The following is a 56551-nucleotide window of genomic DNA, read 5'->3' as shown; positions in this document are numbered from 1 at the left end:
CTTTCTTGGCGGCCGAACGGATGCCGTTCAGATTGGCGGTAATCACGCGAAACATACGCTTCCTCTTTTTTTGAGTTCGTTTTATTCGACCTTCACGCCCTTGAGCGATTCCTTCGCGGGCGGAAATTCGAGCTTCATGTCCTGCATCGTGCGCAACAGCAGCTCGGCGACCATCACGTTCCGATGCGTCTTCGAATTGCCCGGAATGATGTACCACGGCGCATATTCGGTGGACGTCGCGCCGAGCGTATCCGCATACGCCGCCTGATAGTCGTCCCACTCCTTGCGCGCGTCGAGATCGGAGACGTCGAACTTCCAATGCTTGGTCGGATCGTCGATGCGCGCCTGCAGGCGCTCGCGCTGCTCGTCCTTCGAGATATGCAGGAAGCATTTGACGATGGTCGTGCCGCTATCCGCGAGCAGCGACTCGAAGTCGCGAATATGGCGATAACGCCGCTCGCATTCGTCGGCATCGATCTGCTTCAGCACGCGCGGCACGAGCACGTCTTCGTAGTGGCTGCGATTGAAGATCGCGAACTCGCCGGCCTGCGGCGCCTGCGCATGCACGCGCCACAGGAAATCGTGCGCGGCCTCGCGCTCCGACGGCGCGCGAAACGGCACGATGCGCAAGCCGAGCGGATCGACATCGTGGAATACCGCGCGCACGGTGCCGTCCTTGCCGCTCGTGTCCATGCCTTGCAGCACCAGCAGCACGCGGCGGCGGCGCTGCGCGTGAAGCTTCTCCTGAAGGTCGTCGAGTTGCACGCCGATCGCCGTGAGGCGTTCGCGATCTTCATCTTTCGAGCCGCTCGAAAACGGCTTCGCGGCGGGATCGATCGCGCTCAGGTCGAACGGCTTCAGCTTCTTGCCGCCGTCGAAGAATGGCACGCGAAAGTCGTCGAGTCCGGGTTTCTTTGCCATGTCTCTTTGTTCTTGGGTTCGCCAATGAAAAACGGGCTGCTGCCAGGCTCAACCGGCAGCAGCCCATTCATCCCGCGTCGGGACAAGCTATCAGGATAACTTTTTCTTCAGCAACTCGTTCACCTGCTGCGGATTCGCCTTGCCCTTGGTCGCCTTCATCGCCTGGCCGATCAGCGCGTTGAACGCCTTCTCCTTGCCCGCGCGGAATTCGTCGACCGATTTCTGGTTCGCCGCGAGCACTTCGTCGATGATCGCTTCGAGCGCGCCGGTGTCGGAAATCTGCTTCAGGCCCTTCGCGTCGATGATGCGGTCCGCCGCAGCATCGTCCGTCGCCTTCTCGTCCCAGATCGTCTGGAAGATGTCCTTCGCGATCTTGTTGGAGATGGTGCCGTCGGCGATGCGTTGCAGGATCAGCGCGAGCTGTGCGCTCGAAACCGGCGATTCGCCGATGTCGAGCGATTCGCGGTTCAGTTGCGCGGAGACGTCGCCCATCATCCAGTTCGCGGCGATCTTCGCTTGCGCGGCGCCCGCTTTCTGCACGAGCGCCTCGAAATACGACGCCATCGCCTTCGATGACGTCAGCACGCCCGCGTCATACGGCGTGAGGCCGTAGGTATCGACGAAACGCTTCTGCATGTCCGCCGGAAGCTCGGGCATTTCGCCCTTCACGCGCTCGACCCACGACGACTCGATCACGAGCGGCATCAGGTCCGGGTCCGGGAAATAGCGGTAATCGTGCGCGTCTTCCTTGCTGCGCATCGAACGCGTTTCGCGCTTGTCCGGATCGTAAAGGCGCGTTTCCTGAACCACCGTGCCGCCATCTTCGATCAGCTCGATCTGACGACGCACTTCGTACTGAATCGCTTCTTCGAGAAAACGGAACGAGTTCAGGTTCTTGATCTCGGCGCGCGTGCCGAATTCCTTCTGGCCGACCGGACGCACCGACACGTTCGCGTCGCAACGGAACGAACCTTCCTGCATGTTGCCGTCACAAATGCCGAGCCACACGACGAGGCCATGCAACGCCTTCGCATACGCGACCGCTTCCGCCGCGCTGCGCATTTCCGGCTCCGTGACGATCTCGAGCAGCGGCGTGCCCGCGCGATTCAGGTCGATGCCCGTCATGCCCGCGAAGTCTTCGTGCAGCGACTTGCCCGCGTCCTCTTCGAGGTGAGCGCGCGTCAGGTTGACGGTCTTCGAATACGCTTCCTTGCCCGTCTTTTCATTGGCCGGAACCTGGATCGTGATCTGACCGCCCTGCACGACCGGAATCTCGTACTGGCTGATCTGATAGCCCTTCGGAAGATCCGGATAGAAGTAGTTCTTGCGCGCGAAGATGCTGCGCGGTGCGATGTGCGCGCCGATCGACAGCCCGAAGCGGATCGCCCGCTCGACAGCGCCGCGGTTCATCACGGGCAGCACGCCGGGCAACGCGAGATCGACGGGACTCGCCTGCGAGTTCGGGCTCGCGCCGAACTGAGTCGGCGCGCCCGAAAAAATCTTGGAGACGGTGGAAAGCTGCGCGTGCGTTTCCAGACCGATGACGACTTCCCACTGCATGTTCACACTCCCGATGCCGATGGTGCCTTGCGGTGCCAGTCGGTCGCGCGCTGGAACGCGTCGGCGACCTGGAGCATCCGGGCTTCGTTGAAATAGTTGCCGACGATCTGCAGGCCGACCGGACGACTCGCGTTCGCGCCCGCGCCGAAGCCGCACGGCACGCTCATGCCGGGCAGGCCAGCGAGACTCACGGACAGCGTGTAGATATCGGCGAGATACATCTGCACGGGATCGTCGGTCTTCTCGCCGAGATTCCACGCGACGGACGGCGCGACCGGCCCCATGATGACGTCGCAGTGCGTGAACGCTTCCTGGAAGTCCCGCGCGATGATGCGGCGGATCTTCTGCGCCTGCAGGTAGTACGCGTCGTAATAGCCGTGCGACAGCACATACGTGCCGACGAGAATCCGGCGCTTCACTTCCGGCCCGAAGCCTTCCGCGCGCGACTTCTTGTACATGTCGAGCAGATCGCGGTACTCGGCCGCGCGATGCCCGTAGCGCACGCCATCGAAGCGCGACAGGTTCGACGATGCCTCCGCCGGCGCGATGATGTAGTACACGGGAATCGACAACTCGGTCTGCGGCAGCGACACCTCGACGAGCGTCGCGCCGAGCGCTTCGTATTGCTTCAACGCCGCGTCGATGGACGCGCGCACGTCGTCGGCGAGACCGGCGCCGAAGTACTCCTTCGGCATGCCGATGCGCAGGCCCGCGAGCGGCTTGCTGGCATCGCTGCCGTTCCATGTCTTGCCGAGATAGCGCGTGTAGTCTTCGTTCTCGCGTTGCAGGCTGGTCGAGTCGCGCTCGTCGAAGCCGCCCATCGCGTTGAGCAGCAGCGCGCAGTCGTGCGCGGTCTGCGCCATCGGGCCGCCCTGATCCAGCGACGATGCGAACGCGATCATTCCGTAACGCGAAACGCGGCCGTAAGTCGGCTTGATGCCCGTGATGCCGGTGAACGACGCGGGCTGACGGATCGAGCCGCCGGTATCGGTGCCGGTCGCGGCGGGCGCGAGACGCGCGGCCACGGCGGCGGCCGAGCCGCCCGACGAGCCGCCCGGCACCGCCTTGAGATCCCACGGATTCTTCACCGCGCCGAAGTACGAATTCTCGTTGGACGAGCCCATCGCGAACTCGTCCATGTTGGTCTTGCCGAGGCACACCATGCCGGCGTGCTTCAGACGATCGACGACGGTCGCATCGAACGGGCTCGCGTAGTTTTCGAGCATGTGCGAGCCGGCCGTCGACGCCCAGCCGCGCGTGACGAACACGTCCTTGTGCGCGATCGGCAAGCCCGTGAGCGCACCGGCATTGCCCTGCGCGATAAGCGCGTCGGCGGCTTTCGCCTGTTCGAGCGTGAGCTCGGAATCGATGCCGATGAACGCGTTCAACGCCTTCGCGGCCTCGATGCGTTGCAGATACGACTGCGCCAGTTCGACCGCGGAGACTTCCTTCGAGTCGAGCGCCGCGCGCAGTTCGGTCAAGCTCTTTTGATGCATTGCAGTTCCCTGATGAGCGCGGGCATTCGATCCGCGCGCAATGTCACTTGATGGGCGCGTGAAGCGCCTTATTCGATCACTTTCGGCACGAGATACAGCCCGTCCTGCACGGCAGGCGCGGAACGCTGGAACTCTTCGCGCTCGACACGCTCTGAGACAGCGTCGTCACGCAGACGCAACGCGACTTCCTCGATCTGCTCGATCGGATGCGCGAGCGGTTCGATGCCGGTCGTATCGACGGCCTGCATCTGCTCGACGAGACCGAAAAAGTCGTTGAGACGCGCGAGCGTGGGTTCGGCTTCGTGGTCGGGCAATTCGAGCCGCGCGAGGTGCGCGATGCGTTTTACGTCGGTCAGGGTCAAAGACATGGAATCACCGGAGAAAGCGTGGACAGCCTCAATCTCGAAAACCTTCGCTGTGACAGCCAGTTACGATCTTGAAAGGAGCCCTCGGAAGCAGGTCTGGCGATGGCATAAAGTGCCATCCTTTTCCTATAGATACCCCCAAATTATAAGGTATCATTACACGTTCGACTCACCTCTGGATCGGCTTGTCAGCGGCTTTCTCCCTGAATCATTGAATTGTGAGAAACCTTTGCGTGCGGCGTTCCATTCTGCGGTAGATTTCTTCCCGGATTTGCACTTCGCGGCGAGCGTTCGCCGCCCCGGCAAACCGTTATTTTTTCCGCTGCCGTCCCCGGCGCTCCTCGCGACGAACGGCCACCCAGCGAGACAGGATTTTTGAATGTTCGGTTTTTTGCGCAGCTATTTCTCCAACGACCTGGCGATTGACCTCGGCACCGCCAACACGCTGATCTACATGCGCGGCAAGGGCATCGTCCTCGACGAGCCTTCGGTCGTTTCCATTCGCCAGGAAGGCGGCCCCAACGGCAAGAAGACGATTCAGGCGGTAGGCAAGGAAGCCAAGCAGATGCTCGGTAAAGTGCCGGGCAACATCGAGGCTATCCGCCCGATGAAGGACGGCGTGATCGCCGACTTCACCGTCACCGAGCAGATGATCAAGCAGTTCATCAAGACCGCTCACGAATCCCGCATGTTTTCGCCGTCGCCGCGCATCATCATTTGCGTGCCGTGCGGCTCCACGCAGGTCGAGCGTCGCGCGATCAAGGAAGCGGCACACGGCGCGGGCGCGTCGCAGGTCTATCTGATCGAAGAACCGATGGCCGCTGCAATCGGCGCGGGCCTGCCCGTCTCGGAAGCCACCGGCTCGATGGTCGTCGACATCGGCGGCGGCACGACCGAAGTCGGCGTCATCTCGCTCGGCGGCATCGTGTACAAGGGCTCGGTGCGAGTCGGCGGCGACAAGTTCGACGAGGCCATCGTCAACTATATCCGCCGCAACTACGGCATGCTGATCGGCGAGCAAACCGCCGAAGCCATCAAGAAGGAAATCGGTTCGGCATTCCCCGGCTCCGAAGTGAAGGAAATGGAAGTCAAGGGCCGCAACCTGTCCGAAGGCATTCCGCGCAGCTTCACCATTTCGAGCAACGAAATTCTCGAAGCGCTGACGGACCCGCTGAACCAGATCGTGTCGTCGGTGAAGATCGCGCTGGAACAGACGCCGCCGGAACTCGGCGCGGACATCGCCGAGCGCGGCATGATGCTGACGGGCGGCGGCGCGCTCCTGCGCGACCTCGACCGCCTGCTCGCGGAAGAAACCGGCCTTCCGGTGCTCGTCGCCGAAGATCCGCTGACCTGCGTGGTGCGTGGTTCGGGCATGGCGCTCGAACGCATGGACAAGCTCGGCAGCATCTTCTCGTACGAGTGATCTCCCTGCTGAAGGCTTTCGCTCTCCGTCCCCTGAGCGGAATGGTCTTCGACGCGACAACCAAACACGCCCGCGTAACGCGGCGGGCGCACGGCCCGGCATCTGTCCGGGCCGTTGTCGAAACAGCGTAGGGCAGGTTCGCCACCGGCGAGAAAACCTGCAGCATCGATCCATCCGTTCACGCCCTCGGCGCCGACCATGGAATACAGTCCGCCGCCCCTTTTCAAGCAAGGCCCCTCCGCGCTCGCGCGCCTGATCTTCTTCGTGGTGCTCGCCATCGCGCTGCTCATTTCAGATGCCCGCTACAGCACGCTGGAAATCGTTCGCGGGATGCTCGGCGCGGGGCTTTACCCGTTGCAGCGCGCCGCGCTGGTGCCGCGCGACATCTTCATGGGCGCGGCCGATCTCGCCGTGACGAGCGCGACCTTGCGCAGCCAGAACGCGAAACTGGCCGACAAAAATCTGGAACTGTCCGTGAAAGCCGGCGATGCAGCGCAACTCGCTACCGAGAACGCGCATTTGCGCGCGCTGCTCAATCTGCAATCGCGCGCCACCACCGAAGAAACGCCCGCCGAAATCCAGTACGACACGCGCGATCCGTTCACGCAGAAAGTCGTGATCGGCAAAGGCTCGCAGCAGAATATCCAGGATGGCGCGCCGGTCGTCACGGAAGACGGCGTGATCGGCCAGGTCACGCGCGTATTTCCGCTGCAATCGGAGGTCACGCTTCTTACCGACAAGGATCAGGCCGTGCCGGTGCAAATCGCGCGCACCGGATTGCGCAGCGTGATCTACGGGACGCCGAAGGGCGACACGCTCGATCTTCGCTTCGTGCCGATCAGCGCCGACGTGCAAGCCGGCGACGAACTCGTCACGAGCGGCCTCGACGGCATCTATCCGCCGGGACTGCGGGTCGCGAAGGTGCTGCGTGTCGACAAGCAGGCGGACACGGCGTTCGCGCGCGTCGTCTGCGTGCCGATCGCGGCGGTGCGCGGCGCGCGTCAGTTGCTCGTGCTGCATTACAACGTCAACGTGCCGCCGAATCCGATCGAAGTCGAAGCGGCCGCGGCTGCCAAGGAAGCGAAGGAAAACAAGGGCAAGAAGAAGGCCGCGCCGAAGGCGGCGGCAGCGGCGGGCGCAAGCGGCGCATCGGCGCCTGCGGGCGCGTCCGCACCGACGCCCGGCTCCGCGCCCGCGGCGACCGCCCCGGCGAAGCCCGCCGAGGCTCCGCCAGCGAAGGCCGCGGCGCCCAAGGCGGCATCGGGCGCGGCGGCGAAGCCGTCGAAGAAGGCGCATGCGCCGAAACCCGCATCCTCGGGAGCCGCGCGATGAACCGCCCGCAATACATCCTTCAGCCGGTCAATCCGTACTTCATCACGTTCAGTCTGGCTGCCGCGTTCCTGCTGAACCTGATGCCGTGGGGACGGCTCATCGGCGTGCCGGATTTCGTCGCGCTCGTCCTGCTCTTCTGGAACGTGCATCAACCGCGCAAGGTCGGCATGGGCATCGCGTTCATGCTCGGCATTCTGATGGATGTGCACAACGCGAATCTGCTCGGCGAGCACGCGCTGGCTTACACGCTTCTTTCGTACGGCGCGATCACCATTCACCGTCGCGTGTTGTGGATGACGTTGCCCGTGCAGATGTTCGTCGTCGCGCCGCTCCTCGTGGGCGCGCATCTCGTGCCTTTCATCATCCGCCTGATGACGGGCGCGGCGTTCCCCGGCTGGAGTTATCTGATCAACGGATTCGTCGAGGCGCTGCTCTGGCCGATCGCGAGCTTCCTTCTGCTGATGCCGCAGCGCCGCGCCGCCGACCCGGACGACACGCGTCCGATCTGAGCCTTGCCGCGCGACGCCGCATGACCGGATAAACCGTCTCGCGCGAACTACACTTGAATCGCGAGCAAACCGCGAAAGTTGCATGACCGAAATAAAGAACACCGAGCAACAGTTGTCGAAGTTCCGCCTGCGCGTCGCGGCGGCGGGACTGTTCGTGTTCGTCTGCTTCGGGCTGATCGGACTGCGCTTTCTCTATCTTCAGGTCTGGCATTTCAGCAAATACTCTTTGCAGGCAAACGAGAACCGCATTTCCGTTGCGCCGATCGTGCCGAACCGCGGCATCATCACCGACCGCAACGGCGTCGTGCTGGCGAAGAACTACTCCGCGTACACGCTGGAAATCACGCGCTCGAAGATCAACGGCACGCTCGACGAGACGATCGACGAGCTCTCGCAAGTCATTCCGATCGACGCGCGCGACCGTCGCCGTTTCAAGAAGCTGCTCGAAGACTCGAAGAATTTCGAAAGCCTGCCGATCCGCACGCGTCTCACCGACGAGGAAGTCGCGAAGTTCACCGCGCAGCGCTTCCGTTTTCCGGGCGTCGAAGTGCGCGCGCGCCTGTTTCGCCAATATCCGCTCGGCACGACTGCCGCGCACGTGATCGGCTATATCGGACGCATTTCGCAGCGCGATCAGGAACGCATCGACGACGCAAGCGACGCCAACGACGAAAGCTCGGATCACTACGATCCGCGCCTCGACGCCAACAACTACAAGGGCACGGATTACGTCGGCAAGATCGGTGTCGAGCAGAGCTACGAGACCGAGCTGCACGGCCTGACCGGTTTCGAGGAAGTGGAAGTCACCGCGGGCGGCCGCCCGGTGCGCACGATGTCGCGCACGCAGGCGACGCCGGGCAACAACCTGCAATTGTCGCTGGATATCGGCTTGCAGCAGGTCGCCGAGCAGGCGTTCGCGGGCAAGCGCGGCGCGCTCGTCGCGATCGAGCCTTCCACCGGCGACGTGCTCGCGTTCGTGTCCGCGCCGAGCTTCGATCCGAATTCGTTCGTCGACGGCATCGATCAGCAAACCTGGGACGCGCTCAACAATTCGCCGGATCACCCGCTACTGAATCGTCCGCTGCACGGCACATATCCGCCGGGTTCGACCTACAAGCCATTCATGGCGCTCGCCGCGCTGACGCTGCACAAGCGGACGCCGGGTTGGGGCTTCCAGGATCCGGGTTACTTCACGTTCGGCGGCCACACGTTCCGCAACGACGTGCGCTCGGGTCAGGGCTGGGTGGACATGAACCGCGCGATCGTCGTTTCGAACGACACGTACTTTTACATGCTCGCACGCGATCTCGGCGTGAACGCGATGGCCGGTTTCATGAAGCCGTGGGGCTTCGGGCAGATCACCGGCATCGATATCGCGGGCGAGGCGCGCGGCATCCTTCCGTCGACGGAATGGAAGCGCAAGGCGTACCGCAAACCCGAGCAGCAGCGTTGGTACGAAGGCGAAACGATCAGTCTGGGCATCGGTCAGGGCTACAACTCGTTCACAATCCTGCAACTCGCGCATGCCACCGCGACGCTCGCGAACAACGGCGTCGTGATGAAGCCGCACCTCGTGCGCGACATCGAAAATCCGATTTCGAAGGCGACGCGCCCGGTCGTGCGCGATCCGAGCGACAAGATCGCCGTGCAGCAGAAGGATGTGGATTTCATCAAGCGCGCGATGGAAGGCGTCGTCACCAACGGTACGGCGGCGAAGGTGTTCGCGGGCGCGCCGTATCTGGCGGCAGGCAAGACCGGTACCGCGCAGGTCTATTCGCTGCAAGGCGCGAACTACAAGGGGCACGCGCTCGCGGAGCATCTGCGCGACCACGCGCTGTTCATCGCGTTCGCGCCGGCTGAGCAGCCGAAGATCGCGCTTGCGCTGATCGTCGAGAACGGCGGCTGGGGCGCCGAATCCGCAGGGCCGATCGCGCGCAAGGTGCTCGATTATTATCTGGTCGACCGTCTGAAGCCGGGCGCGGAAGCGGCAGCCGTCGCCGCGGCGGCCTCGGCGACGACCGATACCGGCCTGCCGACGATCGGAGGCACGCAACCACCCGCCGCCATCGCGTTGCCTGCGTCCGTTGCGAATTCGTCGCCGGCATTTTCGCCTCAGGCTGCGTCGAATCCCGAGGTCGCGAAGGCGGCTTCTGCACCGGCGCTTCCCGCTTCCGCCCCGAAAACCTCGAAGCCGCGCGCTGCGTCGTCGGCGCCCGCAGCGCCCGCGGCGGCGCTGCCCGCGTCCACGCCCGGCCGCACGCCCACGCCGAAAAAGCGCCCGACCGAGCCGACGCCCTCGATGGTGCGCGGCAATGAAAACGACGGCGTGCGCGTTCTCGCGCCGTCCGGCGGCATCGACGAGTAAAGGAAACCGCCATGCAACTGCACATGCAATTCGACAAGCGCGAGCTGCTGGACCGCGCAAAGCGCATGTTCGCGGGCTTCGACAAGCCGCTTGCGCTCATCGTGTTCCTGCTGCTCGGCGTCGGGATCGTGACGCTGTACAGCGCCAGTCTCGATATGCCGGGGCGCGTCGAAGACCAGCTGCGCAACATCATGCTGACCTTCGGCCTGATGTGGGTACTCGCCAACATCCCGCCGCAGATGCTGATGCGCTTCGCCGTGCCGCTCTATACGGTCGGCGTCGCGTTGCTGATCGCGGTCGCCGCGTTCGGGTTGACGCGCAAGGGCGCGAAACGCTGGCTCAACGTCGGCGTCGTGATCCAGCCATCCGAGATCATGAAGATCGCGATGCCGCTGATGCTCGCGTGGTACTACCAGAAGCGTGAAAGCAATATCCGCTGGTGGGATTACATCGTCGGCTTTGTGATTTTGCTGCTGCCCGTGGGTCTGATCGCGAAGCAGCCGGATCTGGGCACAGCGGTACTCGTGTTCGCGGCGGGCATGTTCGTCATCTATTTCGCCGGATTGAGTTTCAAGCTGATCCTACCGGTGCTGATTGCCGCGGTCATCGCGGTGGCGAGCATCGCGGTCTTCCAGGACAAGATCTGTCAGCCGGATGTCGTCTGGCCGATGATGCACGACTATCAAAAGCACCGCATTTGCACGCTGCTCGACCCGACGTCCGATCCGCTCGGCAAAGGCTTCCACACGATTCAGGCGGTGATCGCGATCGGCTCGGGCGGCACGTTCGGCAAAGGCTGGTTGCAGGGCACGCAGGCGCACCTCGAATTCATCCCCGAAAAGCACACCGACTTCATCTTCGCCGTTTTCTCCGAGGAGTTCGGGCTCGCGGGCGGGCTCGTGCTGCTCTTCCTCTACATGGCACTCATCGCGCGCGGGCTGTTCATCGCGGCGAACGGCGCGACCTTCTTCGGGCGATTATTGGCCGGTTCGCTCACCCTCGCGTTCTTCACGTACGCGTTCGTCAATATCGGGATGGTGAGCGGCATTCTGCCCGTGGTCGGCGTGCCGCTTCCGTTCATGAGTTACGGCGGGACCGCGTTGACGACGCTCGGCGTCGCGGTCGGGCTGATCATGAGCGTCGCTCGTCAGAAACGGCTGATGCAGAGTTAGCGTTTCGCCGTCCTTCTTTCAAACGCAAAAGCCGCGGCTCCCCCGCGGCTTTTTGCTTTTTTGGAGCCTGCCTTCACTGCGGCTTCTGCTGCTCCAGTTCCGCGCTCAACTGCAGATACTTCAGCTTGGCGGCCGGATCGCCCTGCGCCGCCGCAGCAGCGTAATAGGCACGCGCGACATTCAAGTTCCGCTCGACGCCATCGCCGCCCCGCTCATAGAACGAACCCGCGACATATTGCGCGGTCATGTCGCCGCCTTGCGCCGCTTTCTTGTACCAGGTGAACGCCTGCGTGTTATCGCGCGTGGTGCCGCGTCCATCGAGAAACTGATTGGCGAGCGCGAGTTCGGCCTGCACGTGCCCCTGATTCGCCGCGCGCAGGAACCAGCGATGCGCTTCCGCCGGATCTTTCTCGACGAACTGTCCATCGTCGTACATCTTGCCGTAGACGTATTGCGCGTGGGTCATGTTCGCGTCGGCGGCGCGACGCAACCATTTCTTGCCTTCCGGCACGTCAGCCGCGCCACCCTCGCCGTTGAGCAGCATCATCGCGTAATTGAACTGGGCGAGGCGGCTGCCCTTCTGCGCCGCGCGCCGGAACTCCGAGCGCGCCGCGACGAGGTTGCCGGCGTTGTAATCGGCCACGGCGTTTTGCGTGGTGATATCCGTCGGCTTGGGCGCGTCGTCGGCGTGGGCGGCGCCGATCGATATCGACAGGCTCACCGCGGCGAAAGCCGACGCGATGGCGATTTTCATGATCTCGCCTCCTGCAACGCCTGACGCGTCGCCTTCAACAGCCACATCACATCCGCGCCGATCGCGACGAGCTTGATGCCCGCCTGCGCGTATTGCTTCGCGCTGGCCGCATCGAGCGCGAAGATGCCGCTCGCGATGCCCGCTCGGTTTGCAGCATCGACAATTTTCGTGATCGCCGCCTGCACGTCCGGATGCTTGCCGTCGCCGAGATGACCGAGGCTCGCCGCCAGATCCGCTGGACCGATGAACAGGCAATCGACGCCCGGCGTCGCGGCGATTTCGTCGACGGCTTCGAGCGCCGCCACCGATTCGATCTGCACGATCGTCGCGATCTGCGCATTCGCGCTCGCCATGTAATCGCGGCGCATGCCGTATGCCGCCGCGCGCACCGCACCCGCGACGCCGCGCAAGCCTTGCAGCGCCGATTCCGTCGGATACTGCGTGAGCCGCACGATGCGCGCCGCCTCTTCGGCCGATTGCACGTTCGGGAACATCAGCGTGCGCGCGCCCGCGTCGAGTGCGCGTTTGACTAGCCAGCCTTCGTTGGCCGGCACGCGCACGATCGGCTCGCTCGGCAGATGCGCGGCGGCGATCGCGCGCAGTTGAGCGACGACGTCCGCGCTATCGTTCGGCGAGTGCTCCATGTCGATGCAAAGCCAGTCGAAGCCCGCATGTGCGAGCGCTTCGGCGGCATCGGCGCTGCCGAGCGACAGCCACAGTCCGAACAACGTGCCCGGTTCGGAAAAGCGCTGCTTCAGGGGATTGGTGAACGTGCTCATCGCGCGGCTCCTTCAGCAGTTTGAAGGATGACCGCGCGCGGTCGCGCAAATGAAAACGACAGAAGAAGTGACGGCATGCGTGCGCTCCGTGTCTCGTCGCCTCGGGTGGCGGGCGACTCATCGGACGATCATACCGTGACGAACGCGCGCGCGCCGGACGTGCTCAGGGCCGCCCGCGCGCGAAAAATCAGCCGCGCTCGACGTCGGCCCAGCAGTTCGGCGTTTCGAAGAGACGCACGCGCTTCAGCTTGAGATTGACACCGTAATGGGCGTCGTAGACGTCGGCGAGAATGTTGAAGGCAACCGCCGCCAGGTTCTCCACGGTCGGAATGCGATCCAGTACGACAGTCTTGTGATCCGGCAGCGTCTGCAGGAATTCGCGCACTTTGACATCGCCTTCATAAACGATGAACGCGTGATCCCACTTGTTGACGAGATGTTCCATTGCCAGGGCTTTCACGTCGGCGAAGTCCATCACCATGCCGCGGTCGGGCGCGCCTTCCACGTCGACGAGATCGCCTTGCAGCGTGATTTCGAGCACGTAGCGATGCCCGTGCAAATTGCGGCACTGGCTGCGGTGATCGGGAATGCGGTGGCCCGCATCGAATTCGAGTTTTCGGGTAATCGTCTGCACGTCGGCTGACCGTCTTATCAGGGGATGTTCAAATATTTGTGCGTCTGCATCGACAGGCGCCACTTCGGATGGCGCTTGCACCAGTCGATCGCCAGCTTCGTGTTGATGTCGCGCGACGGGCCGTCCATCGGCTGCACGAGAAAGTACTCGAAGTCGAGCTTCTCGTAGTCCGCCAGACGCTGGTTGTCCTGCGGCACGACGACCTTCAATTCGTTGCCCTTTGTGACGACGAGCGGCGCATCGGCTTTCGGGCTCACGCAAATCCAGTCGATGCTCTCGAGCACGGGCAGCGAGCCGTTCGTTTCGATCGCCATTTCGAAGCCGGCTTCATGCAGCGCGTCGACGAAAGGCTGATCGATCTGCAGCATCGGCTCGCCGCCCGTGCACACCACGAATCTGTGCGCCGCACCTTCCGGCCACAGCGATGCAATCTTCGCGACGAGTTCCGCCGGCGTCCGGTACTTGCCGCCGTTCTCGCCGTCCGTGCCGACGAAATCGGTGTCGCAAAACTGGCACACCGCGTCCGCGCGATCTTCCTCGCGCCCCGACCACAGATTGCAGCCCGCAAAGCGGCAGAACACGGCCGGGCGCCCGGCATTGGCACCCTCGCCCTGCAACGTGTAGAAGATTTCCTTTACCGCGTACGTCATGACTGCCCTGTGAATCTCGTAAAACCCGTCGTAAAAATCAAACCGGCGCGATGGTGACCTGTTCGCCCGCACGATACGCCTCGTAACCGCGCTTGCGCAGCTTGCACGCCGGGCACTGACCGCAACCGAAGCCCCAGTCGTGCAGTTCGGCGCGCTCGCCGACATAACACGTGTGCGTTTCGACGCGGATCAACTCGACGAGCGATTCGCCGCCGAGCGTTTCCGCGAGCCGCCAGGTGTCGGCCTTGTCGAGCCACATCAGCGGCGTTTCCAGCGCATAGCGCGTTTCCATGCCGAGATTGAGCGCGACTTGCAGCGCCTTCATCGTGTCGTCGCGGCAATCCGGATAGCCGGAAAAGTCCGTCTCGCACATGCCACCGACGATCACCTTCAACCCGCGCCGATACGCCACCGCCGCGGCAATCGTCACGAACAGCAGATTGCGGCCCGGCACGAACGTGTTGGGCAAGCCGCTCGCGTTCGCCTGAATCTCGATCTCGCGCGTCATCGCGGTATCGCTGATCGCGCCGAGCACGGACAAATCGATCATGTGATCTTCGCCCAGGCGCTCGGTCCACTGCGGAAACTCGCGCGCGATCGCAGCGCGAAAGCCGTCGCGGCATTCGAGTTCCACGCGATGGCGCTGTCCATAGTCGAAGCCGAGCGTCTCTACCGTCTTGTAGCGTTCGAGCGCCCAGGCGAGGCAAGTGGCCGAGTCCTGGCCGCCGGAGAACAGCACGAGCGCGCTGTCTTTAGCGTCTATCCGAGTCACCGTGAAAACTCCGTACTCCGTGAATGAATTGGCGTCGCACGCCGCACAGGCAGTCGGAACGACCGGACTTCACCTTGCGCGGCGCGGGCGCGACGCCCGCGAGTCCAGTATAGGCCGGCGACCTTCGCCTGGATGCGCACGCCCTTTATGCCGCCGATAGCGGAATTCGAGACGGATGATCGGGCGCCGGTGAAGGTTCCGGCGCGTCGCACGAGCGATTCGGAGCGTCGAAAAGAAAAGGACTTGCGGGCCCGAGGACGAGGCAAGTCCTTAATTCGGCGGGAATTTTAGCACGGAGCACGGTTGTTCGCCGAGCTCGGCGTGCGTGGCTTCGACGGACGGTTTTTGTTTGGCGGCGAGATCGGCACTATTTGCCGCCACCAAGCCAGTTGAGCCGGCAAATTATGGAAATCCGCTTAACCCGGTCGGCGTCCGGTCGTTATACAGACAAATGACTGCCTGAACAAAAACACGACCAGCAATTCCTTCCGGCTCTACAGCTAACTCCATGTGATGGCGCGATCGTTCGATCGGATCGTGCAGGAGCTATTCGTTCGCATAACGAACGGATTCTTTGATTTCCAAACCCTTCCGCGGGAGACGCGGACCCGCAGGTCTGTTTCCGATCCGCTCTTTTCCAACGGCGCTCCGGGAACTGCACCAATTTCGCCGATGCATAACTCTCTATTTAGTACTACACACAATGAAAAATTACATTCAGACCAACTTTCGGGCCAACCGCATCTTCGGCGCTCTTTCCGTACCTCGAGCGAAGCTGATCGCCGTCGCGGTCACGACCAGCTTGCTGCTCGGCGCATGCGGGGGCGGTAGCAACGAAGCCTTCGACACGGCCTCCACCGCAGCCGCTGCCGTGGCGAATCGCAACGCGAACGTCGTCGTGAAGAACGCGACGGCCGGCGGCAGCATCTTCTACGGCGCGAACGGCCACAACAACGAGGGCGGCGCCTACGACATCTCCAGTCCGGCGCTACAACTCTCGCAGTTGCAGGATCTCGGCGTGAAGCTTTATCGGAACGAGGTGTACAGCCAGGGGACCGCAAACAAACTCGCGGGCATTGCGAAGACGATGGCCGCAGGCGGCGTCACCGTATATCCGGTGATGCTGATGAGCCTCGCCTTCAACAGCGAAACCGACGCCTACAACGCGGGCTATCAGCTCGGCGTCTGGACGGCGACCGCGTACCAATACCCGTACTACGAAGTGACGAACGAACTCGACGCCAACGCGCTCACCGGCAATGTCGACGGCGTCTATCCGCAGCAATTCGACAACGCCAAATTCCAGATCGCGCGCGGCGTGATTCGCGGGATGATCGCCGGCGTGAAGTCGGTCGATCCGAACGGCAAGATCATCATGGGCGGTGGCACGTGGCTGCACTACGGTCTCGATCAGATGCTCGCCAACGGCACGCAACCCGACGGCACGACGGGTCATCCGGTCGTGAGCTGGGACATCACCGCGTGGCATTGGTACTCGGACATGGGCGACATCACGAACGCGTGCGGCGGCACGGGTTGCCACGACGTGCTCGCGACGTTGCAGCAGATGGGCAAGCCGATCTGGATCAACGAGTTCGGCGTGCGTCCGTGGCTTGGCAGCGATCAGCAGATCGCGGCTTACCTCGTCGGCAACAAGATGATGGCGGAGTTCGTCGCGGTGGCGTCGAAGTACAACATCCAGGCAATTCAGACGTACGAGCTGTATGACGATCCCGCAGGCGGCGAAGGCGCGTACGGTCTCCTGAAGAACGACGGCAAGACGCAGAAGGCGGCCTACACCGCGTTCAAGAATTTCGTCGCCGCGAATCCGAAGTGAGGATCGGATAGCTGAAAAAAAACGGGCAGTCCGCTCAAGCGAACATGCCCGTTTTTCGCAAGTAGAAAATGAAAAAGCCCGAGAGCGATGACACTCTCGGGCTTTTTGCATTCTGGTGGCCTGGGGCGGAATCGAACCACCGACACGCGGATTTTCAATCCGCTGCTCTACCAACTGAGCTACCGGGCCAACGAAGAGGTGAAACTATAGCAGACTCATTTGCGCCCCTCAAGCCCCTCCGTGCATTTTTCTAAAAATGTCCGGGGGCCGCGCTTAAACCTCGTTCTTGTTCTTTCCGAGATCGACGCCCAGTTGCTTCAGCTTGCGATAAAGATGCGTGCGCTCGAGCCCCGTCTTCTCGGCGACGCGCGTCATGCTGCCGTTCTCGCGTGCGAGGTGATACTCGAAGTAAGCGCGCTCGAACGCATCGCGCGCATCGCGCAACGGGATATCGAACGAGATGGATGCCGTCTGCCCCGCCTGACCCTGCGACGCGCCGCCTGCCGCCGCGTCGCCCGATGCGTTCAGCGACGATGCCGTCGGCAGCGCGGCCGCCACCGGCACGCCCGATGCCATCGCGCTCGCAGGAGGCTTCGCTATCGTCGACACGGGTGCCGCTGCGGAGCCATGCGCGAGTCCCTGCTCGACAGCCTTCAGGAGCTTCTGTAGCGCGATCGGCTTTTCGAGGAAGTTGAGCGCGCCGATCTTCGTCGCCTCGACGGCCGTGTCGATGGTCGCGTGCCCTGACATCATGATCACCGGCATCGTCAGCTTGCCCTGCGCGGCCCACTCCTTGAGCAGAGTCACGCCGTCGGTATCGGGCATCCAGATGTCGAGCAAAACGAGATCGGGTGTCTGCTGCAGGCGGTAATCGCGCGCGTGCTGCGCGTTCTCCGCTACTTCAACAACATGGCCTTCGTCGCTTAGGATCTCGGAGAGCAGTTCCCGGATCCCCATTTCATCGTCTACCACCAGGATGGTTGCCATTTACGCTGCCCTTGTCTGCACTGTTGCTTTTGTCGTTCCCTGATTCGCCGCCGAACCGGCACCCGGACGTGTTGCGCCGGGCGCCGCGGTATCGTCCGCGAGTTGTAGAAACAGAATCGATATCTGCGCGCCCTCGATCACATCCGCGGTCTTCGAGCGGTTGCGTATGTCGATGCGCGCGCCGTGCTCGTCGACGATCTTCTTCACGGTTGCAAGTCCCAGGCCCGTGCCCTTTGCCTTAGTCGTCACGTAAGGCTCGAAAGCACGCGAAAGGATACGCGCCGGAAAGCCGGAGCCGTTATCCGAGACCGTAAGGCGAACCGCGACACGCGCATGCCCCGAAGCATCGGGCTCGCCATATTCTACTGTCCTCGTTTCGAGCAGCACGCGCGGCTCCGCGACGTCCGCCACCGCATCCTGCGCGTTCTGCAGCAGGTTGTGGATCACCTGGCGGATCTGCGTTGCGTCGCCCCGAATCACGGGCAGCTTCGCGAGGTCCACCTTGATCGGCGTCTTGCCATCTTCGATGCCGTAGAGCGTCAGCACTTCCGCGACGAGATCGTTCAGTTGCAGATTGCCGAGCACCGCGGGCGGCGTGCGCGCGTATTCGCGGAAGTCGTCGACCATCTGCTTCATCGCCTGCACCTGATTGACGATGGTCGTCGACGCCCGCTTGAGCACGTCCGCATCGGACGGCGCGAGTTTGTCCGCGAGTTTCATCTGCAAGCGTTCGGCGGAAAGCTGGATCGGCGTGAGCGGATTCTTGATCTCATGTGCGAGACGGCGCGCGACCTCGCCCCACGCGACCGAACGCTGCGCCGAGATCACGTCGGAGATGTCGTCGAACACGACGACGTAGCCGGTGGTTTCGGCATCGTCGCTATCGCTTTCGGTCACGCTCAGCAACTGCGTGCCGCGCACGAGAAGCGTCAGCGGATCGTTCTCGCCGGGCACCGTCACCGCGACCTGCTGCTGCCAATGACCGCGATCGCCGATCGGATGGCCGCTGCCGACTTCGGCCGCATCGCGCTCCGCGAAAGCCTTCTTCACCATCGTGCCGAGTTCGGCGAGGACGCCGATCTGATCGAGCGGCTGATTGAGCAGCGCGCCGAACGGCTGGCGGAAGATGCGCTCGGCGCCGCGATTCGCGGTGGTCAGGCGGAACTGCCGGTCGAACACGAACACGCCCGCCGTCAGATTCGCGAGGATGCTTTCGAGATACGCCTTCGAATGCTCCAGAGCGACGCGGTTGTTTTCGACCGCCGCGCGCGCCTCGGAAAGCTGGCGCGTCATCGCGTTGAAGGACTGCGTAAGGAATCCCAGTTCGTCGCGCGAGTTGATCTCTCGTTTGGGCGTGTAATCGCCTTCGGCCACTTCCTTCGTACCTTGCGCGAGCAGAAACAGCGGCCGCGCGAGCTGATTGCCGAGCGCGAGCGCGAGCATCATCGCGATGAAGGTCGCGAGAAAGAGCGCGAGCGTCAGCGTGCCGATATACATCTTGCGCAAGCCCGTGCGCCCGAGCCGCTTTTCCTGATACTCGCGATACGCGCGCTGCACGGCGTCGGCATTGCGCGCGAGCTCCTGACTCACGGGTTGCTCGATCTGCAGGAAGCGATCGACATGCTGGAATTCGGTTGTAGTAGTCGGATCGGGGATCTTCGTGACCACGCGCAGACGCAGCGCGCCCTTCGGTCCATTCGATTTCGGATCGCCGTCGATCTCGCCCTCGATCGCGCCATACGGATGATCCTGCGCCTCCCTGAGCATCGTGCCGGTCGGCTCGTTGGCGGGCAGCAGCGCGTAGTAGTTGCCCGAGGCCTGCGCGACAGTGCGAAGCCCCGGCACTCTCAGCGAGCTGTTGTTCGATGCGAGATCCTCGCGGTTGTACTGATCGCGCGGCCGCTCGAACACGACCGCGTCCTGCACGCCGTATTGATCGCGCAGGCGCAGGAGCGACAGCGTGAGACTCGACGGATCCGCGCTTGCGAGCTGATCGCTCATCTGCCGGCCGCGGTTCTTGAAATCGGCGAGCGATGATTCGAGCATGCCGCGGCCGAGCGTCAGGCCCGACGAGAGCGCTGTCTCGACGTTCACGTCGAACCACGATTCGATGCTCCGCGACACGAACTGATACGAGACCACATAGATGATCGCGCCCGGCACGACACCGACGAGCGCGAAAATGAAGGCGAGCTTCGCGAGCAATCGCGTGCCGAAACGCCCCTGCCTCACCCGCGACACGATGATGATGAACAGGCTGATGACGATCAGCATGAACACGACCGCCACCGCGACGTTCGCCGCGTAGAGCCAGCCGTAGTAGCGGTCGAAGAATTCGGTGTTCGCACTGGCGAGCGCGAGCATCACGAGCAGCAGAACTGCCGTGAGCGCCACCGTGGAGACCAGCAAACGGACGACGAAACTCTTGATGTCCGTGCGGCCGCGTCGAAATCTATTTCGCACGTTCTGCCGCCGTAAAAGTAAAACGCTTCCAGTCCGAGGAAAGGTTCCAGTCGCGGTTATTCACCGCGTCGATCTGGAACGGCTTGGGCATGAGCGCGATGTCGAGCTGCATGCGCACCGATGCGGTATAGGTTTCGCCGCCATGCACCTGATTCCGGTCGATGACGTGCCACGAAGTCACGTGCTTGATGACCGCGAGTGCCTCATTGAGCGAGGCGAAACGCAACTGCAGGCCGCCCGTCGATACACGATACTCGTTCGTCAGCGGCTGATACGAAAGCCGGATGCTCTGCGACACATTGACCGGCTCTTCGTCGAACCAGTACCAGCGCGGCCTCGACAGATTGAAATCGATCGTGAAATAGAGCGGCACGCTGCGGTTCACGGCATCTTCGAGGCTGTTGTTCAGGTCGAAGTCGAAATGCGCGTCGAGACTCCAGCCGGCGTTGTCCGCTTGCAGCGACGCGCGCTGCACGGCGATCGTCTCGGCAAACGCGGGGTCGGCTGCGGCGAAAGCCAGCCAGAGCGTCAGCGCAGTCCAGATGACGGCCGCGAGCCGAAGCGGAAAAAAGCGTTTGATCGTCACCGTTTCTGAAAGCGCGCGTAGAAGAATCCGTCGTGGTCCGCGAAGGTCTCCGCGTCCCGATCCGGGTTCGCGAGATTTGTACCGTCCGGTGAGCCTTGCACCGCGCCCGCGCTTGCGCGCGCCGCTGTCGGTAACAATTGCCCCGGCGCGTCCAATCGTACCGCATCTTCATGCGCGGTTCCAAACCAGCGGGCCTGTTCTTCGCCTTCCTCGGGAAAGATGGAGCATGTCACGTACAGCAGCTCGCCGCCCTTCGCGACGAGCGGCCACAGCGCGCTCACGATGCGCCGCTGCTCGGCGACGAGCGCATCGATGTCCGATGGGCGCCGCAGCCAGCGGATATCCGGATGACGGCGCACGATGCCCGACGCCGAGCACGGCACGTCGGCGAGAACGCGATCGAACGGCGCGCCGTCGAACCATTGCGCGGGATCGCCCGCGTCGCCCACTTCGATTTGCGCCTCGAGCTTCAGGCGCTTCAGATTCTGTCCGATGCGGCCCGAGCGCTCCGCGTCGCTTTCGAGCGCGATCAGATCGACGGTCGCGAGTTCGAGAATATGCCCCGTCTTGCCGCCCGGCGCGGCGCACGCGTCGAGCACGCGCATGCCGTCTTTCAGGCCGAGCAGTTGCGCCGCGCGTTGCGCGCCCGCGTCCTGCACAGAGACGACGCCTTCGTCAAAGCCCGGAATGCGATCGACGGGCATCGGCGTTTTCAGGCGCACTGCGTGAAGGCCCGCGGCTTCGGCCTCGACATGCGCGTTTTTGAGGCGCGCGAGATATTGATCGACGGTGGCGTGACGTGCATTCACCCGCAACGTGAGCGGCCCGTGCTCGTTGCCCGCTTCGAGAATGCGCTCCCACGCATCGGGCTGTCCGCGCTTCACGGCGTCGATCCACCATTGCGGATAATTCCATCGCGCGACGGGGTCCTTGCGCGCCTCATCGATGAGCGTTTCGCGCTCGCGCAGGAAATTGCGCAGCACCGCGTTGACCAGACCCTTCGCGAACGCGAATTCGCGCCGCGCCGCGATCACGCTCACCGCCTGATCGACGACGGTGAAAGGCGCGTAGGCCGCGTGCGCTTCGTCGTCGGTCAGCAGCGTGAACGCGCAGACGAGCACGTTCGCGACATGCGGCGGCGGCGCCTTCTTCACGAGCTTGCGCAGGAGCGCGTCGGCGAGCGCGAGACGGCGCATCGCGCGATACGCGATGTCCTGCACCGCGCCACGCGCCTCCGCGTGCTTCGCCGACGCGATGACTGTCTGCAACGCGGCCGGCAGCGCCGAACCCGCGCGCACCGCGCCCACGGCCTGCGCCGCGCAATCGAGCGCGAACGCGAGCGAATCGGGCGCGAGATGGATGGCGCTCAGGCGGGAATGCGCGGCGGCGGGCCGCCGGGAAGGCTTGTCGGTCATGGAGAAACGAGAACGGTCGAGCGGCAAGTGGATGGCTTGCGTGAACGAGGATTGTAACTTGCGGGGATCGCGCGCCCCGACGGGCGGCCGACGACAAGCAAAAAGGCCGTTCCGGCGCAACCGGAACGGCCTTCGTTACGAGTCGATTGTCTTAGAAGCGATCTTAGAAGCGGCCCGTGCGCGCCATTTCCATCAGACGCGCGACACGCTCTTCCGTCGCCGGGTGCGTCGAGAACAGATTCGCGATGCCGCCGCCCGAGAGCGGATTCATGATCATCATCTGCGCGGTCGCCGGATGCGCTTCTGCTGTCGGGAACGGCACGCCGGTGGCGTAAGCGTGAATCTTCTCCAGCGCCCTCGCGAGCGCTTGCGGGTCGCCTGAAATCTCCGCGCCGCCGCGGTCGGCTTCGAACTCGCGCGCACGCGAAATCGCCATCTGGATCAGCGCGCCGGCGATCGGCGCGAGAATCGCCACCAGAATGCTCGCGATCGGATTCGACGGACGGCCTTCGTCGTCGCGCCCGCCGAAGAACATCGCGAAGTTGGCGAGCGCGGAGATCGCGCCGGCCATCGTCGCGGAGATCGTCGAGATCAGGATGTCGCGATGCTTCACGTGCGCCAGTTCGTGCGCCATCACGCCGCGCATTTCGCGCTCGGACAGCACGCGCAGGATGCCCGTGGTCGCCGCGACCGCCGCGTGCTCGGGGTTGCGGCCCGTGGCGAACGCGTTCGGCGCGTCTTCGTTGATCAGATAGACGCGCGGCATCGGCAATTGAGCGCGCGTGGCCAGCTCGCGCACCATGCGATAGAACTGCGGCGCGGTGGTCTCGTCGACTTCCTGCGCGTTGTACATGCGCAGGACCATCTTGTCCGAGAACCAGTACGAAAAGAAATTCATGCCGAGCGCGATGATCAGCGCGAGCATCATGCCCTTCGATCCGCCAATTACACCGCCGATCACGACAAAGAGGGCCGTGATCGCAGCCATCAGCATCGCGGTTTTGACCCAGTTGAACATTTCCGGAGCTCCTCTCCCTAATACGCTGCGCTAAGTGCGCGGTTGCCCGGCCGACATGACCGGAGCCACGATTGTAAGCAAAATGTTAGATAGGGGTGTCCATCAATAATTCAATCCGCGTTTGCGCGATTTATCGATGCGAAGTCGCGAGCTTGATGCCCAGGCCGACAAACGCGCCGCCGACGCCGCGATCCAGCCACTTTTTCACGCCGGATTTGCCGGCGAAGCGCTCCGTGACACTACCCGCGATCCAGGCGACAAAGCTGTTCCAGACCGTGCTCATCGCGATGAATACGATGCCGAGCGTGAGGAAAGCGAGCGTTTTGTGCTGACTGTCCGCGGCGACGAATTGCGGAAAAAACGATACGAAGAACAGCACGACCTTCGGATTCAGCACATTCGTGACGAAACCCTGCGCGAAGAGCTGAAGCAGCGATTTCGGCGCGGCTTTTTCGTTTGTCTGCGCTTCGGAGGCGGCGTCGGCCTGGTCATGCTTCGTGAAAATCAGGCGCACGCCGAGATAGATCAGATAAATCGCGCCGGCAACCTTGATGACGGTGAACGCGGTCGCCGATGCGGCGAGGATCGCCGTCAGACCGAACGCGCACGCGAGCGTATGGATGATGCAGCCAGCCGAAATGCCGAGCGCCGACACGATGCCCGCGCCGCGCCCCTGAGCGACACTGCGTCCGACGATGTACGCAGTGTCGGGGCCGGGCGTGACGTTGAGAAGAAATACGGCGACGAGGAAGAAGGCAAAACCGGTGATGCCGAGCATCGAAAACTCCAGACGGGCGAATGCGTGTTGACAGCTGTTTATTTTAGCGCCGCGCCCGTTTCGCAGTCTCTTATTGGAGCGCGAAACGCTGGCCTTTCGCGAGCGACGCGCCCGCCAGGAATTCGCGCACCGGCAGGCGTTTGCCGCCGGGTTTCTGCAATTGCGTGAGTTTCAGCGCGCCGCCGCCGCAAATCACGACGATGCCGTCCGATGAAACCTCCGCGATGGTGCCGGGTTCCGCGCTCGAAGAAACATCGACCGGTTGCGCGGCCCAGATCTTGATCGCGGCGCCGTCGAGCGTGCCGAACGCGCCGGGAAACGGATCGAATGCGCGAATCTGGCGCGCCAGTTCTTCCGCCGGACGCCGCCAGTCGAGCGCGGCCTCGTTCTTGGCAATCTTTTCGGCGTACGTCGTGCCTTCTTCGGGCTGTGGCGTGGACGGCAGCGAGCCATCACGCTCGAGATCACGCAATCCCGCGACGATCAACTCGGCGCCCATTTGCGCGAGCCGGTCGTGCAGCGTGGCCGTCGTGTCGTCGGGGAGAATTGCGGTGCGGGCTTCGCGAATCATCGCGCCGGTGTCGAGACCGGCGTCCATCTGCATCAGCGTGATGCCGGTTTCGGCGTCGCCCGCTTCGATCGCGCGATGGATCGGCGCGGCGCCACGCCAGCGCGGCAACAGCGACGCGTGAATGTTGATCGCGCCGCGCGGCGGGATATCGAGCACTTCTTGCGGCAGGATCAGCCCGTAAGCGGCGACGACCATGACATCGTGCGGCGTTGCGCGCAACAGGTCGATGGCCTCCGCCGCTTCCTGCGGATACTTGCCCGCGCGCCGCAGTGAAGTGGGCTGCGCGACCTTCAAGCCATGCTCGAGAGCGAAGCGCTTCACCGGGCTTGCGTTCAGCTTCATGCCACGCCCTGCGGGCCGATCGGGCTGCGTGAGCACGAGCGGCACGGAAAATCCCGCCGCATGAAGAGCCGCGAGCGCGGCGGCAGCGAATTCCGGCGTCCCGGCGAAAACCACGCGCAACGATTGAGTCATCGGTTACAGCGCCTTTTCCAGCTTCTTCATCTTGCCGCGAATGCGCGTCTGCTTGAGCGACGACAGATATTCGACGAACACGTGACCCGCCAGATGATCCATCTCGTGCTGGATGCAGACCGCAAGCAGACCGTCGCAATCGAGTTCGAAGGTTTCGCCCTTTTCGTTCAGCGCCTTCACGCGCACTTTGTCGGGACGCTCGACGAAATCGTAAATGCCGGGCACCGAGAGGCAACCTTCTTCCCATTCCTTCTTCTGGTCACTCGTCCAGACGAGCTCCGGGTTGATGAACACCATGAGCTGGTCGTGCGCGTCGGAGACATCGATCACGATCACGCGCTCGTGCACGTCCACCTGTGTCGCGGCGAGCCCCACGCCGGGCGCGGCGTACATCGTCTCGGCCATGTCGGCGACGAGCTTGCGGATGCGGTCGTCGACCACGGCGACGGGCTTCGCCACCTTGTTCAGCCGCTTGTCCGGGTAGTTGAGTATCTTGAGCAGAGCCATGATTCGGATTGTCTACGCGCGCCGCGGCACGTGTAAATCGGCCATTCGGCCAGGTTGCGGGTGAGTGGCGGCATGCCGAAGATATGCGGGCGAATCCAGTGGATTCGACGCCGCCGGCAAGCGGCCAATGGGCGTCGCGTCGGGCTTTGGACCACGCCTGAGCGACCTTTCTTTATCTGTTCCGGATCAAAAATCTTAACATGACGACCGCCGACCTGCCGACCGGGGAAGCCGCCCCGACACTCGATGCCGACGAACTGCGCGCATGGCTGCGGCTCGCGCACGCAAAGGGGCTTCGGCCGCTCGCGCTGCGCACGTTGCTCGGTGCTTTCGGCGGTCCCCTCGAAGTCCTGTCGGAGAGCTTTGCGTCGCTCGCCGAAATCGCCGACGCCCGCGCCGCCGAGGCCGTGCTCGCGCCGCCGGAGGAAATCGAAGGCGTTCCGTTCGACGACTATATTGAAGCGGCTTTCGTGTGGGCAGCCGAACCGGGCAATCACATTCTCACGCTCGCCGACGCCACCTATCCGCAGGCGCTTCTCACGATGCCGGACCCGCCGCCGCTGCTCTACGCGAAAGGCCGGCTCGAACTTCTGCAGGCGCGCGCGGTGGCTATCGTCGGGAGCCGGCACGCCTCGCCGCAAGGACTCGAAGACGCGCGCCGCTTTGCCCGCGTGCTGTCGGATGCGGGGCTCGCGGTGGTGTCCGGTCTCGCGCTCGGCATCGACGCATCCGCACATCGCGGCGCGCTGGAAGGCGCCACGGGCACGGTCTCCGTGATCGGCACGGGCGCCGATCTGGTCTATCCGGCGGCACATCACACGCTCGCGCATGAAATCGCCCGCGAAGGCGCGATGCTCTCGGAATGGCCGCTCGGCACGCCGGCGCGCTCCGCCAATTTTCCCCAGAGGAACAGGCTGATTGCGGGCATGTCGGGCGGCGTTCTGATCGTCGAGGCCGCGATGCGTTCCGGCTCGCTCATCACCGCCCGGCTCGCCAACGAAATGGGGCGTGATGTCTTCGCGATTCCCGGCTCGATTCACGCGCCGCTCTCGCAGGGTTGTCATCGGCTGCTCAAGCAGGGGGCGAAGCTCGTCGAAACGCCGGAGGACGTGCTCGAAGAGTTCGGTTTTTCGCCAGCGACGGCACGCGCGGCTTCCACAGCGGCGAGACGCGCCAGGCCGCGTCCGGTCAGCGCCTCTTGGGCATCGGCGCGAGCGGATGAAGCCGACAGCGCGATCGACGGCGACGCCAGCCGCGTTCTCGACGCGCTCGGCCACGCGCCCGCGACGCTTGAAATCCTCGCGATGCGCACTGATCTGGATGGTGCGGCGCTCCAGGGCGCGCTGCTGCAACTGGAACTATCGGGCCACGTGGCCGCGCTTGCGGGCGGCCGCTACACGGCGGTGGAGCGCTCGTGATGCCGCATCGTGCTACATTCGCGGAAAAATGAGCAATCCCTGCAGTCGATACCAATAAAGGATTTCGCACCCGCCATGTCCGCGCTGAATCTCGATACCGATGCCGATCGCATCGCGGAGCGCATCGCCGTGCCCGGCACGCTGTTCGTCGCCTGCCTGTGCGCGGAATGGTGCGGAACCTGTCGCGAATATCGCGAAGGGTTCGACAGGCTGGCGGCCGCGCATCCGGAAATCTGCTTCGCCTGGATCGATATCGAGAATCACGCCGATCGTTTCGATGACCTCGACGTCGAAAATTTTCCTACCATCCTGATCGAGGACGCCGTTACGACGCGCTTCTTCGGCACGGTGCTGCCGCAGGCGTCCATCGTCGATCGGATGCTGACCGATCTGACCGCGCTGCCGGGCATGGTCGGGGCGCCCAAACTGCGCCCGGCGCTTGCCACGGCCTGATCGCGGCGCACGCGAAACGCGCGTTTTGCGCTTCTCGCCATGCGCTTCGCGAGCCGGATATTGAACCGCCCCGATTCCAGCTTCGACGCCCGCCGCGCAAAGCGTGTGCTATAAAGCGGCGTTAAAGCAGTCCAAACCGGGCCGCTGCCAGTTACCAACTATTTGAGTCATGTCCAAAGCCCTGATCATCGCTGAGAAGCCCTCCGTCGCGAACGACATCGCGCGTGCGCTGGGCGGCTTCACCAAGCATGACGAGTACTACGAGAGCGACGACTACGTGCTCTCGTCCGCAGTCGGCCATCTGCTCGAGATCGCCGCGCCGGAAGAGTACGACGTCAAGCGCGGCAAATGGAGCTTCGCCAATCTGCCGGTGATTCCGCCGCATTTCGACCTGAATCCGATCGCGAAGAGCGAGTCGCGCCTGAAGGTGCTGACGAAGCTGATGAAGCGCAAGGATATCGACCGGCTCATCAACGCATGTGACGCGGGGCGCGAGGGCGAGCTGATCTTCCGCCTGATCGCGCAGCACGCGAAGGCAAAACAGCCGGTGCAACGTTTGTGGCTGCAATCGATGACGCCCGCCGCGATCCGCGAAGGCTTCGCGAACCTGCGCAGCGACGCCGACATGCAGCCGCTCGCCGATGCCGCCCGCTGCCGCTCCGAAGCGGACTGGCTCGTCGGCATCAACGGCACGCGCGCGATGACCGCGTTCAACAGCAAGGGCGGCGGCTTCTTTTTGACGACTGTCGGTCGCGTTCAGACGCCTACGCTGTCGATCGTCGTCGAACGTGAGGAAAAAATCCGTCGATTCGTTCTGCGCGATTACTGGGAAGTGCGCGCCGAATTCATCGCCGCGAAGGGCCTGTACGAAGGCCGCTGGTTCGATCCGAAGTTCAAGCGCGTCGAAAACGATCCCGAACAGCGCGATTCGCGCCTGTGGAGTCTCCCGGCGGCGGAATCGATCGTCGCAGCATGCCGCGGCAAGACCGGCGTCGTGACCGAGGAATCGAAGCCGTCGACGCAAATGTCGCCGCTGCTCTTCGATCTGACCAGCTTGCAGCGCGAAGCCAATGGCCGTTTCGGTTTTTCGGCGAAGAACACGCTCGGCCTCGCGCAGGCGCTGTACGAAAAGCACAAGGTCCTGACCTATCCGCGTACCGATTCGCGCGCGCTCCCCGAGGACTACATGAGCACGGTCAAGGACACGATGACCATGCTCAAGGAGAGCAACAACTATCTGCCGTTCGCGAAACAGGTGCTCGACAAGGGCTGGGTGAAGCCGAACAAGCGCATTTTCGATAATTCGAAGATCAGCGATCACTTCGCCATTATCCCGACGCTGCAGGCGCCGAAATCGCTGTCGGAACCCGAGCAGAAGCTGTACGACCTCGTCGTGAAGCGCTTCCTGTCGGTGTTCTTCCCGGCGGCGGAATATCTCGTGACCACGCGCATCACCGAAGTCTCGGGACATCACTTCAAGACGGAAGGCAAGGTGCTCGTCGAGCCGGGCTGGCTGCAGATCTACGGCCGCGAAGCCGCGGGCGAAGACGGCAACCTCGTGCCGGTGCAGAAGGACGAAAAGGTCGATGTCGAGAAGGTCCAGGCGCACGGCCTCGTGACCAAGCCGCCCGCGCGCTACAACGAAGCGTCGCTGCTCTCGGCGATGGAAGGCGCGGGCAAGCTGGTCGAAGACGAAGAGCTGCGCGACGCGATGGCCGCGAAGGGCCTCGGCACGCCGGCCACGCGCGCGGCGATCATCGAAGGGCTGCTCGGCGAGAAATATATGGTGCGCGAAGGCCGCGAGCTCATCCCGACGGCGAAGGCGTTCCAGTTGATGACCTTGCTGCGCGGCCTCGGCGTCGAGGAACTGACCGCGCCGGAATTGACCGGACAGTGGGAGCACAAGCTTTCGCAGATGGAGCGCGGCAATCTGCATCGCGATGCGTTCATGCAGGAAATCGCGCGGATGACGCAGACCATCGTCAAGCGCGCGAAGGAATACGACTCCGACACGATCCCCGGCGATTACGCGACGCTCGAAACGCCGTGCCCGAACTGCGGCGCGCAGGTGAAGGAAAACTATCGCCGCTTCGCATGCACGAAGTGCGAATTCTCGATCTCGAAGATTCCGGGCGGCCGGCAGTTCGAAATCCCCGAAGTCGAGGAATTGCTGCGCGAGAAAACCATCGGGCCGCTGTCGGGCTTCCGCAGCAAGATGGGCCGTCCGTTCTCCGCCATCCTCAAACTCTCGCTCGACGACGAGATCAAGAACTACAAGCTCGAATTCGACTTCGGCCAGGATTCCGGCGGCGAAGACGGCGAACCGCCCGATTTCTCCGAGCAAACGCCAGTCGGCGCGTGTCCGAAGTGCCAGTCGCGCGTGTTCGAGCACGGCATGAGCTATGTGTGCGAGAACTCGGTGTCGAATCCGAAAACGTGCGATTTCCGATCGGGCAAGGTGATTCTCCAGCAGGAAATCGGCCGCGATCAGATGGAAAAGCTGCTGAACGAAGGCCGCACGGACCTGTTGACGAACTTCAAGTCGTCGCGCACAGGGCGCAACTTCAAGGCGTTTCTCGTGAAGCAGCCGGATGGCAAGATCGGCTTCGAGTTCGAGAAGAAGGAAGGCAAGCCGGCAGCGAAAACGGCGGCCAAACGTGGCGCGGCGGCGGAAACTCAGGCCGACAGCGGCGACGAAAGCGGCGACAGCGATGTCGCCGTAGCCGCCAAGACCACGTCCGCGAAGACCGCTGCAAAGAAAGCGCCCGCGAAAAAGGCGGCAGCGAAAAAGACCGCGGCGAAGAAGGCGAGCTGATCGCCCTCTTCTCCCGCTGAAAAAAAACCCCCGCGAATCGCTTCGCGGGAGTTTTTTCATTTGCGCGTTGCGCGAGCCCTTCAGAACGGCGAAGGCGCCGGCAAGCGCCCGCGCGAGCGCGAAGGCTTCGACAGCTTCGGCGCGAGTTCACCGTCGATGGGACGCGAGCGCGGCGGGGGCGTCGCCGCTTCGGTGGCGTGCTCGTAGTGCGGATGCGCGCCCGGTCTGCCGCGACCATCGCGAATCCATTGCTCGCCGAGCTGATGATTCGGCGTCTGGCTGAAATGCTCGACCAGATGATCGATAAAAGTGCGTACCTTCGCCGGCAAATGACGGCGGCTCGGATACGCGACGTTGATTTCGACCTGCGGCAATTGAAAATCGCCGAGCAGCCGCACGAGCTGGCCGCGCGTCGTGTCGTTGCCGATCAGATAGCTCGGCAAAATAGCGATGCCCATGCCGAGCAGCGCGAACTGCCGCAACATCTCGGTATTGTTCGCGATGATCACGTTCTGCGGCCGCACGCGCACTTCGCCGTCCGGGCCGGTGAACACGCGCTCGTCGCCCCAATATTCGGCCGGCAGGCTCAGACACGGATGCTCGAGCAGATGCTCGGGGCGCGTCGGCGTGCCGTGCGACTCCAGATACGCCGGCGTCGCGCAGACGGTCATGCAACCGGTCGTCAGACGCCGTGTGACGACACTGGCGCTCTTCACCTGACGCGCGATGACGATGCCGACATCGAAACCTTCCTCGACCAGATCGACCTGACGGTCCACGAGTGTCACGTCCGGCACGACCTTGGGATAGCGCTGCGCATACGTCTGCAACACCGGCGCGAGATTATGCAGACCGAACACGACGGGCGCGACGATCCTGAGCGAACCGAGAGGTTCGTGATTGCGCGCCACCACCATCTGTTCGACGTCTTCCAGTTCGTCGAGAATCTGCCGCGCCCGCTCCAGATACACCTGGCCGGACTCGGTGAGCGAGAGGCTGCGCGTCGTGCGGTTGAGCAGGCGCGTGCCGAGGCGGCCTTCCAGGTCCGCCACATGGCGCGTAGCTACCGCATTGGAGATGTCCATCGCGCTCGCGGCCCGGGCGAAACTTCCGAGATCGGCGACGCGGACAAACACCCTCATCGACTGCAAATGATCCATAAGACAACTCCTGCCGCTACACGGCTCGAATTCTGCTGCAAAGCAATTCAGGATTATCCTAGGACCGGCACTTTCGTGCAGAAGTTGCCGGGAAGCGCGAAAAAGTCGAAAAAAATCTGACAGTTAGGCGTCTTACGCGGATGAAAGATCACCGACTGTTGTCATCGGCACAACACTCGGCTAAGCAAACTCCGATCGACGCAACTTCAAAAAAGCTGGCGTCGTCAATTTTGACGGTATAGGCGATAAAAAATCGGGCCCGTCGATGCGGGCCCGAAATATGGGGATTGATTCAGTTTGTGAGACAAAGCCGGCGTGAAATCGCGCCGGACGATCCACTCATGCAGTCAGCCGCTTTTCCATTCCAGCCTTGGCCGCCGTCAGAGCCGCGGGCAGGCCGTGTTTCAACTTCGTGAAAAGCTCGTCATGCAGCGCGAGTTCGTCGCGCCAGGCGGCGTCGTTGACCGATATCACCTGCTCGAACTGCTCGCGCGTGAAGCCGAGCGCGCCCCAGTCGATGTCCTCGTAACCCGGCGAGATGCCGAAGGCGTGCTCCTCGCCCTTCGCCGTGCCCTCGACGCGGCCGATCATCCAGTTCAGCACGCGCATGTTCTCGCCGAAGCCCGGCCACACGAACTTGCCGTCGTCGCCCTTGCGGAACCAGTTGACGCAGAAGAACTTCGGCGCCTTCGCGTGCATCGCTTCCAGACGCTCGCCCATCTTCAGCCAGTGGCCGAAGTAATCGGCCATGTTGTAGCCGCAGAACGGCAGCATCGCGAACGGATCGCGGCGCACGACGCCTTGCTGGCCCGCGGCGGCGGCGGTGGTTTCGGAGCCCATCGTGGCGGCCATGTAGACGCCTTCCTTCCAGTCGCGGGCCTCCGTGACGAGCGGCACGGTGTTGGATCGGCGTCCGCCGAAGATGAACGCGTCGATCGGCACGCCGGCCGGGTTCTCCCAGTCCGGATCGATCGACGGACATTGCGACGCCGGCGCCGTGAAGCGCGCGTTCGGATGCGCTGCCTTCGCGCCCGTTTCGTTCGCGATTTCGGGCGTCCAGTCGCGGCCTTGCCAGTCGATCAGATGCGCGGGCGGGCTGTCGGTCATGCCTTCCCACCAGACGTCGCCGTCGTCGGTCAGCGCGACATTCGTGAAAATCACGTTTTCCTTCAGCGTCGCCATCGCGTTGAAATTGGTCTTTTCGCTGGTGCCGGGCGCCACGCCGAAATAACCCGCTTCCGGATTGATCGCGTAGAGCCGGCCGTCGCGGCCCGGCTTGATCCACGCGATGTCGTCGCCGATCGTCGTCACTTTCCAGCCCTGGAGATCGCTCGGCGGAATCAGCATCGCGAAATTGGTCTTGCCGCATGCCGACGGGAACGCCGCCGCGACGTGATACTTGCGCGCTTGCGGCGATGTCACGCCGAGAATGAGCATGTGCTCGGCGAGCCAGCCTTCATCGCGACCCATCGTCGAGGCGATGCGCAGCGCGAAGCACTTCTTGCCGAGCAGCGCGTTGCCGCCATAGCCCGAACCGAAGCTCCAGATTTCGCGCGATTCGGGAAAATGGACGATGTATTTCGTGTCGTTGCACGGCCACGGCACGTCCTTGCGGCCATCCGCGAGCGGCGCGCCGACCGAATGCACGCACGGCACGAACTCGCCGTCGGCGCCGAGCACGTCGTACACGGCGCGGCCCATGCGCGTCATGATGCGCATGTTCGTCACGACATACGGGCTGTCCGACAATTCGACGCCGATATGCGCGATCGGCGAGCCGAGCGGGCCCATCGAGAACGGCACGACGTACATCGTGCGGCCGCGCATCGAGCCGTCGAACAGGCCGTCGAGCGTGACGCGCATGTCCTGCGGATCGATCCAGTTGTTCGTCGGGCCGGCATCCTCACGACGCTGCGAGCAGATGAACGTGCGGTCTTCGACGCGCGCCACATCCGAGGGATCCGAGCACGCGAGGAAGGAATTCGGGCGCTTCTCGGGGTTGAGCTTTTTCATCGTGCCGGCTTCCACCATCTGCTGGCAGAGCCGGTCGTATTCCTCCTGCGAACCGTCGCACCATTCGATGCGGTCCGGCTTGGTCAGGGCCGCGACCTGCCGGACCCATTCGATGAGTTTTCGGTGCCGGACATAGGCCGGCGTTTTGATGTCGACGGCATTTTTATTGTTGTCTTCGACTACTGCGGGCTGGTTCATCGAGCTGTCTCCGTTCTTCTGCAATGAAAACCAATCACCCAACTGACGCTGCATGCGAGAGGCGTTTGCGACTCGAACCGCCGGGCGCTTTCGTGCGCTTCTGTACGCGCTTTCATCGCACGAAATGCGGTTCGCGAGCCAATGCGGCGTCACGGGCCTGAATTCTTTACACAGCAAACGTATCCCTCGCGGCTTGCATCGCAAAGGAACAAACTGTTAAAAAGAGATACTAAGTGGCCTGTCTCTTCGCGGATCATCGTGTTTTCCGCTAGTTGCGCTGGATTTCTTTCTCTATTGGCGCGGACGTACGAGGCTCCCGAAAAAAAGGGGAGTCAAGCATAACACCGCATTGCGTGAACCATGTGATGCAGCGCAATAAAGCGGAATAGAGCGCAATTTATCGGTATTTACCCGAATTTAAGTACTCCATTCTCGCTCTCCATAAAAAAGCAGCACGTTTGATGCCTAACAAAAGCCAATCAATGCCCATGAAAATCGCCATTCTCGATGACTACCAGGATGCCGTACGGAAGCTCGATTGCTTCCATCTGCTCGATGACCATGAGGTGAAGGTCTTCAATAACACGGTGCGTGGTCTCGGGCAGCTGGCGAGCAGACTCTCGGAAGTGGATGCGCTCGTGCTGATTCGCGAACGTACGCGCATCAGCTCACAATTGCTCGACAAATGCCCGAAACTGCGCATGATCAGCCAGACGGGACGCGCGGGCGGCGGTCATATCGATGTCGATGCGTGCACCGAGCGCGGCATCGCGGTGCTGGAGGGCACGGGCTCGCCGGTCGCGCCCGCGGAACTGACGTGGGCGCTCATCATGTCGGCGCAGCGGCGCATTCCGCAGTACGTCGCGAACTTGAAGCAAGGCGCGTGGCAACAATCGGGGCTGAAGACGTCCGCGCTGCCGCCGAACTTCGGTCTTGGTCAGGTGCTGCGCGGACAGACGCTCGGCATCTGGGGATACGGCAAGATCGGCAAACTGGTGGCCGGTTACGGCAAGGCGTTCGGCATGAACGTGCTCGTCTACGGGCGCGAGCATTCGCAAAGCGCGGCGCGCGAAGATGGCTTCGCGGTCGCGGAAAGCCGCGAAGCGTTTTTCGAGCAGAGCGACGTGCTCACGCTGCATCTGCGCCTGACCGATGACACGCTCGGCATCGTCAAGCAGGACGATCTGATGCGCATGAAGCCTACCGCGCTCTTCGTCAACACGAGCCGCGCCGAACTGCTCGAGGAGAACGCGCTGCTCAATTCGCTGCATCACAACCGGCCGGGCATGGTCGCGGTCGATGTTTTCGAGAGCGAGCCGATACTGCAAGGCTACGGCCTGCTGCGCCTCGAAAACGTGATCTGCACGCCGCACATCGGCTATGTGGAGCGTGAGAGCTATGAGCTGTATTTCGGCGCGGCGTTCAGGAACATCCTCGCGTTCGATGCGGGCGACACGTCGAGCGTCTTCAACAAGGAAGCGCTTCAGCACGTGCGCCGCCGTTGAGCTTCGGCTTCGGCTTCAGACGGTCGAGATTTCGATCGACGGCTCGCAGCGCACCGGAAAATTCACCGAGTTCGCGATGAAACAGAAACGGTGCGCCTCTTCGTGCAGGCGCGCCGCGAGATCGGCATCGCCGCCGGCGCCGATGGTCACGCGCGGGCGCAGCAGCACATCTACGAAGCGCCCGTCTCCCTTCGACTCTTCCTGCATCGTGCCGATGGCTTCATCGACATAACCGGTTACGACGAGCTTGTTCGTTGCGCACAGGTGCAGATACCAGAGCATGTGGCACGACGACAGCGACGCCACGAACAACTCCTCGGGATTGTGGCGCGCGGGGTCGCCGCGAAACGCGGGATCGCTCGACGCCTCGATCGCCGTCTTCGAGCCGACGCGCACGAGGTGGTCTCGCGAGTACGCGTCGTAAGCCGATGTGCCGGAACCGAGATTGCCCGTCCATTCGACGGTCAGTTCGTACGTATGCTTCTTCGCCACGGTCTGCTCCTCAAGCTGAATGCGAAGCGGTTTCAAGGAGACGCGGAAGGCGCTCGAGAAAATCCTCGCCGTCCGCGCGGCCCAGATCATAAGCATGCTGCATCTGGGACGGGCTCGTATAGTCCCAGCTCGAAATCGGCACCTTGCGCGATGGCTGGATGTAGACGCGCTTCTGCTCGCCGTGCGGCACGACGAACGTGCGCTCGCGCGGATATAGGCGCGTGACCATCACGAGCACGAGACCCGGTGACACATCGAGCGCGGCGACCGGGACGTTGTCGACCATGCCGCCATCGAGAACGGGACGGCCGTTGCGTCGCAAGATCGGCGTGAACGGCGGCGTGCTCGACGATTGCAGGATGAGGTCGGCGAGGTCTTCGACGGTCGAGCATTCCTGCGCTTTCACGAATTCGGGATGAAAACCGAGCGTCTGACCGAGCGTCGGATGCAGCGTCTTGCGGACGTATTTCTCGATGTTGTACGCGATCAGCCCCGCCGCGACCGCGCTGCGCGCGCCGAGCCAGCGCGGCAGATGCGATACGCCGATGCGGATTTCCGGCCCGTGCGCGAGCTCGTGGAAACGGTCCGCGAAGATGTCGAGCAGCGCCTGCCGATAGATGCGGTAATGCGGAAAAACGGACTGTCCACGCAGCAGGTTGCCCCAATAGGCGTTGCGCGTGTTGTCGCGCAGCGCGTGGGCGTAGTAGTCCATGACCCAGCGCGAATCGTTCGTGTAGAGCATGCAGGCGGTGGCCGCGCCCGCCGAAATACCCGCGATGATGCGCGGCTCGAGATTCAATTCCGGCCGGATGATGTCCCAGAATCCTGCTTGCCACCAACAGCGGTTTCCGCCGCCGGCGAATACGACTTGGTCGAACATTTATTTGTTGATGAGCGCGTAGGTGGTTGTCGCGTGAGCGGCGAGTTCGCCCTTGTCGTCGTGCATGTCGATTTCACCGAAGACGAGGTTGCGTCCGCGACGCTGGATGCGGGCGGTGATCAGCACGTCGCCTGCTTTCACGGGCCGCATGAACGTGGTGTTGAGCGATACGGTTGTCATCGGCCAGAGACCGCCCATGACGTGCGAGACGACGACGACCATCGCGGTGTCGGCGGCGGCCATCAAAACCTGTCCGCAGATGACGCCGCCCGCGTGACGCAAACGGTCCGAATACGGCAGACGCAGCGTGACGGCGTTCTCGGCGATCGATTCGGGCACGAGTTTCAACTCCTTGACCCACGGAGCCAGGATGCTGTCGAGCAAGGCGCTGATAGCGGTTTCGTCCATGGTTCCTTTTGCTTTTGCAGGGTTCACGGCCTTGGAGGATGCGTCATGATACCGGCCGTAAGTTGCGTGCGGACGCCCGTGGCAGGTGGGTTCGTCGGAAATATACGAATTTTTTTGCACGAGGGCTTGCGCTTCTGCAAAAGCACCCGCTATAATTTCGCTTCTGTTGGGGCGTTAGCTCAGTTGGTAGAGCAGCGGACTCTTAATCCGTAGGTCGAGTGTTCGAGTCACTCACGCCCCACCACCAGATCCAAAGGGCTGCGCAACGCGCAGCCCTTTTTCATTTCCGCGTCAAATCACATCCGCCCCACGCGCCGTCAACAACTCGCGCAACACCGAGCGATGACATCTCGCCTCCTCCTCGCAATAACACCCCACCGACATATTCGTCCGATGCGATAACGCCGCGAGCAGATCGAGCGTCTTGCTGGCATCCGGCTCGGCCATCTGCGCCTTGAACTTCTTCACGAAACCGCGCCACGCCTTGTCGTCTTCAGCGTGCAGCGCTTCCGTCACCAGTTCCTGCGTCGGCGAAAGCACCGGATACCACACGTCGTAAAAATCGCGCTTCGCGAATTCGGCCTTCGGCACCCCGCGCGGCGGCCGACGCACCGTGCCGATACGCAACCCTTCATCCTCAGCGCGCGGTGTCCCCAATCTGACGATTCGAATGCTCATTCCCCTGTCTCCTTCGATACTCGTCCGCCAAGCATAACCGCTGACATCGCTTTGAAAGCTCCCGGGCATCCGCAGAGCAAAACCCGCCATCTTCCCGTATCGTTTCGGATTATTCTCCGTTCGCTTACATCCGGAATTGCCGCCGTGCCCACCGAAGAACGCCTCCAAAATCTCCCGCACGATCCCGACGCCCCGATGACTCCGCTCGAGCGCCGTGGCATGGCCGCGATCCTGCTCTCGGTGGCGCTCGCGACGCTCGACACCGCGATCGCCAATACCGCATTGCCCGCCATTGCCGCCGATCTGCATACGACGCCCGCCGCGTCGGTCTGGATCATCAACGCCTATCAGCTCGCGATGGTCGCGACGCTGCTTCCCCTCGCGGCGCTCGGCGGCATCCTCGGCCATCGGCGCGTGTATCTCGGCGGACTCATCGTGTTTCTCGTCGCGTCGGCGGTGTGCGCCTTCGCGTGGTCGCTGCCGACGCTCGTCGCCGCGCGCTTGCTGCAAGGCCTCGGCGCGAGCGCGATCATGAGCGTGAACGCGGCGCTCATCAGCGCTATTTTTCCACCGCATCGGCTGGGGCGCGGCGTCGGGCTGAATGCGCTCGTCGTGGGCATCGCGTTCGCAGTCGGACCGACGGTCGCGTCGATCGTGCTCTCGCTCGGCACGTGGCCGTGGCTCTTCGCGGTCAACCTGCCCGTCGGCGTGTTCGCGCTGATGATCGCGTGGCCATCGCTGCCGCAGACCAAGCGCGCCGAGCATGGCTTCGATCGCGTCGCGGCCCTGCTCAATGTCGTCACGTTCGCGTCGCTGATTTTCGCGCTCGGCGAAGCGGCCCAGCGCGCACCGGCTCATACCGTGCTGACGGCGTTCGGCGTCGCGCTCGTCGCCGGCGTTCTTCTGCTGCGACGCGAACGCGGTCATCCCGCGCCGATGCTGCCCGTCGATCTCTTTCGCCGTCCGATGTTCGCGCTCTCGACGATGACCGCCATCTGCTCGTTCGCCGCGCAAGGGCTCGCGTTCGTGTCGCTGCCGTTTTTCTTCGAAAGCGTGCTGGGACGCAGCCAGGTCGAGACGGGATTTTTGATGACGCCGTGGTCCGCGCTCGTCGCATTGATGGCGCCGATCGCGGGACGCCTTTCCGATCGCCACGCGCCCGGCTTGCTGGGCGGCGTCGGGCTGGCGATTCTATGCGTCGGGATGGTGTCGCTCGCGATGCTGCCCGCGCAGCCGCATGCGCTGGAGATCTGCATCCGCATGGCGATCTGCGGCGCGGGCTTCGGCTTTTTTCAATCGCCGAATCTGAAGGCGTTCATGTCGAGCGCGCCGCGCGAACGCAGCGGCGGCGCGAGCGGCACGATCGCGACATCGCGGCTGATCGGGCAGGCGACGGGCGCGGCGCTCGTCGCGCTGTGCTTCAGCATCGCCGGAAAGCATGGCCCCGCGCTCGCGCTGTCGCTGGGTGCGGCGTTCGCGGGCGCGGGCAGTGTCGCGAGCGGTCTGCGCCTCGTGACGCGCGGTCCGTCGTCGGAACGAATCGTCGGAGGGCCGTCGCGCGAGACCTGAGCGCGCTCACATCCGCCGCACTTTCACCTTGCGGCCCTTGAGCTTTCCCGCGCCCAGCTTGCGCACGGCGTCGTCCGCGACCTTTCGCTCGACGGCCACGTAGGTGACCATGTCCATCACGTTGATCTTGCCGATCTGCTTGCCGTCGAAACCCGCTTCGCCGGTGAGCGCGCCGAGCACGTCGCCGGGGCGGATCTTGTCCTTGCGGCCGCCGAGGATTTGCAGCGTCGCCATCGGCGGCTTCAGATGACCCGGTTCCGCCGATGTCAGTTCGTCGAGCGGATGCCATTCCACCTCCGCGCGCTGCGCCTGTTCGATCGAACCGACGCGGCCCATCTCGTCCATGCTCGCGAGCGACAGCGCCCAGCCTTCCTCTTCCCCGCGTCCCGTGCGGCCGATGCGATGCACGTGCACTTCCGGGTCCGGCGTCACGTCGACGTTGATCACCGCTTCCAGTTGCGCGATGTCGAGACCGCGCGCGGCGACATCGGTTGCGACGAGCACCGAGCAACTGCGATTCGCGAACTGCACGAGCACCTGATCGCGCTCGCGTTGCTCCAGCTCGCCGTGCAGCGTCAGCGCTTCGAAGCCTTGCGCGAGCAGCACGTCGAGCAGATCGCGGCATTGCTGCTTCGTGTTGCAGAACGCGAGCGTGCTCACCGGGCGATAGTGATCGAGCAGCAGGCCAACCGCGTGCAGCCGCTCGTGATCCTCGACCTGATAGAAGCGCTGCTTGATCTTCGCGTTGCTGTGCTGTTCGGTGAGCTTGATCTCACGCGGATTGCGCAGGAATTGCTGGCTCAGTTTCGCGATGCCTTCGGGATACGTCGCCGAGAACAGCAAGGTCTGGCGATCCTTCGGACACTTGCGCGCGACTGACGCGATATCGTCGAAGAAGCCCATGTCGAGCATGCGGTCGGCTTCGTCGAGGACGAGCGTGCGCACGGCGTCGAGCGTGAGCGTCGCACGGTCGAGATGATCCATGATGCGGCCCGGCGTACCCACGACGATATGCGCGCCGTGTTCCAGGCTCGCGATCTGCGGGCGCATCGGCGTGCCGCCGCACAGCGTCAGCACTTTCACGTTCTCTTCCGCGCGCGCGAGGCGGCGGATTTCCTGCGTGACCTGATCGGCGAGTTCGCGTGTCGGGCAGAGAACGAGCGCCTGCACATCGAACTGGCTCGCGTCGAGCTTGGAAAGCAGCGGCAGCGTAAAGGCCGCCGTCTTGCCGCTGCCCGTTTTCGCCTGCGCGATGAGATCGTGGCCCGCGAGCGCCGGCGGCAGGCTCGCGGCCTGGATCGGCGTCATCGACAGATAGCCGAGTTGCTGCAGGTTCGACTGCATCGCCGGCGAGAGCGGCAGACTGCTGAAGGAGGTTTCGGTCGTCATGATTTCAGCGTGTTCCGCGCGGCGGGATGTCGGTGATCTGCTCGTACGTGGCGGTGCCGTCGTCGGCGTCGGTGCGCGAGACGTAGTTGCGCGCGCCGCACATCGGGCAGCGGAACAGCAGGCCCTGGCCCTCGTTCTTGATGACGACGTCCGATAGCGCCCACTCTGCGCCGCAGGACTGGTTTCGACAGGTAAACATGTTCGTAATTCTCTGGTTCGTGGCGCGATCGTGCGCTCAAAGGCGAAAGTGTACGCGTGTCTCGTGCCGACGCGGTCCACGCAAGTCCGCAAGAAATGCTAAAGCGGGTCGTGCTACTTTTCTTTCATCGAGTTTTCTTTCCGGAGCGAATGATGAGCAGCAGGCTCTATGAGGCGCGGCTCGCGCGCGTGGTCGCGCATATTCACGATCATCTCGATGATGAACTGGACCTCAATCGGCTCGCGGAGGTCGCTTGTTTGTCGCCTTATCAGTGGCATCGCATCTATCACGCGTTTTATGGCGAGACGGCGGCGGCAACCGTGCGGCGGTTGCGGTTGCATCGGGCGGCCAATGAGCTTGTGCATGGCGCGGTGCCCATCGACTCCATTGCCGAGCGCGCCGGATATAGCAGCGTGCAGGCGTTTTCACGGGCGTTTCAGGCGAGTTACCGGATGGCGCCGGGGCAGTTTCGCAACGAAGGCGGCGCTTCCATGTTTGTCCCTTTCGATGAAGTTCGATCAGGAGATACGGCGATGCATCAAGTCGATATTCGTACCCAGAATGGTTTTACCGTCGCCGCGATGGAGCATCGCGGGTCGTATATGAACATCGGGCGGGCGTTCGAAATGCTGTTCCATTGGCTCGCGACGCGCGAGTTGATCGATCCTCGCGCGCGTTCGCTCGGCATTTATTTCGATGACCCTTCCGCCGTCGCCGAAGACGATTTGCGTTCGATGGCCTGTTGTGAATTGTTCGATGCGGATGCCGTGAAGTTCGAAGCGCCGGTGTCGCGCGTCGAGGTCGCGGGTGGGGAGTTCGCGGTGCTGACGCACGTCGGGCCGTATGCGCAGCTTTGCTTCGCGTATCAGTGGCTTTATGGGGAATGGTTGCCGAAGTCGGGACGGGAAACGGGCGAGGCGCCGGTGTTCGAGGTTTATGTGAATGATCCGCGGGAGACGGTGGCGAGTGAGTTGGTGACGGAGATCTGGATGCCTTTGAAGGCGGCGGCGTGAGGTCAGAGCGGCCGCGCGCAGCCTTTGAACACCTGTTCGCGATGCCAATCGACGAATGGCTTCGCGGGGTGGTGTTCCTTTCGCACGGGCGCGTTCAGTTGTCCGCCGTGATGTCTGAGCAAGATCTCATCGAAGCGCTCGCTTCCGTGCGCCTTTTCCGACACCAGGACGCGACGATCATCGCCCAAAGTGAACGCGCCGATATCGAAGAGCTTGTGATGGAGACAACACAACGCAATGCCATTCTCGACGACATCCGGCCCACTCGCCTGATGCCATTTGATGTGCGCTGCCTCGAGGCCGATCGTCACATTGCCAATGCGCAAATCGAGATCGCATAACGCACATCGATATTGATAGGCTGTGAGGACCTGGCCGCGAAACTCGGGATCGCGGCGCCGGCGCGTAACGGACTTGTCGTCGACGAGCGCGAGCGTTGCCTCGTCGTCGAGCGTAAGACCGACTGCATCGAGAACGTCGCTGTGAATGCTCTCCGGAAAATGCCGGGCGAGCAGCAAACGAGCGATTGCGTCGATCGCTTTCGGGTCGTGCTGCAGAAGTTGCTGTACCTCACGCGAGAAATGTCCCGTTGCGTTCAGCTCTCGCAGTTCCGTCTTTTTCACATCATTTCGTCGCGCGATCGGATCGGGCGTCACGCTTGCGGTGACTTCCCAGATGTCGTCGTTTCTCAATCGAACGAACGGCATCTCGGGGTAGAGCGTGCGACGTTGGGGCGCGAATTCTTTTAGAAGGTCGCACAGTTTGCGCTCGTAGTCACGAAAAGGGACATCTCTGATACCCCGCGAGAATAGTCCGAGCGCGAGCAAGACGAGAAGCGGCTTATGAGGTGCGCGTTCGCCGTTGTTCTGCCAGACTTTCAACTCCGCAAAGCGTTGGAGAATTTCAGGAAGTCTGGCAGCGTTCATGGTTTGAACAAATAATCGGCGACGAAGAAAAACCCGTGTGGCTCTGCGCGCACACGGGTTTGAATGAAGCGGGAGTGCGTCAAACAAACACTCAAACGTCGATATTCCCCGCCCGCAACGCATTGCTCTCGATAAACGCTCTGCGCGGTTCGACATCATCGCCCATGAGCGTCGTAAAGATGCCATCCGCCGCAATCGCGTCTTCGATCTGCACGCGCAACAGACGCCGCACGTTCGGATCCATCGTCGTTTCCCAGAGCTGCTCGGGGTTCATCTCTCCGAGCCCCTTATACCGCTGCTTGCTGACATTGCGTTCCGCATCGGCGATCAGCCACTTCATCGCGGTCTTGAAATCCGTCACGGCCATCGACCGTTCGCCGCGCTTGATCAACGCGCCTTCGCCGATCAAGCCCTTGAAGGTATCCGCCGTCGAGACGAGCTGCTTGTAGTCCGCCGTCAACTGGAGGTCTTCATCGAGCACGGTGACTTTCACGTTGCCATGATGACGCCGCTTGACGTGCAGCGAGCGCAACTCGCGCACCTGATCATAAGCCGCTTCGACGGTCACTTCAGGCTTCAACGGATCGGCGCGCAACCGCGCTTCCAGACGCTTCGCCGAAGCATCGGCCGCCTCCTGCGACGAAAGATCGATGACGATGCCATCCATCACCGATTCGAGCGCGGCTGCGTCGTAAATACGGCTCAAACGATCGACGACCGCCTGCGCGAGCAAATACGCACGCGCCAACTCACCCAGCGCATCGCCTGAAATGGGATCGGCGCCCTCGTTCGGAATGAGTTCGGACCCTTGCAGCGCCAGCTTCAGCATATGCTGATTGAGCTCGTGCGCGTCCTTCATATACCGCTCGTCCTTGCCCGCCTTGATCTTGAAAAGCGGCGGCTGCGCGATATAGATAAACCCGCGCTCGACAATCTCCGGCATCTGCCGATAGAAGAACGTCAGCAGCAGCGTGCGGATGTGCGCGCCGTCGACGTCCGCATCGGTCATGATGATGATGCGGTGATAGCGCAGCTTGTCGAGGTTGTAATCATCCTTGCCGATACCGCAGCCGAGCGCCGTCACCAGCGTAACGATCTGCTCGGACGAAATCAGCTTGTCGAAGCGCGCCTTCTCAACGTTCAGCACCTTCCCGCGCAACGGCAAAATGGCCTGGAACTTGCGATCGCGCCCTTGCTTGGCCGATCCGCCCGCCGAGTCGCCCTCGACGATATAAATCTCGGACTTCGCCGGATCCTTCTCCTGGCAATCCGCGAGCTTGCCCGGCAAGCCGACGCCATCGAGGACGCCCTTTCGACGCGTCATTTCACGCGCCTTGCGCGCCGCATCGCGAGCACGCGCCGCATCGACGATCTTGCCCGTGATGATCTTCGCGTCGCTCGGCGTCTCCTGCAGATAATCTTCGAGCGCCTTCGCCACGACTTCCTCGACCGGCGCGCGCACTTCCGACGACACCAGCTTGTCCTTCGTCTGGGAACTGAACTTGGGCTCCGGCACCTTCACCGACAGCACGCACGACAGACCCTCGCGCATATCATCGCCGGTGGTTTCGACCTTGGCCTTCTTCGCGATCTCGTTATCGACGATGTATTTGTTGATGACACGCGTCATCGCCGCGCGCAGGCCGGTCAGGTGCGTGCCGCCATCGCGCTGCGGAATGTTGTTCGTGAAGCACAGCACGCTTTCGTTGAAGCTGTCGTTCCACTGCATCGCCACTTCGACGGTCACGTTCTCGCGCTCGCCGATCGCATGGAACACGGTCGGATGCAGCACCTGCTTCGCCTTGTTGATGTACTCGACGAAGCCCTTCACGCCGCCCGCGAACGCGAAATCGTCTTCCTTGCCGGTGCGCTGATCCGTCAAGCGGATACGCACGCCGTTGTTGAGGAACGAGAGTTCGCGCATGCGCTTCGCGAGAATGTCGTAGTGAAATTCGACATTGCCGAAGATGGTGGCGTCGGCGAGAAAGTGCACTTCGGTGCCGCGATTTTCCGTATCGCCGACGACGGGCATCGGCGAATACTGCACGCCGTTCTCTTCGACGATCTCGCGGTTCTGCACGACGCCGCGCGCGAATTCCATGAAGTGTTTCTTGCCGTCGCGGCGCACCGTGAGGCGCAGCCATGCCGACAGCGCGTTCACGCACGACACGCCCACGCCATGCAGGCCGCCCGACACCTTGTAGCTGTTCTGGTCGAACTTGCCGCCCGCGTGCAGCTCGGTCATCACGATTTCGGCGGCGCTGCGCTTCGGATCGTGCTTGTCGTCGCGCTTCAGGCCGGTCGGCACGCCGCGGCCGTTGTCGGTCACGGAAATCGAGTTGTCGGCGTGAATGGTGACGTGGATGTCGTCGCAATAGCCGGCGAGCGCTTCGTCGATGGAGTTGTCCAGCACTTCGAAAACGAGGTGATGCAAACCGGTGCCATCCGACGTATCGCCGATGTACATGCCCGGGCGCTTGCGCACCGCCTCCAGACCTTCGAGGATCTGAATGGACGATGCGCCATAGCTATTGTCAGGCTTGTTGTCGGGCTGCGAATTTGTGTTTTCAGTCATGGAATTTTCCGGTTCTGCGTCACTGCCTGGGTTGCTGCTCGAACTTTTCAAATCACCTTAAAAACGCCAAAGGGGCGCGCCGCCCCTTGGAGTGTTCTCGGTATTGCGTGCGTCAGATGCGCATCGGCATCACCACGTACTTGAATTCCTCGTTCTCGGGAATCGTGATGAGCGCGCTGGAATTGGCATCGCCGAGGCTCACCTTGAGCGTGTCGACCTTCAGATTCGCGAGCACATCGAGCAGATACGTGACGTTGAATCCGATATCGACGGTGTCGCCCTGATATGCGATCTCCAGTTCTTCCTGCGCCTCTTCCTGGTCGGCGTTGGTCGACATGATCTTCAGCTGGCCCGGCTCGACGAGGCAACGCACGCCCTTGAATTTGTCCGAAGTCAGGATGGCCGCGCGCTGCAGCGAACGCTGCAATTCTTCACGGCCGATTTCGAACGTGTTCTTGTGCGACTTCGGAATCACGCGTTGGAAGTCGGGGAACTTGCCCTCGACGAGCTTCGACACGAGTTCCACCTGGCCGAAGCTGAACTTCACCTGCGTTGCGGCGATGTCGATGTTCAGGGAATCGTCGATGTCTTCGAGCAGACGCTGAAGCTCGAGAATCGTCTTGCGCGGGATGATCACTTCCTGGCGCGGGAACGAGCCTTCGATCTTCATCGACGAAAACGCGAGACGATGGCCGTCAGTCGCGACCGCCATCAGTTCGTCGCCATCCACCACGAGCAGCATGCCGTTCAGGTAGTAGCGAATGTCCTGCTGGGCCATCGCGAAATAGACCATGCCGAGCAACTGGCGGAATGTCTTCTGCGGAACCGAAAGGCTCGCGCCGAAGTCAGTAGCCTGGTTGACGGTGGGAAATTCGTCGGCGGCGAGCGTCTGCAGCGCGAAGCGGCTTTTGCCGGAACGCACGGTGAGGCGCTTGTCGGAGAGGTCCAGCACCACTTCGCCCGAGGGCATCGCGCGCAGAATGTCGAGCAGTTTGCGCGCGGCGACCGTGGTGGCAACCTGGTCGCTGCCGACGCCGAAATCGGCGCGGGTTGTGATCTGGAGTTCGAGGTCGGTCGAGAGGAACGACACATCGGCGCCGTTCTTGGTAATCAGCAAATTCGCGAGGATCGGCAACGTATGGCGGCGTTCTACGATGCCGCTCACGGTTTGCAGCGGCCTTAGAAGATTATCTCGTTCGGTCTTGACCAGTTGCATAGAGTTCCTTCGTTGATGTGACGGCCTGTCCGCCGGTTTCGCCACCAGATTTGCCCAGCGGACAACCTCGTAACACGCGTTGCCGGCCCCCCGCCGGTCACTCGCGAAAACTGCGCTCGAAAGCCGCCCAGGCCACGGACGGCTAAACCTATATTGTGCCTCAAAACGGAACCGCCCCCTAAAATTGGGGGCGATTTCACCAAAAAACAGGCTGTCGAACGCAATAAATGACGCGTGCGTTCGTGGCAAAGCGTTTGTTGGCCCGTCAGCCCTTCAGCGTCTGTTCGAGCACGTGCAGTTCGTGGTTCAACTGCGCATCGGTGCCGCGCTCGGCGCCGATCTTGCGCACCGCGTGCAGCACGGTCGTGTGATCGCGCCCGCCAAACAGTTCGCCGATCTCGGGCAGGCTTTTCTGCGTCAGCTCCTTCGCCAGATACATCGCGATCTGGCGCGGGCGCGCAATGTTGGCCGGCCGCTTTTTCGAGTACATATCGGCGACCTTGATGTTGTAGAAATCGGCCACGGTCTTCTGGATATTCTCCACCGAGATCTGCCGGTTCTGCACCGTCAACAGGTCTTTGAGCGCTTCCTTGGTCAGCTCGATCGTGATGTCGCGGCCATGGAACTTCGAGTACGCCAGGATCTTGCGCAGCGCGCCTTCGAGTTCACGCACGTTCGAACGCAGATGCTTCGCGACGAAGAACGCGACGTCTTCCGAGAGGCTCACGCCTTCGGACTGCGCCTTCCTCATCAGAATCGCGACGCGCATTTCCAGCTCGGGCGGCTCGATCGCGACCGTCAAGCCGGAGTCGAAACGCGAGATCAGGCGATCGTCGATGCCGGAGATTTCCTTCGGATAGGTATCGCTCGTGATGATGACCTGCGCCTTGTTGGCGACGAGCGCCTCGAACGCGTAGAAGAACTCTTCCTGTGTGCGCGACTTGCCTGAGAAGAATTGAATATCGTCGATGAGCAGCAGATCGAGCGAGTGGTAGTAGCGCTTGAAGTCGTCGAACGCCTTGCGCTGGTACGCCTTCACGACATCCGATACATATTGTTCCGCGTGGATGTAGCGAATTCGCGCGCCTGCCTTGTCCATCAGCAGCTGATTGCCGATGGCGTGAATCAGGTGCGTCTTGCCGAGACCCACGCCGCCATACAGGAAGAGCGGGTTGTACGAGATGCCCGGATTGTCGGCGACCTGAATGGCGGCCGCGCGCGCGAGTTGGTTCGCCTTACCGGTGACGAAGTTGTCGAACGTGAGCACCGGATTCAGTTTGGAACGCTCGTAGGCGGAATCGGTTTCACCACCCGCCGACGGAGCGCCGCCAGGGCGCCACGTGCGTCGGCCAGCGGCGGCTTCGTTGGCGTCGAGGCTCGGGAGATCGAGATCGGCCTGGTCTTCCTGCATGGCTTGCGCCTGTTGTGCCGCTTCCGCTGCGAGCGCGTTGATGTGCGCGGTGGCGTTCGCGTGCGCGACGACGGAAGGCGCCTGCGGCACGGCCGCCGACGGCGCCGGAGCGCGCGGCGCTGCGGGCGCGCTCGCGGTCGGGCGCGGCGCTGCGCTCAGACCACCGCCGATCGCGTTGCGCGCGGTCGCTTTGGGATCGAGCACGAATTGAACATCGATAGGCGCGCTGAAGAAATCACGCGCAACATCGGCGATACGGCCCGAAAACTGGCTTTTCACCCAGTCGAGCTTGAAGCGGTTGGGAGCGGCGATGCGCAGGGTGTTCGCGTCGGCATCGAAGTCGACCGGGGTCAGCGGCTTGATCCACGTGACGTACTGCTGCGGCGTGAGTTCACGCGCAAGCAGTGCGGAACAGTGTTCCCAGAAATCGTTCATCGAGTGCGGTCGTTATGGTTGCTCCGCACCTGCGGGCCGTGCTTGCCGAACGTTCGGACAAGTCCCGGCACAGCCAAGCAGGCATGCTCCGGAGGCTTACGCCGCAAGGGTTTGCGGGCGGATGGCGGGCCGAAGCAGCGGGCGGATATTTGGGAGTAAGGCGAGATTCTAACGCCAAAAGAGGGTGACGCGCGAGTTATCCACAGGGTCAAATCAGCACGTCCAGCAGGCCGGAAATCTGCCGGAATACGCGCTCGCTTGCGCTAACCTATTGACGGTCAATAGGAAAACGGTTTAAATAGCGGGTTCCGCGAAAACAGAATTCCTGAACCTCCGGCCATCGCGCTTGCAGTGACCACACTGGAGCCAAGCCCGCGCGGTCAATCAACTCAAGTGAGAGCACCATGAAACGTACTTACCAACCTTCCGTGACGCGCCGCAAGCGCACCCATGGCTTCCGTGTTCGCATGAAGACCGCTGGCGGCCGCAAGGTCATCAACGCTCGCCGCGCGAAGGGCCGCAAGCGCCTGGCCATCTAAGTCTGCCGAGTGCACGCTCGCGTTTGGATCTTGCACTCGACGGCGAGCCGCTTACGCGCCGCACAGAAGTCTTGAGACAGGACATCGTTCAGTTGCCGGCGCAGGCCACGTTCCCCAAGGCCGCAAGGCTGCTGAAAACGGATGAGTTCTCATCCGTTTTTCGTTTGCGCCCCTGGCGGCGTTCGCCGCACTTCGTTCTGTACGGCAAGCCGTCCGGGCAGGAAGCGCGGCTCGGGCTGGTGATCGGCAAAAAGCAGGCGCCGCGCGCCGTCACGCGCAATCTGATCAAACGGCTTGCGCGCGACATTTTCCGGCTGCGGCGCGCGCAGTTGAACGGGTTCGATATCCTCGTACGGCTGCACGCGAAGATCGACCGCAAGGCGATGCCGAGCGCGAGCTCTCCGCCGCTTCGGGCGCTCGTCGGCAGCGAGCTGGAAACATTGTTCGACCGTGCCGTGCGCGAAGCCGCGCGCCGCAGGGCCGAAACCGTGGCGGTGCCGCCCGAGGCGCCCGCCGTCGACGAATCACCCGGCCCGTCAGGGTCATGAAGCGCGGTTGCGCCAGACGTTTGCCTTTCACGGCGTGTCTGGCGTGCGGCGCGAAGACTATGCAAACGGCACTCATCGCGTTGTTGCGCTTCTACAAGGTTGCTGTGAGCCCGCTGCTCGGCAACCGGTGCCGTTTTTATCCTTCCTGTTCCGACTACGCGCGCGAAGCAATCCAGTATCATGGCGCCGCGCATGGCACGTATCTCGCCGTAAAGCGGCTGTGCCGCTGCCATCCCCTTTCGGCGGGCGGCGTCGATCTCGTGCCGCCTCCCCGCGGGCACGTCGGCTCTGACGACGCGTCCGAATCGCGCCCGGACTCGGGGCAAGACAAGCTTTCAACACTAAACGGCGCTCAAGCGCTTTCCGATCGACACTGAGACAACGCATGGATATCAAACGCACCGTCCTATGGGTCATCTTCTTCGTGTCAGTTGTCCTGCTGTTCGACAACTGGCAACGGGACCATGGGCGCCCGTCGATGTTCTTCCCGAGCGCGACGCAACCGGCCAAGACCGCCAGCAACCCGGCACCGGGCTCGGCCGCATCCGGCGCGCAGCCGTCCGAGCTGCCTAACGCGCCCGCAGGCACGGCCGCACCCGGCACGACGACGCCCCCCGCCACGGCGCAAGCCCAGGTAGTGAAGTTCACGACGGACGTGTACTCCGGTGAAATCGACACGCGCGGCGGCACGCTCTCGAAGCTCGCGCTGATGAAGGAAGGTGACGGCAAGCAGCCGGACCTCTACATCACGCTCTTCGATCACACCGCGAACCACACGTACCTCGCGCGCACGGGCCTGCTCGGCGGCGACTTCCCGAACCACAACGACATCTTCACGCCGGTGCCCGGCCAGACGTCGCTGACGGGCGACCAGAAAACGCTGAAGATCGCGTTCGAATCGCCGGTGAAGGGTGGCGTGAAGGTCATCAAGACCTACACGTTCACGCGTGGCAGCTACGTGATCAACGTCGACACGAAGATCGAGAACGTCGGCACCGCGCCGGTTTCGCCGAAGCTCTACATGGAGCTCGTGCGCGACAACACGCCGGTCGAGACCCCGCGTTTCTCGCATACGTTCATCGGGCCGGCGGTCTACACGGATCAGAAGCACTTCCAGAAGATCGACTTCTCCGACATCGACAAGAACAAGGCAACGTTCGAGCCTTCGTCGGATAACGGCTGGGTCGCGATGGTCCAGCACTACTTCGCGTCCGCGTGGATTCCGCAGCAAGGCGTGAAGCGCGATATCTACGTGCAGAAGATCGATCCGGACCTGTATCGCGTCGGCATGACGCTGCCCGCGCAGACGATCGCGCCGGGCCAGTCCGCGAACGTCGACGCGCGTCTTTTCGCCGGTCCGGAAGAAGAGCGCATGCTCGAAGGCATCGCGCCGGGTCTGGAGCTCGTGAAGGACTACGGCATGGTGACGATCATCGCCAAGCCGCTCTTCTGGCTGCTCGAGAAGATTCACAGCTACGTCGGCAACTGGGGCTGGGCGATCGTGCTCCTGACGCTGCTCATCAAGGCCGTGTTCTTCCCGCTGTCGGCGGCGAGCTACAAGTCGATGGCGCGCATGAAGGAAATCACGCCGCGCATGCAGCAGCTTCGCGAGCGCTTCAAGAGCGATCCGCAGAAGATGAACGCGGCGCTGATGGAGCTCTACAAGACCGAGAAGGTGAATCCGTTCGGCGGCTGTCTGCCGGTGGTCGTGCAGATTCCGGTGTTCATCTCGCTGTACTGGGTGCTGCTGTCATCGGTGGAAATGCGCGGCGCGCCGTGGATTCTCTGGATTCACGATCTGTCGCAGCAAGACCCGTACTTCATCCTGCCGGTGCTGATGGCCGTCTCGATGTTCGTGCAGACCAAGCTGAACCCGACGCCGCCGGACCCCGTTCAGGCAAAGATGATGATGTTCATGCCGATCGCGTTCTCGGTCATGTTCTTCTTCTTCCCGGCCGGTCTCGTGCTGTACTACGTGGTGAACAACGTGCTGTCGATCGCGCAGCAGTACTACATCACGCGCATGATGGGCAAGAACAGGAAGAAGCCGGCGTAAGCGGCTGCTTCGCTCCCAGATGTGGAAACGCCCGGCTCGCCGGGCGTTTTGCTTTTGTGGGGCAGGATTTACCGCTTCATCGAACCATAAAACTGATCGATGAGTTCTTCGAGCAAGTATCGATGATGCGGCGACAGCGCCTCGATCTTCGTCGCAAGCTCGAGTGTCTCCTCGGACGCGGGATATCGCTCGTCGCGCGCGAGAGGCTTCGGCGTCACTTGCGGATTGCCGCTTGGCGGCGGCCCGTAATGCAGCCAGTGCTGATCGACCTTGAACCAATCGGCGAGCGTCTCCAGCTTGTCGACGGTTGGAATCGAGCGGCCGGTGAGCCACTTGTGCGCCGTCTGTGGCGAAACCGATTCGCCTTGATAGCGCAGGTTGAAATGCAATGCGAGGTCAGTCGCGCCGCGCATCCTTTCGGGTGCACGGGTCATCGAGAATTTGAGCCGCTCGGAGAAATCGGCCTTTTCTTGTGGTGTGGGCATGGGCTGGATTGTGCGAGGCAATCGCTGCTTACCAGTCAACCAATTGCGCTACATTTGTCGCGGCTTCGCACATTTTTATCTTGAATACGCACTCGATTTGATTGCCGCTTGGCAGCGCATTTCCGACACAATGCGAGTCATCGCGTACCTTGGCGATTCCACCGGTGCGCAGTTTCCGTTTTCGCTTCAGTGTAATTTTTTATCTCAAAAAAGCTAACACCTCTCCATCGCAGCGCGAGCGCGAGGCGGCCCGCTCCGCACCCCGCGATACAATGCCCGCACTCCGAAACCATCCGAATACATCGCCGACATGCTGAGCAACGACACCGATCCGATCGTCGCAATCGCCACCGCGCCCGGGCGTGGCGGAATCGGCGTCGTGCGTCTGTCGTTCGGCCGTGCAGCCGAAGCCGCCGCGCAAAAAGCGATGCACGCGTTGTGCGGTCAGGCGCTGGCGCCGCGTCACGCGAGCTACGTGCCGTTCATCGACGGTAACGGCGAGGCACTCGATCGCGGCATTGCGCTCTATTTCCCTGCGCCGCATTCGTACACGGGCGAGCACGTGCTGGAGCTGCAAGGCCACGGCGGCCCGATCGTGCTGCAACTGGTGCTGCAACGAGCGATCGAAGCCGGTCGCGATTTCGGCCTGCGACTCGCAGAGCCCGGCGAATTCACGCGGCGCGCTTTTCTCAACGACAAGCTCGATCTGGCGCAGGCAGAAGCTGTCGCCGATCTGATCGAAGCCAGCACGGAAGCCGCCGCGCGCTCGGCTGGCCGTTCGCTGGATGGCGCGTTCTCGCGCGAGATTCATGCGCTCGTAGAAGACGTGATCACGCTGCGCATGCTCGTCGAAGCGACGCTGGATTTTCCCGAGGAAGAGATCGACTTCCTGGAAGCGGCCGATGCGCGGGGCAAACTCACGCGGATCCGGACGCGGCTGGACACCGTGCTCGCCGATGCGCGTCAAGGCGCGCTTTTACGCGAAGGCTTGTCGGTCGTGCTCGCGGGGCAGCCGAACGTGGGCAAGTCGTCGCTGCTCAATGCGCTCGCGGGCGCGGAGCTCGCGATTGTCACGCCTATCGCCGGCACCACGCGCGACAAGGTCGCGCAGACGATTCAGGTCGAAGGCATCCCGCTGCACATCATCGATACGGCCGGCCTGCGCGAGACGCAGGACGAGGTGGAGCGAATCGGCATCGAGCGCACGTGGGGGGAAATCGAGCGCGCCGATGTCGTGCTGCATCTGCTGGACGCGCGTGAGGGCACGACGCCGGAGGACCAGGCCATCGCGGCGCGCTTTCCGGCGGGCGTGCCTGTCGTGCGGGTGATGAACAAAACGGATCTCGCAGGCACGCCGCCCTCGGCCCACGACACTGAAGGACACGCGCGAGAGGTCAACCTATCGGCGAAAACCGGCGACGGCATTTCGCTGCTGCGCGATGTGCTGCTGAAAATCGCTGGCTGGCAGGCGGGCGCGGAAAGCGTGTATCTCGCGCGCGAACGTCACTTGATCGCCTTGCGCGAGGCCCGCGATCACCTCGCGCTCGCCGCCGAACATGCCGAACAGCATTCGCAGGTGCTCGACCTGTTCGCGGAAGAGCTGCGGCTCGCGCAGGACGATCTCAACTCGATTACGGGAGAATTCACGTCTGACGACCTGCTCGGCGTGATCTTCAGCCGCTTCTGCATCGGCAAATAAACGCGGACGGGTTACGCGCCCTCGGGTTTGCCGATTTCGCGCAACTCCGCATTGAGCTTCTCGGCCTCCTCCGGCCGCCCGTGAAATGCCGCCGGCGTGTTCTGAAACATCTCGATCCGATACACGCCATCGCAGAGCGACAGCACCATCGTCTGAATCGCGCTCAGACTCGGTTCGAGGTCCGTCGCGCCGCGCGGCCACATTCCCGCGACGCCGCGCAACAGCAACGTCTGCCCGTTCGCCATGCGTCTCACCTCACGCACCTTCGCGACGAAGCGCGGTGTCGGATGCTGGGCGAAGATCGGCCGAAGATGCGTCTCGATGGCGGCACGCCCATCGATCGCGCTGCCGTCAAAGCCGACCAGGCTGCCGCGCTCGGTGAAACGCGCTGCCATCGCGGCGGCGTCCTGCCTGTTCCAGTCGTCGAGCAGGCCGGCGTACACGCGCCGCGCGCTCGCGGTCCAATCGTCGGGCTGGCTCATGTCGCCTTCTTCCACGCCGCTGCGAAAACACCCGCGCCCATCAGCAGCGCGCCGCCCGTGCGGTTCACCGCGCGCTGCACGGAAGGCTTGCGAATCGCCTTGCGCGCGCCCGACGCGAGCAGCGCGTAAGCGAACGCGTTGGCCGCTGCGAGCCCGACGAAGGTCGCTTCGAGAATCGCGATCTGCGAGACGCTCGCCGTGTGCGCATCGACGAATTGCGGCACGAACGCGACAAAGAAAATGATGCTCTTCGGATTCAGCGTCGTGACAGCATAGGCGTGCGCCATGATGCGGCTCGTGCGCAGTTCGCCGGTGGGCTGCACGGCGTCCGTATCAACGACCGGCGCGCTCCACAACTTGATGCCGAGGTAGACGAGATACGCCGCGCCGATCCACTTCACCACCATGAACAGTTCAGCGGATGCCGCCAGCAGCACGCCGAGGCCGAGCATCGACGCGGTCATCGCGGTAAGGTCGCCGAGCGCGACACCGATGGTCGTCGCGAATGCATATTTGCGGCCGTGGCCGAGCGCGTAGGACACGACGAGCAGCACGGTCGGGCCAGGAATCGCGACGAGAATCGCCGATGCGATCGCAAACGGCAGCCATTGAGCAAGGGTCATGCTTGTTCTCCTGAGTTCGATGGGTGGATTTATCCATGAACGCGGAGCGCTTGCAATAGGCCGTTCAGCCAGCTTGACGCCGCGGCGCCTCCGTTCGCGAACTGTTGGATGCACCTCGATATCGCCTAATGCGGTGCACCAAAACGCAAGCGAGGCAAATTGCCGCACTTTCGCGCATATATACGTGACCTTTCGTTCCGCTCAAAGCGGCATTTCGATAATTTTCAATTAATCCGCTGTTTGTCAGATTCGCTTAAAAAGCCTGCGACAGTCTGTCTTGTTGCGGTCGCACACAACATATGCTTGCAAGTTTGCCTTACTCATCTAGCATGAGTCTTGCGGTCTTCCGCTTTTAAATACATAGCTAATTTCGAAACGGCTTCGTTTGGGAGGCTATACATGCAGAAACGCGCCGGCACTCTTTTCGCGATGATGGGTTTGTTTGCAGTCGTTTCCACGGCGCAGGCCCAGGACAGCGTCATTCAGGCTCAGCAGACATTCACTTTCAGGCCTAATTCGTATGGCTGCTTGTCCAAGGACAAGTTCGATTCGGCCGATCAGCACGCGAAAGCCGGCGAGCATCAACAGATGCAGCAGTTTTTCGAAGGCTTCGAATGCATTTCGACTCCAGTCGATTCGCATTTTCGCGTGATTCGCGTGGTGGGCCATGACGTCGAATTCGTCAACGCCGCCAATAGCGACACGCAAGGCATGTGGACCGCGGATCGATTCATCGACCAATAAGCGGTTTTAGCGTCTAATTCAAGTCCGCAATCCGGCGCGATTTTTTGAGTCGCGCCGGCGCTTCGATTTATCGGCGAATTAATCGTCGGGATGAATCGGATGCGGTCCTCTCCCCGCGCTTTCGAGCGCGCGTCTCTCGCTGCCTTCCACATTTCCGCCGATTCGCCGCACAATGTCGGTTTCGCGCGCAATCGACCGCCGCGCCTCGACATTCCTTCTCCGCCGGCCAACGAACCGGCGCATCACGCTGAATGGCTCTCAAATCCACCATCTACAAGGCTGACCTTCAAGTCGCCGACATGGACCGCCACTACTACGGCGATCATTCCCTGACCATTGCACGCCATCCGTCGGAGACCGACGACCGCATGATGGTCCGTGTTGCCGCGTTCGGACTCTTCGCCGACGAGCGACTTGAATTCTGCAAAGGCCTTTCCGATACCGACGAGCCCGATCTGTGGCAGAAAGATCTCACCGGCCAGATTCAGACCTGGATCGAAGTCGGTCAGCCCGACGAGCGACGCATCTCGAAGGCGAGCGGGCGCTCAGATCGCGTGATCGTCATCGCCTATGCCGGCAGGACCGCGGACATCTGGTGGAACGGCGTGAAGGGCAAGGTCGAGCGACTGCAGAACGTGACTGTTTGGTCGCTCGCCGAGGGCGTCGCCGAAGCGCTTGGCAAGCTGGCCGCACGGACGATGCGTTTGCAACTGATGGTGCAGGACGCGGACGTGTCGCTGAGCAGCGAGACCGTCGATGCCGTCGCGATTCGCTGGAACGTGCTCAAGGCTGGGGCGGCTTGATGGCCGGCGTTCAGGCGTCGGGCCGCCCTTTGAGTTCGACCATGTTGCCCTCGGGATCGAACAGATAGAGCGACGGCCCGAAACCTTCGGCTCCGTAGCGCCGCGCCTCTTCCCCGATGCGCGCGCCGTGTTTTTTTAGATGCTCGCGTAACGCATCCGCATCGAATGGCTCGACGCGCACACAAAGGTGATCCATGTTGCGGCCCGCGCCCGGCTGGCCGCTCTCGGGCCGATCGATCTTCGCGCCGACCGCCAGCAAATCGATCAGCGAACGGCCCGCGCGCATCTGCACCAGGCCGAGATCGCGCTGTTCTTTCTCGACCGGACAGCCCAACACCGTGTGATAGAAATTCACCATGTTGTCGAGATCGGCGCAGCGGATCACGACGTGATCGATTTCGCGGATGTTGATTTGCATGTCGCTCTCTCACGGTCGGTGTGAGATTCAGTT

53 protein-coding genes and 2 tRNA genes (1 of these 55 cut by a window edge) are annotated in these 56551 nt (G+C 62.7%); 20 read left to right on the top strand and 35 right to left on the bottom strand.

Annotated elements, in window-relative coordinates; genetic code table 11:
* The 5 genes from PQR08_RS17590 to gatC form a co-directional block, all read right to left on the bottom strand.
* On the bottom strand, positions 1 to 55 hold the 5' end (the start) of the coding sequence (locus tag PQR08_RS17590; RefSeq protein WP_408161922.1) for an exodeoxyribonuclease III. 734 nt of this gene lie to the left of the window's left edge; the window shows 55 of its 789 coding nt (coding positions 1–55); it begins with the start codon at positions 53 to 55; the stop codon falls past the left edge of the window.
* A gap of 26 nt (positions 56 to 81) precedes the next feature.
* Positions 82 to 921 (bottom strand): polyphosphate kinase 2 family protein, encoded by an 840-nt coding sequence (locus PQR08_RS17585; protein WP_187608222.1) that lies wholly within the window; start codon positions 919 to 921, stop codon positions 82 to 84.
* Positions 922 to 1011: 90 nt separating this feature from the next.
* Positions 1012 to 2481, bottom strand: coding sequence for an Asp-tRNA(Asn)/Glu-tRNA(Gln) amidotransferase subunit GatB (gene gatB, locus PQR08_RS17580; RefSeq protein ID WP_187608221.1), 1470 nt, complete (start codon positions 2479 to 2481; stop codon positions 1012 to 1014).
* A gap of 2 nt (positions 2482 to 2483) precedes the next feature.
* Positions 2484 to 3977, bottom strand: a complete 1494-nt coding sequence (gene gatA, locus PQR08_RS17575; RefSeq protein WP_408161920.1) for an Asp-tRNA(Asn)/Glu-tRNA(Gln) amidotransferase subunit GatA — start codon at positions 3975 to 3977, stop codon at positions 2484 to 2486.
* A 68-nt stretch (positions 3978 to 4045) separates the two neighbouring features.
* Positions 4046 to 4345 carry an Asp-tRNA(Asn)/Glu-tRNA(Gln) amidotransferase subunit GatC gene (gene gatC / locus PQR08_RS17570; protein WP_035509719.1) on the bottom strand — a complete coding sequence of 100 codons (300 nt, stop codon included), beginning with the start codon at positions 4343 to 4345 and terminating at the stop codon, positions 4046 to 4048.
* A gap of 376 nt (positions 4346 to 4721) precedes the next feature.
* On the opposite strand from gatC, the gene PQR08_RS17565 reads away from it, so the two are divergent.
* The 5 genes from PQR08_RS17565 to rodA all read left to right on the top strand — a co-directional run bounded on the left by PQR08_RS17565 (position 4722) and on the right by rodA (position 11143).
* On the top strand, positions 4722 to 5765 hold the full coding sequence (locus PQR08_RS17565; protein WP_004189550.1) for a rod shape-determining protein: 1044 nt from the start codon (positions 4722 to 4724) through the stop codon (positions 5763 to 5765).
* 198 nt (positions 5766 to 5963) lie between these two features.
* The gene (mreC, locus tag PQR08_RS17560; protein ID WP_250482892.1) at positions 5964 to 7097 is read left to right on the top strand and encodes a rod shape-determining protein MreC; all 1134 of its coding nucleotides are present in this window, start codon (positions 5964 to 5966) and stop codon (positions 7095 to 7097) included.
* The gene (mreD, locus tag PQR08_RS17555) at positions 7094 to 7606 is read left to right on the top strand and encodes a rod shape-determining protein MreD (RefSeq protein ID WP_008352165.1); all 513 of its coding nucleotides are present in this window, start codon (positions 7094 to 7096) and stop codon (positions 7604 to 7606) included. Before mreC ends, mreD begins: the two co-directional genes overlap by 4 nt.
* Positions 7607 to 7688: 82 nt before the next feature.
* On the top strand, positions 7689 to 9971 hold the full coding sequence (gene mrdA, locus PQR08_RS17550) for a penicillin-binding protein 2 (protein ID WP_408161917.1): 2283 nt from the start codon (positions 7689 to 7691) through the stop codon (positions 9969 to 9971).
* A gap of 23 nt (positions 9972 to 9994) precedes the next feature.
* Positions 9995 to 11143 carry a rod shape-determining protein RodA gene (rodA, locus tag PQR08_RS17545; RefSeq protein WP_187608237.1) on the top strand — a complete coding sequence of 383 codons (1149 nt, stop codon included), beginning with the start codon at positions 9995 to 9997 and terminating at the stop codon, positions 11141 to 11143.
* Between the two features lie 73 nt (positions 11144 to 11216).
* Here the strand turns inward: rodA and PQR08_RS17540 are convergent, their stop codons facing one another.
* From PQR08_RS17540 to queC, 5 genes are all read right to left on the bottom strand, one after another.
* A complete protein-coding gene (locus PQR08_RS17540; RefSeq protein WP_408161915.1) occupies positions 11217 to 11897 on the bottom strand; it encodes a tetratricopeptide repeat protein in 681 nt (226 codons plus the stop codon).
* Positions 11894 to 12676: an HpcH/HpaI aldolase family protein gene (locus PQR08_RS17535; protein WP_238209476.1), complete on the bottom strand. Its 783-nt coding sequence runs from the start codon at positions 12674 to 12676 to the stop codon at positions 11894 to 11896. The genes PQR08_RS17540 and PQR08_RS17535 overlap by 4 nt, the downstream gene beginning before the upstream one ends.
* Positions 12677 to 12863: 187 nt before the next feature.
* Complete coding sequence (gene queD, locus PQR08_RS17530) at positions 12864 to 13310, bottom strand: 6-carboxytetrahydropterin synthase QueD (protein ID WP_238209475.1); 447 nt, start codon at positions 13308 to 13310, stop codon at positions 12864 to 12866.
* A gap of 17 nt (positions 13311 to 13327) precedes the next feature.
* Complete coding sequence (gene queE, locus PQR08_RS17525) at positions 13328 to 13960, bottom strand: 7-carboxy-7-deazaguanine synthase (protein ID WP_238285573.1); 633 nt, start codon at positions 13958 to 13960, stop codon at positions 13328 to 13330.
* Positions 13961 to 13997: 37 nt separating this feature from the next.
* On the bottom strand, positions 13998 to 14732 hold the full coding sequence (queC, locus tag PQR08_RS17520; protein ID WP_035509741.1) for a 7-cyano-7-deazaguanine synthase QueC: 735 nt from the start codon (positions 14730 to 14732) through the stop codon (positions 13998 to 14000).
* Between the two features lie 703 nt (positions 14733 to 15435).
* Between queC and PQR08_RS17515 the strand changes: the two genes are divergently transcribed.
* Positions 15436 to 16569 (top strand): lipopolysaccharide biosynthesis protein, encoded by a 1134-nt coding sequence (locus tag PQR08_RS17515; protein WP_408161912.1) that lies wholly within the window; start codon positions 15436 to 15438, stop codon positions 16567 to 16569.
* Positions 16570 to 16682: 113 nt separating this feature from the next.
* Here PQR08_RS17515 and PQR08_RS17510 read toward each other — a convergent pair.
* The 9 genes from PQR08_RS17510 to def all read right to left on the bottom strand — a co-directional run bounded on the left by PQR08_RS17510 (position 16683) and on the right by def (position 25368).
* Positions 16683 to 16758, bottom strand: a tRNA-Phe gene (locus PQR08_RS17510).
* 84 nt (positions 16759 to 16842) lie between these two features.
* On the bottom strand, positions 16843 to 17556 hold the full coding sequence (gene esaR, locus PQR08_RS17505) for a response regulator transcription factor EsaR (protein ID WP_371880359.1): 714 nt from the start codon (positions 17554 to 17556) through the stop codon (positions 16843 to 16845).
* Positions 17557 to 20019, bottom strand: a complete 2463-nt coding sequence (locus tag PQR08_RS17500; protein WP_238209472.1) for a sensor histidine kinase — start codon at positions 20017 to 20019, stop codon at positions 17557 to 17559.
* On the bottom strand, positions 20009 to 20605 hold the full coding sequence (locus PQR08_RS17495) for a DUF4390 domain-containing protein (RefSeq protein WP_187608212.1): 597 nt from the start codon (positions 20603 to 20605) through the stop codon (positions 20009 to 20011). The genes PQR08_RS17500 and PQR08_RS17495 overlap by 11 nt, the downstream gene beginning before the upstream one ends.
* Positions 20602 to 22020, bottom strand: a complete 1419-nt coding sequence (gene rsmB, locus PQR08_RS17490) for a 16S rRNA (cytosine(967)-C(5))-methyltransferase RsmB (protein WP_408161909.1) — start codon at positions 22018 to 22020, stop codon at positions 20602 to 20604. Before rsmB ends, PQR08_RS17495 begins: the two co-directional genes overlap by 4 nt.
* Positions 22021 to 22183: 163 nt before the next feature.
* Positions 22184 to 23038 (bottom strand): zinc metalloprotease HtpX, encoded by an 855-nt coding sequence (htpX, locus tag PQR08_RS17485; RefSeq protein WP_187608210.1) that lies wholly within the window; start codon positions 23036 to 23038, stop codon positions 22184 to 22186.
* Positions 23039 to 23168: 130 nt separating this feature from the next.
* Positions 23169 to 23816 carry a LysE family translocator gene (locus PQR08_RS17480; protein WP_408161907.1) on the bottom strand — a complete coding sequence of 216 codons (648 nt, stop codon included), beginning with the start codon at positions 23814 to 23816 and terminating at the stop codon, positions 23169 to 23171.
* A gap of 70 nt (positions 23817 to 23886) precedes the next feature.
* Positions 23887 to 24861 carry a methionyl-tRNA formyltransferase gene (gene fmt / locus PQR08_RS17475; protein ID WP_408161905.1) on the bottom strand — a complete coding sequence of 325 codons (975 nt, stop codon included), beginning with the start codon at positions 24859 to 24861 and terminating at the stop codon, positions 23887 to 23889.
* Between the two features lie 3 nt (positions 24862 to 24864).
* Positions 24865 to 25368: a peptide deformylase gene (gene def, locus PQR08_RS17470; protein ID WP_187608207.1), complete on the bottom strand. Its 504-nt coding sequence runs from the start codon at positions 25366 to 25368 to the stop codon at positions 24865 to 24867.
* A 200-nt stretch (positions 25369 to 25568) separates the two neighbouring features.
* Here def and dprA point away from each other — a divergent pair, with 200 nt between their 5' ends.
* The 3 genes from dprA to PQR08_RS17455 all read left to right on the top strand — a co-directional run bounded on the left by dprA (position 25569) and on the right by PQR08_RS17455 (position 30054).
* On the top strand, positions 25569 to 26786 hold the full coding sequence (gene dprA / locus PQR08_RS17465) for a DNA-processing protein DprA (RefSeq protein ID WP_408161902.1): 1218 nt from the start codon (positions 25569 to 25571) through the stop codon (positions 26784 to 26786).
* A gap of 75 nt (positions 26787 to 26861) precedes the next feature.
* Positions 26862 to 27239 carry a thioredoxin family protein gene (locus tag PQR08_RS17460; RefSeq protein WP_035509772.1) on the top strand — a complete coding sequence of 126 codons (378 nt, stop codon included), beginning with the start codon at positions 26862 to 26864 and terminating at the stop codon, positions 27237 to 27239.
* Positions 27240 to 27408: 169 nt separating this feature from the next.
* Positions 27409 to 30054, top strand: a complete 2646-nt coding sequence (locus tag PQR08_RS17455) for a DNA topoisomerase III (protein ID WP_408161900.1) — start codon at positions 27409 to 27411, stop codon at positions 30052 to 30054.
* An 80-nt stretch (positions 30055 to 30134) separates the two neighbouring features.
* Here PQR08_RS17455 and gvmR read toward each other — a convergent pair whose 3' ends face one another.
* On the bottom strand, positions 30135 to 31214 hold the full coding sequence (gene gvmR, locus PQR08_RS17450; protein WP_238209464.1) for a transcriptional regulator GvmR: 1080 nt from the start codon (positions 31212 to 31214) through the stop codon (positions 30135 to 30137).
* 339 nt (positions 31215 to 31553) lie between these two features.
* Positions 31554 to 33425 carry a phosphoenolpyruvate carboxykinase (GTP) gene (locus PQR08_RS17445; RefSeq protein WP_408161898.1) on the bottom strand — a complete coding sequence of 624 codons (1872 nt, stop codon included), beginning with the start codon at positions 33423 to 33425 and terminating at the stop codon, positions 31554 to 31556.
* 488 nt (positions 33426 to 33913) lie between these two features.
* Between PQR08_RS17445 and PQR08_RS17440 the strand changes: the two genes are divergently transcribed.
* A complete protein-coding gene (locus PQR08_RS17440; protein ID WP_035509786.1) occupies positions 33914 to 34930 on the top strand; it encodes a D-2-hydroxyacid dehydrogenase family protein in 1017 nt (338 codons plus the stop codon).
* A gap of 15 nt (positions 34931 to 34945) precedes the next feature.
* On the opposite strand, the gene PQR08_RS17435 is transcribed toward PQR08_RS17440, so the two are convergent.
* Genes PQR08_RS17435 through PQR08_RS17425 form a run of 3 tightly spaced genes read right to left on the bottom strand, consistent with a single transcriptional unit; the run spans position 34946 to position 36710 of the window.
* On the bottom strand, positions 34946 to 35422 hold the full coding sequence (locus PQR08_RS17435; protein WP_408161896.1) for an OsmC family protein: 477 nt from the start codon (positions 35420 to 35422) through the stop codon (positions 34946 to 34948).
* A gap of 10 nt (positions 35423 to 35432) precedes the next feature.
* Complete coding sequence (locus PQR08_RS17430; RefSeq protein WP_408161894.1) at positions 35433 to 36302, bottom strand: patatin-like phospholipase family protein; 870 nt, start codon at positions 36300 to 36302, stop codon at positions 35433 to 35435.
* The gene (locus PQR08_RS17425) at positions 36303 to 36710 is read right to left on the bottom strand and encodes a PaaI family thioesterase (protein ID WP_238285655.1); all 408 of its coding nucleotides are present in this window, start codon (positions 36708 to 36710) and stop codon (positions 36303 to 36305) included.
* Positions 36711 to 36878: 168 nt separating this feature from the next.
* On the opposite strand from PQR08_RS17425, the gene PQR08_RS17420 reads away from it, so the two are divergent.
* A tRNA-Lys gene (locus tag PQR08_RS17420) sits at positions 36879 to 36954 on the top strand.
* A gap of 47 nt (positions 36955 to 37001) precedes the next feature.
* Here PQR08_RS17420 and PQR08_RS17415 read toward each other — a convergent pair.
* The gene (locus PQR08_RS17415) at positions 37002 to 37388 is read right to left on the bottom strand and encodes a DUF488 domain-containing protein (protein WP_408161892.1); all 387 of its coding nucleotides are present in this window, start codon (positions 37386 to 37388) and stop codon (positions 37002 to 37004) included.
* Between the two features lie 195 nt (positions 37389 to 37583).
* On the opposite strand from PQR08_RS17415, the gene PQR08_RS17410 reads away from it, so the two are divergent.
* Entirely contained in the window at positions 37584 to 38957 is a 1374-nt protein-coding gene (locus PQR08_RS17410; RefSeq protein ID WP_238209451.1) for an MFS transporter, read from the top strand.
* 6 nt (positions 38958 to 38963) lie between these two features.
* On the opposite strand, the gene dbpA is transcribed toward PQR08_RS17410, so the two are convergent.
* Positions 38964 to 40346 carry an ATP-dependent RNA helicase DbpA gene (dbpA, locus tag PQR08_RS17405; protein ID WP_408161890.1) on the bottom strand — a complete coding sequence of 461 codons (1383 nt, stop codon included), beginning with the start codon at positions 40344 to 40346 and terminating at the stop codon, positions 38964 to 38966.
* Positions 40347 to 40350: 4 nt separating this feature from the next.
* Complete coding sequence (locus tag PQR08_RS17400) at positions 40351 to 40545, bottom strand: hypothetical protein (protein ID WP_309879368.1); 195 nt, start codon at positions 40543 to 40545, stop codon at positions 40351 to 40353.
* Between the two features lie 152 nt (positions 40546 to 40697).
* Here PQR08_RS17400 and PQR08_RS17395 point away from each other — a divergent pair, with 152 nt between their 5' ends.
* Positions 40698 to 41558, top strand: coding sequence for an AraC family transcriptional regulator (locus PQR08_RS17395; protein WP_408161888.1), 861 nt, complete (start codon positions 40698 to 40700; stop codon positions 41556 to 41558).
* 2 nt (positions 41559 to 41560) lie between these two features.
* On the opposite strand, the gene PQR08_RS17390 is transcribed toward PQR08_RS17395, so the two are convergent.
* The 4 genes from PQR08_RS17390 to dnaA all read right to left on the bottom strand — a co-directional run bounded on the left by PQR08_RS17390 (position 41561) and on the right by dnaA (position 48121).
* Positions 41561 to 42484 (bottom strand): phosphorothioated DNA-binding restriction endonuclease, encoded by a 924-nt coding sequence (locus PQR08_RS17390; protein ID WP_408162055.1) that lies wholly within the window; start codon positions 42482 to 42484, stop codon positions 41561 to 41563.
* Positions 42485 to 42575: 91 nt separating this feature from the next.
* The gene (gyrB, locus tag PQR08_RS17385; RefSeq protein ID WP_408161886.1) at positions 42576 to 45059 is read right to left on the bottom strand and encodes a DNA topoisomerase (ATP-hydrolyzing) subunit B; all 2484 of its coding nucleotides are present in this window, start codon (positions 45057 to 45059) and stop codon (positions 42576 to 42578) included.
* Positions 45060 to 45171: 112 nt separating this feature from the next.
* A complete protein-coding gene (gene dnaN / locus PQR08_RS17380) occupies positions 45172 to 46275 on the bottom strand; it encodes a DNA polymerase III subunit beta (protein ID WP_035508739.1) in 1104 nt (367 codons plus the stop codon).
* A 265-nt stretch (positions 46276 to 46540) separates the two neighbouring features.
* The gene (dnaA, locus tag PQR08_RS17375; protein WP_238285710.1) at positions 46541 to 48121 is read right to left on the bottom strand and encodes a chromosomal replication initiator protein DnaA; all 1581 of its coding nucleotides are present in this window, start codon (positions 48119 to 48121) and stop codon (positions 46541 to 46543) included.
* Positions 48122 to 48525: 404 nt separating this feature from the next.
* Here dnaA and rpmH point away from each other — a divergent pair, with 404 nt between their 5' ends.
* The 4 genes from rpmH to yidC are packed head-to-tail and all read left to right on the top strand — an operon-like array spanning position 48526 to position 51264.
* Positions 48526 to 48660, top strand: a complete 135-nt coding sequence (gene rpmH / locus PQR08_RS17370) for a 50S ribosomal protein L34 (RefSeq protein WP_004198824.1) — start codon at positions 48526 to 48528, stop codon at positions 48658 to 48660.
* A 23-nt stretch (positions 48661 to 48683) separates the two neighbouring features.
* Positions 48684 to 49208 (top strand): ribonuclease P protein component, encoded by a 525-nt coding sequence (gene rnpA / locus PQR08_RS17365; protein ID WP_187608190.1) that lies wholly within the window; start codon positions 48684 to 48686, stop codon positions 49206 to 49208.
* Positions 49209 to 49267: 59 nt separating this feature from the next.
* Positions 49268 to 49585 carry a membrane protein insertion efficiency factor YidD gene (gene yidD / locus PQR08_RS17360; protein WP_187608189.1) on the top strand — a complete coding sequence of 106 codons (318 nt, stop codon included), beginning with the start codon at positions 49268 to 49270 and terminating at the stop codon, positions 49583 to 49585.
* An 8-nt stretch (positions 49586 to 49593) separates the two neighbouring features.
* A complete protein-coding gene (gene yidC / locus PQR08_RS17355; RefSeq protein ID WP_187608188.1) occupies positions 49594 to 51264 on the top strand; it encodes a membrane protein insertase YidC in 1671 nt (556 codons plus the stop codon).
* A 68-nt stretch (positions 51265 to 51332) separates the two neighbouring features.
* Here the strand turns inward: yidC and PQR08_RS17350 are convergent, their stop codons facing one another.
* Complete coding sequence (locus PQR08_RS17350) at positions 51333 to 51749, bottom strand: transcriptional regulator (RefSeq protein ID WP_187608187.1); 417 nt, start codon at positions 51747 to 51749, stop codon at positions 51333 to 51335.
* Between the two features lie 310 nt (positions 51750 to 52059).
* Here PQR08_RS17350 and mnmE point away from each other — a divergent pair, with 310 nt between their 5' ends.
* Positions 52060 to 53448 carry a tRNA uridine-5-carboxymethylaminomethyl(34) synthesis GTPase MnmE gene (mnmE, locus tag PQR08_RS17345; protein ID WP_408161879.1) on the top strand — a complete coding sequence of 463 codons (1389 nt, stop codon included), beginning with the start codon at positions 52060 to 52062 and terminating at the stop codon, positions 53446 to 53448.
* Positions 53449 to 53459: 11 nt separating this feature from the next.
* Here mnmE and PQR08_RS17340 read toward each other — a convergent pair whose 3' ends face one another.
* On the bottom strand, positions 53460 to 53930 hold the full coding sequence (locus tag PQR08_RS17340; RefSeq protein ID WP_238209436.1) for an SgcJ/EcaC family oxidoreductase: 471 nt from the start codon (positions 53928 to 53930) through the stop codon (positions 53460 to 53462).
* The gene (locus PQR08_RS17335; RefSeq protein ID WP_187608184.1) at positions 53927 to 54553 is read right to left on the bottom strand and encodes a LysE family translocator; all 627 of its coding nucleotides are present in this window, start codon (positions 54551 to 54553) and stop codon (positions 53927 to 53929) included. Before PQR08_RS17335 ends, PQR08_RS17340 begins: the two co-directional genes overlap by 4 nt.
* Positions 54554 to 54952: 399 nt before the next feature.
* Between PQR08_RS17335 and sap1 the strand changes: the two genes are divergently transcribed.
* Both sap1 and PQR08_RS17325 read left to right on the top strand, forming a co-directional pair.
* Positions 54953 to 55297, top strand: a complete 345-nt coding sequence (sap1, locus tag PQR08_RS17330; protein WP_408161877.1) for a surface attachment protein Sap1 — start codon at positions 54953 to 54955, stop codon at positions 55295 to 55297.
* A 251-nt stretch (positions 55298 to 55548) separates the two neighbouring features.
* Complete coding sequence (locus PQR08_RS17325) at positions 55549 to 56100, top strand: YaeQ family protein (protein WP_238209434.1); 552 nt, start codon at positions 55549 to 55551, stop codon at positions 56098 to 56100.
* Positions 56101 to 56110: 10 nt separating this feature from the next.
* On the opposite strand, the gene PQR08_RS17320 is transcribed toward PQR08_RS17325, so the two are convergent.
* Positions 56111 to 56518: a VOC family protein gene (locus PQR08_RS17320; protein WP_408161875.1), complete on the bottom strand. Its 408-nt coding sequence runs from the start codon at positions 56516 to 56518 to the stop codon at positions 56111 to 56113.
* Between the last annotated feature and the right edge of the window lie 33 nt (positions 56519 to 56551).

The organism is Caballeronia jiangsuensis, assembly GCF_046030135.1.
GTDB lineage: Bacteria > Pseudomonadota > Gammaproteobacteria > Burkholderiales > Burkholderiaceae > Caballeronia > Caballeronia jiangsuensis.
Note: the sequence above shows the minus strand (reverse complement) of the source record. Positions and strands in the feature narration are given on the sequence as shown.

Coding starts and splice junctions, on each gene's coding strand:
- PQR08_RS17565 (WP_004189550.1), top strand. CDS start 4,722: ATGTTCGGTTTTTTGCGCAGCTATTTCTCCAACGACCTGGCGATTGAC.
- PQR08_RS17430 (WP_408161894.1), bottom strand. CDS start 36,302: ATGTTCGACCAAGTCGTATTCGCCGGCGGCGGAAACCGCTGTTGGTGG.
- mnmE (WP_408161879.1), top strand. CDS start 52,060: ATGCTGAGCAACGACACCGATCCGATCGTCGCAATCGCCACCGCGCCC.
- def (WP_187608207.1), bottom strand. CDS start 25,368: ATGGCTCTGCTCAAGATACTCAACTACCCGGACAAGCGGCTGAACAAG.
- yidC (WP_187608188.1), top strand. CDS start 49,594: ATGGATATCAAACGCACCGTCCTATGGGTCATCTTCTTCGTGTCAGTT.
- dnaA (WP_238285710.1), bottom strand. CDS start 48,121: ATGAACGATTTCTGGGAACACTGTTCCGCACTGCTTGCGCGTGAACTC.
- PQR08_RS17320 (WP_408161875.1), bottom strand. CDS start 56,518: ATGCAAATCAACATCCGCGAAATCGATCACGTCGTGATCCGCTGCGCC.
- PQR08_RS17410 (WP_238209451.1), top strand. CDS start 37,584: ATGACTCCGCTCGAGCGCCGTGGCATGGCCGCGATCCTGCTCTCGGTG.
- rsmB (WP_408161909.1), bottom strand. CDS start 22,020: ATGACCGACAAGCCTTCCCGGCGGCCCGCCGCCGCGCATTCCCGCCTG.
- PQR08_RS17350 (WP_187608187.1), bottom strand. CDS start 51,749: ATGCCCACACCACAAGAAAAGGCCGATTTCTCCGAGCGGCTCAAATTC.
- PQR08_RS17535 (WP_238209476.1), bottom strand. CDS start 12,676: ATGAGCACGTTCACCAATCCCCTGAAGCAGCGCTTTTCCGAACCGGGC.
- PQR08_RS17480 (WP_408161907.1), bottom strand. CDS start 23,816: ATGCTCGGCATCACCGGTTTTGCCTTCTTCCTCGTCGCCGTATTTCTT.
- PQR08_RS17415 (WP_408161892.1), bottom strand. CDS start 37,388: ATGAGCATTCGAATCGTCAGATTGGGGACACCGCGCGCTGAGGATGAA.
- esaR (WP_371880359.1), bottom strand. CDS start 17,556: ATGGCAACCATCCTGGTGGTAGACGATGAAATGGGGATCCGGGAACTG.
- dbpA (WP_408161890.1), bottom strand. CDS start 40,346: ATGACGACCGAAACCTCCTTCAGCAGTCTGCCGCTCTCGCCGGCGATG.
- queE (WP_238285573.1), bottom strand. CDS start 13,960: ATGACGTACGCGGTAAAGGAAATCTTCTACACGTTGCAGGGCGAGGGT.
- gatB (WP_187608221.1), bottom strand. CDS start 2,481: ATGCAGTGGGAAGTCGTCATCGGTCTGGAAACGCACGCGCAGCTTTCC.
- PQR08_RS17455 (WP_408161900.1), top strand. CDS start 27,409: ATGTCCAAAGCCCTGATCATCGCTGAGAAGCCCTCCGTCGCGAACGAC.
- PQR08_RS17400 (WP_309879368.1), bottom strand. CDS start 40,545: ATGTTTACCTGTCGAAACCAGTCCTGCGGCGCAGAGTGGGCGCTATCG.
- PQR08_RS17585 (WP_187608222.1), bottom strand. CDS start 921: ATGGCAAAGAAACCCGGACTCGACGACTTTCGCGTGCCATTCTTCGAC.
- PQR08_RS17395 (WP_408161888.1), top strand. CDS start 40,698: ATGAGCAGCAGGCTCTATGAGGCGCGGCTCGCGCGCGTGGTCGCGCAT.
- dnaN (WP_035508739.1), bottom strand. CDS start 46,275: ATGCAACTGGTCAAGACCGAACGAGATAATCTTCTAAGGCCGCTGCAA.
- PQR08_RS17335 (WP_187608184.1), bottom strand. CDS start 54,553: ATGACCCTTGCTCAATGGCTGCCGTTTGCGATCGCATCGGCGATTCTC.
- mreC (WP_250482892.1), top strand. CDS start 5,964: ATGGAATACAGTCCGCCGCCCCTTTTCAAGCAAGGCCCCTCCGCGCTC.
- PQR08_RS17460 (WP_035509772.1), top strand. CDS start 26,862: ATGTCCGCGCTGAATCTCGATACCGATGCCGATCGCATCGCGGAGCGC.
- rpmH (WP_004198824.1), top strand. CDS start 48,526: ATGAAACGTACTTACCAACCTTCCGTGACGCGCCGCAAGCGCACCCAT.
- PQR08_RS17445 (WP_408161898.1), bottom strand. CDS start 33,425: ATGAACCAGCCCGCAGTAGTCGAAGACAACAATAAAAATGCCGTCGAC.
- PQR08_RS17425 (WP_238285655.1), bottom strand. CDS start 36,710: ATGGACGAAACCGCTATCAGCGCCTTGCTCGACAGCATCCTGGCTCCG.
- PQR08_RS17340 (WP_238209436.1), bottom strand. CDS start 53,930: ATGAGCCAGCCCGACGATTGGACCGCGAGCGCGCGGCGCGTGTACGCC.
- PQR08_RS17440 (WP_035509786.1), top strand. CDS start 33,914: ATGAAAATCGCCATTCTCGATGACTACCAGGATGCCGTACGGAAGCTC.
- fmt (WP_408161905.1), bottom strand. CDS start 24,861: ATGACTCAATCGTTGCGCGTGGTTTTCGCCGGGACGCCGGAATTCGCT.
- gvmR (WP_238209464.1), bottom strand. CDS start 31,214: ATGGATCATTTGCAGTCGATGAGGGTGTTTGTCCGCGTCGCCGATCTC.
- PQR08_RS17540 (WP_408161915.1), bottom strand. CDS start 11,897: ATGAAAATCGCCATCGCGTCGGCTTTCGCCGCGGTGAGCCTGTCGATA.
- mreD (WP_008352165.1), top strand. CDS start 7,094: ATGAACCGCCCGCAATACATCCTTCAGCCGGTCAATCCGTACTTCATC.
- PQR08_RS17515 (WP_408161912.1), top strand. CDS start 15,436: ATGAAAAATTACATTCAGACCAACTTTCGGGCCAACCGCATCTTCGGC.
- sap1 (WP_408161877.1), top strand. CDS start 54,953: ATGCAGAAACGCGCCGGCACTCTTTTCGCGATGATGGGTTTGTTTGCA.
- yidD (WP_187608189.1), top strand. CDS start 49,268: ATGCAAACGGCACTCATCGCGTTGTTGCGCTTCTACAAGGTTGCTGTG.
- rodA (WP_187608237.1), top strand. CDS start 9,995: ATGCAATTCGACAAGCGCGAGCTGCTGGACCGCGCAAAGCGCATGTTC.
- htpX (WP_187608210.1), bottom strand. CDS start 23,038: ATGTTCAACTGGGTCAAAACCGCGATGCTGATGGCTGCGATCACGGCC.
- PQR08_RS17390 (WP_408162055.1), bottom strand. CDS start 42,484: ATGAACGCTGCCAGACTTCCTGAAATTCTCCAACGCTTTGCGGAGTTG.
- gatA (WP_408161920.1), bottom strand. CDS start 3,977: ATGCATCAAAAGAGCTTGACCGAACTGCGCGCGGCGCTCGACTCGAAG.
- PQR08_RS17325 (WP_238209434.1), top strand. CDS start 55,549: ATGGCTCTCAAATCCACCATCTACAAGGCTGACCTTCAAGTCGCCGAC.
- gyrB (WP_408161886.1), bottom strand. CDS start 45,059: ATGACTGAAAACACAAATTCGCAGCCCGACAACAAGCCTGACAATAGC.
- mrdA (WP_408161917.1), top strand. CDS start 7,689: ATGACCGAAATAAAGAACACCGAGCAACAGTTGTCGAAGTTCCGCCTG.
- dprA (WP_408161902.1), top strand. CDS start 25,569: ATGACGACCGCCGACCTGCCGACCGGGGAAGCCGCCCCGACACTCGAT.
- gatC (WP_035509719.1), bottom strand. CDS start 4,345: ATGTCTTTGACCCTGACCGACGTAAAACGCATCGCGCACCTCGCGCGG.